Source organism: Mycobacterium sp. IDUB_37, from assembly GCF_055419245.1.
In genome coordinates this window covers 10960-52817 of sequence record NZ_JBVAXG010000001.1, presented here as the reverse complement: position 1 = coordinate 52817, position 41858 = coordinate 10960, and the positions used below count along the sequence as shown (strand labels likewise).

Here is a 41858-nt window from a genome sequence, read left to right as displayed (position 1 = left end):
GATCGCAAGCGCCGCGTAGCGGGGCGCAGCGGGTCACTGCAATCAGGCCCAGTGGTGACCGCAAGCCCCCGCCGTGGCGGTCGCAAGCGCGGCGCAGCCGGGCGCAGCGGGCCGCCACCATTTGACCGAGCGGGGCGCGGGTCATCCGCCGCCCGCGCCGAATCGGGTAGTGGATTACTCGTGCAAACACCATCACCACTGATTACCGTTGACGGCAACCCGCTCAAAGGGCAACCCGTTCACATGAGGAGTGGTCGGTATGGCGTACTTAGTCGTAGACCCAGAGATGATGACGGCCGCGGCTTCAGACTTGGCGACCATCGGGTCTGACCTCAGCGCCGCCCATCTGGCGGCGGCTACCCGGACGACTTCGGTGATACCCGCCGCCGCCGACGAGGTATCGGCGGCCATCGCCAAACTCATGTCGACCCACGGCGTCGATTTCCAGGCGGTGGCCCAGAACGCGTCGACCTTCCAGCAGAAATTCACCCACAACATCGGTGCCGCGGCGGCCTCGTATTCCAGCGCCGACTCCGCGGCGGCCGCGGCGGTGACACCTAGACTCATCAGCCTGCCCGAATTCTTCCAGCTGAGCCTGACCGAATTCACGACCGCGGCAGGCAATTTCGCAGGCTCGTTCAGCCAGTTCCCCAACCTTGCGTACGACCAGTTAGGCCAAGCCGCCAATGCTGCGCTGGCCATCCTGCTATTTCCGATTACGTACCCGCTCACCGCCGTCACCGTGTTCGCCATCGAGGCCGTGTTTGCCGCGCTCTTGAACGGCACCTAGCCGACGTGTGTTCTGTCGCCCAGTACGGCAAGCACGCCGTAGCAGGACTGGGTTACTAGTACGGAAGGACGCCCATCAGGCACGGTGTAGTCACGCGCTCGCAGTAGAAGTTGCCGTACAGCGGCGCCGCGGCGCCCACAGAGGCAAACGGCGACGACATCACCGCAATGGCCAGAGCCGCAATCAGCGGCTTGGATTCCACCATCGCCAAGATCAGACCGCCCACGGTGCAGGCCACGACATAGACGAACACCGTGAACACCGGCGGCGTCTTGTCGATGGTGTGGTACCACCAGTAGAACAAGCTCAATCCGAAGACCGCGGCGAAGAACCAGGTGCCGAGCAGCACCAGCACGAACTTCCACCATTTGAGGTAGAGGTAGCGGCCGGGAACAGTAACCGGCCCGGGCGCCTCAGCCGCCGAATCGAACTGTGGCGCAGACACCGGAATTTCGGGTTGACTCTTCCGCTCCTGCGACGCCGGTTCCGATTTCTTGGCCGGTTGGGCTTTGAAACCCACCAGTGGCGCGAAGGGCACTGAGTCGGTGTCGAAATTCGGCACGAATGGCACCGAAGGCTCGCCGAGGTCGAACTCCGAACTGGCCGGAACCGACTGCGCGCCCGTATCGAAATTCGGCACGAACGGCACCGAAGGCTCGCCGGCGTCGAACTCCGGACTGAGCGGAACCGGGCGTGCGCCGGTGTCGAAATCCGGCACGAAGGGCTCGGTTCCCGGACTCGGCTCGCCAGTCTCCGGGTTGTCGTCGGCGTAGTTCAAGAAGTCTTTCTTGGTGTCCTTCTTAGGCAATGGAGACCACCTGAAGGGCGACGAGCATGCCGAACCAACCGGGCGCCAACGCGAGAATGGCCGCGCCCAGCATGGTCACCCACCGGCGTCCGGAGAACAAGATCACTGACAACCCGATCAGACTGGGCACGCCGGTAATTAGCGCCATCGCGACATCCGGACGCAGGTGAGGGTGAATCAGCAGCCGGCACGCTATGCACAGCAGCTGCCCGATCGCGCTACCGACCAGCATGCCGCTGGCCAGCAGCCACGCACGCGGAAGGGGAATCACGCTTTACGACCTTACTGAGTCACCGCCCAGGGGTCGGGCACGTTCCCGGCGCGTCACCGGTCACAACATGACCACGAATCGACGGTCGTTCACCACGCTCGTATGCGACGCCCGTGATCATCGGTAGTCCTTGCAACAGCGCATTTTCCGCGTCCGAGTACACCCGGCCGCGACTGAGAAACCGCTTGCCTTCCGGTGCTTCCAGGCTGAACCCACCACCGCGGCCCGGCACCACGTCGATGACAAGTTGGGTGTGCTTCCAGGTCTGGTACTGCGAGCCCGAGATCCACACCGGCACGCCGTCGGCCCCGACGTCAAGCACCCCGAGAAGGACGTCTCGGTCGCCGACGAGGAAGTCGCCGAGTGGGTAGCACATCGGGGACGACCCATCGCAGCAGCCGCCGGATTGATGGAACATCACCGGCCCGTGGCGTTCCTGCAAACTGGTCAGCAGGTCGGCAGCGGCAGTGGTGATGAGCGCCCCCGGCGGCGCATCATCTTGGCGCCGCTCCTCCTCGTCGTTGCGCTCGGCATCGACGCCGGCGCGCATCAGAAGAAGCCCTGCGCCTTATCCGCATAGGACACCAACAGATTCTTGGTCTGCTGGTAGTGCTCGAGCGCCATCTTGTGGCCCTCGCGTCCAAATCCGGACTGCTTGTAACCGCCGAAAGCCGAGTGCGGCGGATACACGTGGTAGCAATTCACCCACACGCGGCCGGCCTTGATTTCGCGTCCGGCCCGGTAGGCGGTGTTGCCGTCGCGGCTCCACACTCCGGCGCCCAGGCCGTACAGGGTGTCGTTGGCGATACCCATCGCGTCGTCGTAGTCAGCAAAGGGCGTGACGGTGACGACAGGCCCGAAGATCTCCTCCTGGAAGACCCGCATCTTGTTGTTGCCGGTGAAGATGGTGGGCTGCATGTAGAAACCGCCGGACAGGTCGCCGCCGAGTTCGGCACGCTCGCCGCCGGTGATGACCTTCGCGCCCTCACCCTTGCCGATCTCGATGTAGGACAGGATCTTTTCCAGCTGGTCGTTGGACGCCTGCGAGCCGATCATGGTCTCGGAGTCCAGCGGGTCGCCCTGGCGGACGGCTTTGGTCCGGATCGCCGCGAGCTCGAGAAACTCGTCATGAATGTCGGATTGGATCAGGCTGCGCGACGGACACGTGCATACCTCGCCCTGGTTGAGGGCGAACATGGTGAAGCCTTCCAGTGCCTTGTCCTGGAAGTCGTCGTTGGCGGCCATCACGTCGGAGAAGAAGATGTTGGGGCTCTTGCCGCCCAGCTCCAGGGTGACGGGGATCAGGTTCTGCGAGGCGTACTGCATGATCAGTCGCCCGGTGGTGGTCTCGCCGGTGAACGCGATCTTGGAGATCCGGTTGCTGGAGGCCAGCGGTTTGCCGGCTTCGGCGCCGAAGCCATTGACGACGTTGATCACACCGGGTGGCAACAAATCGCCGATCAACGACATCAGGTACAGGATCGAGGCCGGGGTCTGCTCGGCCGGCTTGAGCACGATCGCGTTGCCGGCGGCCAGCGCGGGCGCCAGCTTCCACGCGCCCATCAGAATCGGGAAGTTCCACGGGATGATCTGGCCGACCACGCCCAGCGGTTCGTGGAAGTGGTAGGCGACGGTGTCCTCGTCGATTTGAGACAGGGCACCTTCCTGGGCCCGGATTGCGGCCGCGAAATATCTGAAATGGTCTGCGGCCAGCGGGATGTCGGCGGCAATCGTCTCGCGGATCGGCTTGCCGTTGTCCCAGACTTCGGCGACGGCCAACGCATGGGTGTTCTCGTCGATACGGTCGGCGATCTTGTTCAGGATCGCTGCCCGCTCGGCGGGGGCAGTCTTGCCCCACCCCGGTGCCGCAGCATGCGCGGCGTCCAGTGCTTTTTCGATGTCGGCCTCGTCGGACCGGGGAATCTCGCAGAAAGATTGGCCGGTCACCGGAGTGGGGTTCTCGAAGTAACGGCCCGCGGCGGGCGCGACCCACTCGCCACCGATGAAGTTTCCGTACCGCGACTCGAAGGACATCAGCGCCCCGGCAGAACCCGGACGTGCAAAGACAGGCATTTGCTCGGCTCCTTATTCATTCATGTAATACAGCTCACAGTACCGCTGGGGCCACAATGGCCTGCATGGCTTCTGAAACGGCGGACGACCCCTACCTCTGGCTCGAAGATGTCACCGGCGACGAGGCACTTGACTGGGTGCGCGCGCGTAACGAACCGACCAAGGCAGAGTTCGGCGGCGACCTGTTCGAGCAGTTGCGCACCGAGGCGCTGGAGGTGCTCGACACCGACGCCCGGATTCCATACGTGCGTCGGCGTGGCGAGTATCTCTACGACTTCTGGCGCGACGCCACCAACCCGCGCGGCCTGTGGCGGCGCACCACGCTGGAGAGCTACCGCACCGACACACCCGAGTGGGACGTGATCATCGACGTCGACGCGCTGGGCCGGGCTGACGACAAGAAGTGGGTGTGGGCCGGCGCGGACGTGATCGAACCCGAACTCACCCGCGCCCTGATCAGCCTCTCCCCCGGCGGCTCGGACGCTGTGGTGGTACGTGAATTCGACATGCTCACAAGGGAATTCGTCGCCGACGGATTCGAGTTGCCGGAGGCCAAATCGCAGATCGGCTGGGATGATCCGGACACCGTTCTGGTGGGCACCGACTTCGGCCCCGACTCGATGACCGAATCCGGCTACCCGCGGATCGTCAAACGCTGGCGGCGCGGCACGCCACTGGCGGACGCCGAGACGATCTTCGAGGGAGAACGCACCGACGTCAGCGCGGGAGGCTCCACGGACCGCACGCCCGGGTTCGAGCGCACCCTCGTCGGCCGTTCGCTGGACTTCTGGAACCGGGAGCGCTTTGAGGTGCGGGGATCCGAATTGATCCCTATCGAAGTACCGACCGACGCCAGCAGCATGTCGGTGCACCGCGAATGGCTGTTGATCGACCTGCGCACCGACTGGTCGGTAGGCGACAGTACCTATCGCGCCGGTTCCTTACTGGTCGCCAACTATGACGAATTCCTCAGCGGCGCAAGGGATTTGCATATCGTGTTCGAGCCCGACGAGCACACCTGCCTGTATCACTACGCCTGGACCAAGGATCGACTGCTGCTCGTCTCGCTCGCAGATGTGGCCAGCCGCGTGGAAGTTGTCACGCCCGGGACTTGGGAGCGGGAACCGGTTTCCGGCATCCCGGCGTCGACGAACACCGTGGTCGTCGCCGCCGACGACACGGGCGACGAGTTCTTCCTCGACTCCAGTGGATTCGACACCCCGTCTAGGTTGTTGCGGGGCACCGCACCCGTCACCGGCCCGCCGGAACTCGAGCCGATCAAGTCGGCGCCGTCGTTCTTCGATGCCGAAAACCTTTCTATCTCTCAGCATTTCGTCGAGTCGGCGGACGGGACGTCGATTCCCTACTTCGTGGTACGGCCCCCGGGGGCAAGCGGCCCGGGACCGACGCTGCTGTACGGCTACGGCGGGTTCGAGACGTCCAACACGCCGGGCTACAGCGGCGTGCTGGGCCGGCTGTGGCTGGCGCGTGGCGGCACTTACGCCCTGGCCAACATCCGCGGTGGCGGCGAGTACGGACCCGGCTGGCACACCCAGGCGATGCGTGAGGGCCGGCACAAAGTCGCCGAGGATTTCGCCGCCGTCGCTGACGACCTGGTGAATCGCGGCATTACGACGGTCGAGCAACTCGGCGCCCAAGGTGGCAGCAACGGCGGGCTGCTGATGGGCATCATGTTGACGAAATACCCGGAGAAGTTCGGTGCACTGGTCTGCAGCGTGCCGCTGCTGGACATGAAGCGATACCACTTGTTATTGGCCGGCGCGTCGTGGGTCGCCGAGTATGGCGACCCCGACAACCCCGATGACTGGGCGTTCATCTCCGAATACTCGCCCTACCAGAACATTTCGCGAGACCGAAGCTACCCTCCCATCCTGATGACCACCTCCACCCGCGACGACCGGGTGCATCCCGGGCACGCACGCAAGATGACGGCCGCCCTGGAGGCCACGGATCATCAGGTCTGGTACTACGAGAACATCGAGGGCGGTCACGGTGGGGCGGCTGACAACGAGCAGCTCGCTTTCAAGTCGGCGCTGAGCTATTCGTTCCTGCATCGGACGCTTGGCGGCTGACACCCGATTGGCGCTTGATTGCGAGTCGTGACATTCGCGACGTCTAGCAGTCCCAGAACTTGGGCACCCTTGTTCCCATGTCTGCGCAGCTGCCGGGAGTCTTGCAATCGCTGTCGCCGTTCCTTGACCGGTACGGCTACGCGGCGGTGGTTGTCCTGGTCGGCGTGGAAGGCCTGGGAATCCCACTTCCTGGCCAGCTCATCCTGATCGCGGCCGGCGTGTACGCCGGCCTGGGCCAGATGAACCTGGCCCTGGTGCTCGTTCTGGGGTTCCTGGCTGCCGTCGGCGGCGACAACACCGGCTATGCGATCGGCCGCTACGGCGGCCGCCAGTTGGTCGATCGCTTCGGACGCTACGTCTTCCTCACCGACAAACGCCTGAGCGCAACCGAGGACTTCTTCGAGAGGCGGGGCCAGTTCGTCGTCGTGATCGGGCGGTTCGTAGACGGGTTGCGCCAGGCCAGTGGGATCGTCGCCGGCCTGGCGCACATGCCATGGCGGCGCTATCTGGCGTACAACGCGCTGGGGTCGATCGTGTGGGTCGCGGTCTGGGTGCTCACCGGATACCTGGCCGGCAGCCACATCGAGCCCATCTACGACTCGATCGTGCGTTACCAGAAGTTCTTCGTCGCGGGATGCGCCGTCGTTGCGGTCGCGCTTCTGGTCGGGTGGCTGTTCAAACGCCGCTCGGCCCGGGCCAGCGTCGAATACTGACTTTTCCGACCGAGCTTGACACCCGAGTCGAGCAGCGACTTCGCTTCGCTCATGCCCGAATTCGAAACGCTGTTGTACTCCGCCCGCGGCCCGGTGGCCACCATCACGCTCAATCGTCCGGAGCAGCTCAACACCATCGTGCCGCCCATGCCCGACGAGATCGAGGCCGCGATCGGGCTGGCCGAACGGGACCATGACATCAAGGTCATCGTGCTCCGCGGCGCCGGCCGGGCTTTCTCCGGCGGTTACGACTTCGGCGGCGGTTTCCAGCACTGGGGCGAGAACATGATGACCGACGGGCAGTGGGACCCAGGAAAAGATTTCGCCATGGTCAGTGCCCGCGAGACGGGACCGACCCAGAAATTCATGGCCATCTGGCGGGCGTCCAAGCCGGTGATCGCCCAGGTGCACGGCTGGTGCGTCGGCGGCGCCAGCGACTACGCGCTGTGCGCCGACCTGGTGATCGCCAGCGAGGACGCCGTGATCGGCACCCCCTACAGCAGGATGTGGGGCGCGTACCTGACCGGGATGTGGCTGTACCGGCTGAGCCTGGCCAAGGTGAAGTGGCATTCGCTGACCGGTCGGCCACTGACGGGCGTGCAGGCCGCCGAAATCGAGCTGATCAACGAAGCGGTGCCGTTCGAACGGCTGGAAGCACGGGTCGCCGAGATCGCGGCCGAACTGGCGCGGATCCCGTTGTCGCAGCTCCGCGCGCAGAAGCTGATCGTCAACCAGGCCTACGAAAACATGGGCCTGGCCTCCACCCAACTGCTGGGCGGCATTCTCGATGGCTTGATGCGCAACACCCCCGATGCGCTTGACTTCATCCAGACCGCCGGAACCGAAGGGGTGCGGGCGGCGGTCGAGCGTCGCGACGGGCCGTTCGGCGATTACAGCCAGGCTCCGCCAGAGCTGCGGCCGAATCCGTCACACGTGATAGTTCCTGATAGCGACGGGTAGTAAGCTCGGCTATGGAATCGCTAACCAATTGCTCGCTACCCCGAAAGTGTTACGGTAATAAATATGTCTCGGCTAAATAACATCCTGCGTGCCGGTGCCGTCTTCTTCGCGTTCCTCATCGCCTTCGGCCTGGCTGCTGCGGCCTTCCCGACCATCGCAAACGCGGATTCCACCGATGACTTTCCGATCCCGCGCAGGCAGATCGCGACCACCTGCGACGCTGAGCAGTACCTCGCGGCGGCTCGGGACACCAGCCCGGTGTACTACCAGCGCTACATGATCGACTACCACAACAGGCCGGTCGACATTCAGCAGGCCGCGACCGACCGCATCCACTGGTTCTACTCGTTGAGCCCCGCCGACCGCCGGCAATACTCCGAGGACACCGCGACGGATGTCTACTACGAGCAAATGGCTACCCACTGGGGCAACTGGGCGAAGATTTTCTTCAACAACAAGGGTGTTGTGGCCAAGGCCACTGAGGTCTGCACCGGCTACCCGCGGGGCGACATGTCGGTTTGGGACTGGGTCGGCTGACATCTGCGCAGTCTCCGGCGTCAGTTTTCTATGAGTTTTTCCTCAATCTGAGGAAAGCCCTTCATTCCTGGAGTGACCGTATTATGGGCAGATCAGACCGCTGACCTGCAGAGCAGTGACCACCCTCACACGAAGGTACGGTTTGCTGGCGGAGTCGTACCGCCAGGAGGCAAACAAATACCTTGGTAGCACCCTTGCCGCGACGGGGAAAAGTTTCACATAATAGTGGTCCGGCCAGCCAAACATCGCCGAATGAGCCAAGTGATGTCTGCGACTGGGTTTCCGGAAGCTGGAGGTCACGCATGAGCCAAACGACTGGCAACGAGATCCCCGGCGCTCTTGCGGCCCTGGACTGGCAGACGATCAGCTGCCAAGCAGATAGCGGCTGCACAAACCGGGCGACTCATGTGGTGCATCGGCACGCTGTCGATCAGTGCAACCATGCTCACGTCGACCCGTTTGGCAACATCGTCGAGATCCTGTGCATCGTGTGCGTCTGGCGCGCGGAAGCGGAAGTCTTGGCTCAGGTGGGTCAGCTGAGCCGCTCGTCGGGCGCATATTGTCTGACGTGCGGGGCGCCCGTCTCCGAGTTGAGTGACATCATGCGCGACGTGGCGGCGCTCTAGTACGCGCGAAGTGCGAGTAGTTAATCCTTGGCGAGCATCTGGTGCAGTCGCTCCTCCGCCTGATCGATGGTGAAGCTGGCGGGAGGGTGCAGTGGCGGGAACTCCACGAAGGTCTCCAGGAACATGGTCGCCACGGCTATTGCGTACATCACGAAGTAGTCGTGGTGCAGGACCCATTCGTAGTAGGTGTTCGAGGTGACGTCGGCGTACTCGAACGGATCGGTGCGCAGATTGAACAACTTCGGTATCCGTAGCGGGGTGAATGGTTCGGCCCAGATCCGCGTGGCGGTGCCATATCCGAGTGGCTTGAGCAGTTCGGCAATCGTGGGATCCTCAGCGGCCCAACCGATGTCGAATCCGGGAGCACCCACCTGCTCATCCCGGTGCGGTACACGCTCCGCCCGCTGACGAACGCGGCGCGGCCCGCGGTGCAGCTTTGTTCACCGTAGGAATCGGTAAATAGATCCGGTCGGTGTTCGCTGGGGCGGAGTCGACGGCGTCCTTCTCGCCTAGCGACATACGATCCGCCGGGCGCGGCCCGAACGGACGCAGCATCTCGCGTGACGGCCATGTCGGTGCACGTCGTGGGACCGAACTCGTCCCCAAGCGGCTGCGCGAATCGCCTTTTAGTGCGACATTAACGCTGCTTGACCAGTCCGCCCGGCGGATTCTCGTCAACGTCCTTGAGGAACAGCTCGCGCACGGCTCGACGCGGGCCGTACGGTCGCAGCATGGTGCTGGCCGGCCGTGGGCGCACATGCTGCGGCCACCAGAACCAGCGCCCGAGCAGGGTGGCCAGCGACGGTGTCATGAAGGACCTGACGATCAAGGTGTCGAACAACAGACCCAACGCAATCGTCGTACCCACCTGGGCCATGACTTTCAACGGGCTGAAGGCGAACGTGGCCATGGTCGCGGCAAAGACCAAACCTGCCGAGGTGACGACGGACCCTGAGCCGGCCATAGCGCGGATCGTCCCCGTCTTGAGCCCGGCATGGATCTCCTCCTTCAGCCGCGATATCAGCAACAGGTTGTAGTCCGAGCCGACCGCCAGCAGCAGGATGACGGCCATCGCCAGCACCATCCAGTGCAACTTGACGCCGAGGATGTACTGCCACAAGAGCACAGAGAGTCCGAACGAGGCGCCCAGCGACAGCAACACCGTGCCCACGATCACGAAGGCCGCCACGACGCTTCGGGTGATCACCAACATGATGATGAAAATCAGTGTGGCCGCGGCAATTGCGGCAATCAGCAGATCGATGTTGGAGCCGTCGTGCATGTCCAAGTACGTCGCGGCGGTGCCGCCGAGGTAAACGTGGGCGCCCTCCCAGGGCGTGCCCTTCATCGCCTCGTGCACGGCCTGCTTGATCGGTTCGATGTGCTTGATGCCGTCCGGCGTCGCCGGGTCGCCTTCATGGGAAATGATCAACCGGACCGCATGCCCGTCGGGCGAGATGAACTGCTTGAGGCCCCGCGCGAAGTCTGGGCTCTGGAACGCCTCCGGCGGCAGGTAGAACGTGTCGTCGTTGTGCGCCCTGTCGAATGCATCGCCCTGGGCGGTGGCATTGTCGGCCTGCGCTCGGGCCTGTTCGTTGAGACCCTGGGTGGTCGCATAGTTCGACATGATGGTGTCGAGGTTGTGCTGCTGGCTCTCAATCTGCGGCGGTATCAACGCCACAAGCTGAGGCTGAATCTGGTCCAGCTTGTCCAGATTCGCGCTGAGTCTCGTGATGTTCTCGGCCACCTGGTCGATGCCGTCGAGCGCATTGAAGATGGACCGTATCGTCCAGCAGATCGGTACGTCGTAGCAGTGCTTGTCCCAGTAGAAGTAGGCACGAATCGGTCGGAAGAAGTCGTCGAAGTTGGCGATATCGTCGCGCAATTTCGCGGTGATCTCGACAGTTTCTTTGGTGAGCTTGGTGGTCTCGTGCGTCGTGTTGCTGAGGTCCTGGGTGACCTGCATCTGTTCGTGCAGCGTTGCCATCGTCTTGCGGAGCTCATCCGCCTGATTCAGCAGATTTTGCGCCTGCGTGTCCTGGTAATGCTGGGTCTGAAGCCGCGCTGCGGCTTGGGCACCCATCTGAAACCCGAGCGTGCTGTGGTCGAGCGGAGTGCCCAATGGCCGGGTGATGGTCTGCACCCGGCCGATACCGGGGATGTGGAAGATCGCCTTGGCGACCTTGTCTAGGACGAGGAAGTCGGCCGGATTACGAAGGTCATGGTCAGTCTCGATCATCAACAGCTCAGGGTTGAGCCGCGCCTGGTCGAAGTGCCGGTCGGCCGCCGCGTAGCCGACGTTGGCCGGGGTGTCTGCCGGCAGGTAGTGCCGGTTGTCGTAGTCCGTCTTGTAGCCGGGCAGAGCAAGCAAACCAACCAGTGCGACCGCGATGGTCACCGCGAACACCGGTGCGGGCCAGCGGACGATCGTGGTGCCGATGCGGCGCCAGCCCCGGGTCTGCAGCTTGCGCTTCGGATCCATCAGCTTGAAAAACGAAGCCACCGTCAGGATCGCCGGACCCAGCGTCAACGCCGCCATGACCGCAACCAGCATGCCGACCGCACAAGGCACACCCAGTGACTCGAAGTACGGCAGTCGGCAGAAGCTGAGGCAGTACATGGCACCGGCGATGGTCAGCCCCGACCCCAGCACGACGTGCGCGGTGCTGTGGAACATGGTGTAGAACGCCGCCTCGCGGTCCTCGCCCAGACCACGGGCCTCCTGATAGCGGCCGACCACGAAGATCGCGTAATCCGTCCCGGCAGCGATCGCCATCAGCACCAGCATGTTGTTGGCGAAGGTCGACAGCCCCATGATCCCGTAGTTGCCCAGCGTCGCGACGACACCGCGGGCCGCGGCCAACTCGATGAAGACCATGGCCAACATGATCAGAACGGTGACTATGGACCGGTAGACCCACAGCAGCATCACGATGATCACCACGAAGGTGATCAGGGTGACCACCATGACGCCTTTCTCCCCCGAGTGGGACTGGTCAGCGAACAGCGGACCGGCGCCGGTGACGTAGGCCTTGATTCCCTGCGGTGCGGGCACCGCGTCCACGATCTTGCGGAGGGCATCGGAAGAGTCGTTCGCCTGCCCGCTGCCCATGTTGCCGGCGAGGTAGACCTGGACGTATGCGGCTTTCTGATCGTGGCTCTGGGAGCCCGCCGCCGTCAGCGGATCACTCCAGAAATCCTGGACGTGCTGAACGTGTTTCTTGTCTTGCTCGATGCGCCTGACGATCTCGTCGTAATAGTGGTGCGCCTCGGCCCCGAGTGGCTTGTCGCCCTCGATCAAGATCATGGCCGAATTGTCGGAATCGAACTCTTTGAACGTATGTCCGACCCGCATCATCGACTGAAAGGATTCCGCGTCGGTCGGACTCATGGACACCGAGTGGGTCTTGGCGACGACCTCCAGCTGCGGCGCAATGGTATTCGTGAGGAAAACAATGCCCAGCCAGATCAGGACGATCGGCAGCGCCAACCGATGGATCATCCGCGGCAGGAACGGCGGAATCAGCGGCTGGCTGACCGGCGGCGGGGTCCCAGTGGTCTCGGTGGCCGCGGTGGTCTCGCTCATGCGGACTTGTCCAGGCAGTAGACGAACGCATTCACGGTTTCGTTAGGGGGCGACTGATTCGCACCCTTGATGACGTCACCGCTCCCGTCGTGATTGTTAACGACGAAATGGCATGCGATCCAACTGCCGTCACCTTGTGCCACCAGATTGGCCGGAATCCCAGGCTTCGTTGACTTCAATTCGGTCTTCCACGGTAGGGGCACATTGAGAGCCTGCTGAGGATGGGAGTTTTCGTCGAGGTAGTTGATAGTTGCCGTGCTGCCCGGTGAGCCCCAGACCTCGAGCGTGATCGTCTTGGCGTTGAACTGGTCCAGGACCTCGCCGGAGGTGCCGCCGCCGAACGAACCGGCGTGAACGCCGAAGACGCCGTGCAGTCGGTGGACGACAAATCCGGATAACGCGACGACGGCAACGACGGTGAGGATGAGCCAGAACCGGGCGGCGAGGCTCATCAAACGTCTGCGCTTGGGCGGTTGCCGGGTCGCTGCGTCGCTCTTGCCGCCCGAGTCCGGGATCGTCAACGGCTCGGTCCTTGGCTCAGTCGTGGTCATCGGCGCATTTCCTATCAACTTAGGCCCCCTAACCTAATGCACTGCCGGTAAAACTTCGCGACGTAGTGCCGCCGCGCTTGTCATCGGGACCCCGAGAGCGAGCCGATGCATGTTGCGGTGAGCACCCGGGTGAGCGCGGGACCGAATTCAATGTTCCATTCGGCCGGAAGGACTTCGGGCTCCTCGGCATAGGCATCCGACATCCGCTCCGGCGGATTGGCGATCTGCCAGAACGCGGCGGCCAGCGAGTAGGCAGCGATCAAGATATCGAAGGCGCCGGAGCGCCCGAGCACGGGCAGCGCCTGCTCGATCGCGTCCGCCAGCGCGATCGCGGCGGCCGAGATGGTCCGCCTGATCTCGATGACTCTTTCGATTTCCACCTCGTGCTCGAGGTGCAGGTGCAGGTTGGCGAGCAGGTCGCAAAACAGCGGATCGGCGGCCAAACCATTGGCCAACGTTTCGGCCACCCTCGCCGCCGTCATGGGCTCCCCCGCCCCGATGGGCTCCTGCAGCTTCTCGCACACCGTGCCCGACCACCGCACCCAGCCTTCCGCCGCGAGATGCAGCAGCACTTCCTTATGCGAGGTGAAGTAACGCCGAACGGCGGAGTAGTGGATTCCGGCCCGGGTTGCGACGGCCGTCAATGTCACCGATGCAACGCCGGTCTCAACAGCAAGGGTCCGCGCAGCTTCCACGAGCGCCGCTGCACGTTGGCGCTTGTTTTCCTCGGTGCGGGCGCGGCGGAAGGTGAGTTGCGCCACCAACAGAGGCTAACGCACATCGTGTGATTTGCATAACGCACAGAGTGTGATTTGCACAGGTCAGCGGGCTCGCAGCCATGTCGTTACGCACGTGATATGCGTTACAATCCTTGCGCGAGTGAAAGGAGTTGTGGGTCTCGCTCTACGCCGTGTTTTACTTAGGTAAGCCTTGGTTGCGTTCCCGTGATTGCACTGCGGTTTGAGGTGACTCAGGTGACCCGCGATGATTAGGACGGGGCCACCGCAGCCACCGGGGTTGACGCACCGGCGCGGGTGCAGAGCGCGCCGATCTGGTAGTTGAACAAGTTCGAGAAGGGCTTCGCGGGGCGGGTATCGTCCGGCCAAGCATTGCCAACGAAGGGGACCTGAGATTTTCAAGGTGCTGTCGCGGACGTGGATCCCCCTGGTGATCCTGGCGGTGGTTATCGTCTGCGGATTTGTCGTGTACCGGGTGCATGGTTACTTCGGTTCCGAAAAGCGCCCGTCCTACGCCGACAGCAACCTGCAAAACCCCAAACCGTTCAACCCCAAGAGAATTGTTTACGAGGTATTCGGCCCACCCGGAACCACCGCGACTATCACCTATTTTGACGTCAACACCGACCCGCAATCAGTGGATAACGCGGTGTTGCCGTGGTCACTGCACATCACCACGGACAAGGCGGCCATGATGGGTAACCTTGCGGCTCAAGGCGATTCCAACAGCATCGGCTGCCGCATCACGGTGGACGACGTGGTCAAAGCCGAGCGGACTACCACCGGACAGAGCGCATTCACCTACTGCCTGGTGAAGTCCGCGTGAGCACGACTTTCGCGACCGATCCCGGCGGCGCCGCCGCGGGCCAAAAAAACGAGGCCGAACGGCCGTTCATCGCAAGGATGATCCGCACTCTTGCGGTGCCGATCATCCTTTTCTGGCTGGCAGCCATCGTCGTCATGAGCGTGTTCCTGCCATCACTGGAAGTGGTCGGCCAGGAACGTTCAGTCTCATTGAGCCCCAAAGACGCGCCGTCGTTCGTCGCGCTGAAACACATCGGCGAGTCATTCAAAGAGGGCGACACGGACAGCGTCGCGATCCTCGTCCTGGAGAGCGACCAACAGTTGGGCGATGACGCCCACAGGTTCTACGACAACATCATCCGCAAGCTGCGCGCGGACAAATCACATGTGCTGAGCGTCCAGGACTTCTGGGGTGATCCACTCACCGCGGCCGGGGCGCAGAGTAACGACGGCAAGTCGGTGACTGTCCAGATAAACCTCGCAGGCAATCAAGGCGAGCCAAAAGCCAACGAGTCCGTCGCAGCCGTCCGCAAGATCGTGGCCAGCACAACGCCACCACCAGGTCTCAAGGTCTATGTGACCGGGGTGGCGCCGCTGGCTTCGGATCTACAAAACAGCGGTGACAAGTCCATGATCAAGATCACCCTGACCACGGTCGTGGTGATCCTGATGATGTTGATGTTCGTCTACCGGTCCCCGGTCACGGTGATCCTGCTGCTGCTGACGGTCGGGGTCGAAATGTCGGCGGCCCGGGGAGCCGTGGCGATCATCGGGCATAGCGGGCTGATCGGGCTGTCCACGTTCGCGGTCAGCCTGCTCACTTCGTTGGCGATCGCCGCCGGTACCGACTACGGAATCTTCATCTTCGGCCGATATCAAGAGGCCAGGCAGGCCGGCGAGGATCGAGAATCCGCCTACTACACGATGTATCGCGGCACGGCACACGTCATCCTGGGGTCCGGACTGACGATCGCCGGGGCCACATTCTGTCTCAGCTTTGCCCGCATGCCCTACTTCCAGACGCTCGGCATTCCCTGCGCGGTAGGGATGCTGGTCGCCGTAATGGTCGCGTTGACACTGGGACCTGCGGTGCTCGTCGTCGGCAGCCGATTCGGTTTGTTCGACCCCAAGCGAGTGCTCAAGGTGCGTGGCTGGCGCCGGGTCGGGACGGCCGTGGTGCGCTGGCCGCTACCCATCCTCGCCGTCACCATGTTCATCGCCCTCATCGGCCTGATCACGCTGCCGGGCTACAAGCCCAGCTACGACGACCGCGCGTATCTGCCTGACTTCATCCCCGCCAATGCGGGTTTCGCGGCCGCGGACCGGCACTTCTCCGCGGCCCGGATGAAGCCCGAGATCCTGATGATCGAGTCGGATCACGACATGCGAAATCCAGCCGATTTTCTGGTGTTGGACAAACTGGCCAAGGGGGTGTTCCACGTCCCCGGAATATCCCGGGTTCAGGCAATAACCAGGCCCGACGGCACCGCTATGGACCACACCACGATCCCGTTCCAGATCAGCATGCAGAATGCCGGTCAGGTGCAGTCGTTGAAGTACCAGCGGGCCCGCATGGACGACATGCTCAAACAGGCCGACGAGCTGACCAAGACCATTGGCACCATGCAGAAGATGTATGGGTTGATGACGCAGCTTTCTGATCTGACGCATAAAATGGTGCAAGACACCACCGAAATGCAAGTCATCACGAACAAACTCCGCGACAATATCTCAGATTTCGACGACCAATGGCGTCCGATCCGCGCCTACTTCTACTGGGAAAAACACTGTTTCGACATTCCCATCTGCTGGTCACTGCGATCGATCTTCGACGCACTCGACGGACTCGACCAGATCGATGAGAAACTGAACACGCTGGTGTCGGACATCAAGAATCTGGACCTGCTGATGCCGCAGATGCTGGCCACATTCCCGTCGATGATCGACTCCATGGAAAGCATGCGGACCATGATGCTGACCATGCACAGCACCATGTCCGGCATCTTCAGCCAGATGGACGAGATGAGCGAGAACGCGAATGCGATGGGGCATGCGTTCGACGCCGCGAAGAACGACGACTCGTTCTATCTGCCGCCCGAAGTCTTCAAGAATGCCGATTTCAAACGGGCGATGAACAATTTCCTGTCACCGGACGGTCATGAAGCCCGTTTCATAATTCTGCACCGCGGCGATCCGGCGAGCGCCGACGGAATCAACAGCATCGATAAAATACGCACCGCGGCCGAGGAATCCCTCAAGGGAACGCCTTTGGAGAACTCGAAGATTTATATCGGCGGTGTCGGTGCCGTCTTCAAGGACATCTCCGACGGCGCCAAATGGGACTTGCTGATCGCAGGTATCTCGTCGCTCTGTCTGATCTTCATCATCATGCTGATCATCACCCGGGCATTCGTGGCGGCCGCGGTGATCGTGGGAACGGTCGCCCTGTCGCTGGGCGCTTCCTTCGGTCTGTCGGTGCTCGTGTGGCAGCACATCCTCGATTTCCCGTTGCACTGGCTGGTGCTGGCGATGTCGATCATCGTGCTGTTGGCGGTGGGGTCTGACTACAACCTTTTGCTGGTGTCCCGGTTCAAAGAGGAGATCCATGCCGGTTTGAACACCGGCATCATCCGCTCCATGGGTGGCACCGGCAAGGTGGTGACCAACGCTGGCCTGGTGTTCGCCTTCACCATGGCATCCATGGTGGTCAGCGACTTGAGGATTGTCGGCCAGGTCGGGACCACCATCGGGCTGGGCCTGCTGTTCGACACATTGATCGTGCGCGCGTTCATGACACCGGCGATCGCCGCCCTGCTCGGCCGCTGGTTCTGGTGGCCGATGCGGGTACGTTCTCGACCGGCTCGCAGCACTGCCCGGCCACCGGCGCCGGCGCAGCCTGCCGAGAAGCCGCTTGCACTGAGCAGCGAACGTTAGGTACCCGAGTTGCGATATCGCCGGCGACATCACATAGGTGTTTCATGGCGGTAGAGCCGGGCAATCCGGAAGGGCCGGGGCTCCGAATATTTGATGTGCAGCCACTAAACCCCCCGGGACCGAACCCCTCGGGACGCTCGATAGCCGTCATCGGCAGCGGCGTGGCCGGCCTTACCGCCGCCTACCTGCTATCCGGACGGGATCGGGTCACTCTGTACGAGGCCGACGACAGGCTGGGCGGCCACGCCCACACCCACTTCCTCAACGCAGGTGAGGGTCAAACCACCCCCGTCGACTCCGCGTTTCTGGTGCACAACGACAGGACCTATCCCACTTTGTGCAGGCTGTTCAACGAGCTCGGGGTGATCACCCAGGAATCGGACATGTCGATGTCCGTTCGCGCCGACGACATCGGACTCGAGTACGCGGGAGCACTGGGCGCCCGCGGTCTGTTCGCTTGCCGAAAGTCACTACGGCCCCGGCACCTGCTGATGCTCGTGGAAGTCCTCCGTTTCCACCGCGCGGCGACCCGAGTGCTACGCGACACCGCCGACCAGGCCGACGAGGAAGCCCAATCGGACCTCGAAACGCTGGATGCCTTCCTCAAGCGGCACCACTTTTCGTCCTACTTCGTCGAATACTTCATCACTCCCCTGGTGGCCGCGGTGTGGTCCTGCGCCGGCGAGGACGCGTTGCGTTACCCGGCCCGCTATCTGTTCGTCTTTCTCGACCATCACGGCATGCTGTCGGTGTTCGGCTCTCCGACGTGGCGCACGGTGACCGGCGGCTCGGCCACATATGTGCAGGCGATCGCGAATCGGCTGGCCGAGGTGTCGACGGGCACTCCGGTGGTGTCGCTGCGACGGACCCCGGACGGTGTCCGGGTGCAGGCCGCAGCCGGCCCACCGCGGTTTTTCGACGCGGCAGTCGTCGCCGTCCACCCCGACCAAGCACTGCTGCTACTCGATGAGCCGACCGCACAGGAACGCGCCGTACTCGGGGCGATGCTGTATTCGACCAACCGGGCCCAACTACACACTGACGAATCGGTGCTGCCGCGCCGTCGCAACGCCCGCGCCTCGTGGAACTACCTGGTGGCGCCGGGTGGTTCCGAGCAGGAAGACCATGTGGTGGTCAGCTACGACATCAGCAGGCTGATGCGTATCGACGGCGATCGCCGGTACGTCGTGACCCTGGGCGGACACGACCGGGTCGACCCCGGGTCGGTGCTCGCCGAGATGACCTACGCCCACCCGCTCTATACGCCGGAATCTGTTGCAGCACAGCGCTTGTTGCCTACTCTGAATGACGACCAGGTGGTGTTCGCCGGCGCCTACCACGGCTGGGGGTTCCACGAGGACGGCGCGGCTTCGGGGCTGCGCGCCGCCCGCCGTCTCGGCGCGGACTGGCCGGCCCGGACCGGCGCCGAAGAGGCGGTGGTCGCGTGCTGACCACGAGCGCGACTCCCGCGATCTACCGGACCACGATCAGCCATTCGCGACAGACGCCGGTCCATCACTCGTTCGAATACCGCAGTTACAGCTGGTATGTCGACATCGACCAGCTTCCCCGGCTGCCCTGGTGGCTGCGACCGTTCGCACGGTTCAACGCCGACGATCATTTGGCGAACCCTGGGTCAGAAGCCACGTCGTTGCCACCGGAGACCTCGCTGCGCCGGCGCGTGGAATCCTTGTTCGCCGAACATGACATCGCCTTGCCCGATGGCCCTATCACCGCACTGCTGCAGGCGCGCGTCCTCGGATACGTCTTCAACCCGTTGAGCGTGTTCTGGTGCCACGATCGCGACGGCCAACTGCGTCACGTGATTGCCGAAGTGCACAACACCTACGGCGGGCGTCACTCCTACCTGTTGCCGCCGGCCGATGCCCCGGTGCTGGTCAGCAAGCAGTTCTATGTCTCACCGTTCAATCCGGTGGACGGGCACTACCTAGTGCTGGCTCCACGCCCCGACAGTGACGTCGACATCATGGTGTCGTTGCATCGCGAACAGCGACTCACCTTCACTGCCACCCTGCGCGGTACGCGTCTACCGGCGACACTGAAGCAGGTCGCGACCATGCAAATCCTATCGCCGATGGCACCATTGATAGCGGCCATACGCATCCGGATACAGGGGATCAAATTGTGGTTACGAGGAGTTCCGGTGGTGCCTCGATGAACATTGAGTCCGTTCAGGAGCGATCCAAGAAGTCAACGCCGACAATCGATTCGGCGCGCTGGCCGGATGTTGCGAAGGTACCGGCCGGACCGTACACAACAGTCGCCGGGGCGGTCGCCCACAAGTTGCTCCGGCGCGCAGTTGCACGGTTGCCGCTGCGCCTGGTCTACCCGGACGGGACGGTGGTCGGCGCCGCGGACACCACCCTTCCGACCCTGACTCTTCACGACCCTGAGGCGCTCGCCCGCCGGATCGGGCGCCACGGCCTCGTCGGCTTCGGCGAGTCCTACATGGCCGGCGAGTGGTCGTCGGCGGACCTCACCCGGACATTGATGGCGTTCGCCGAGTCGGTCTCGGATCTGGTGCCGCGCTGGATGCATTGGCTACGACCTGTCGCGCTGGCCGGCCAACCGGGTGCGCGCGACACCAGCCGGGAGCGAGCGCGGCGCAATATCGCTGAGCACTACGACCTGTCGAACGACCTGTTCACCGAGTTTCTCGACGAGACCATGACGTACTCGTCGGCGTTGTTCACGCAGTTGCCGGCCGACTGGTCGGATCTGGCCGCCGCACAGCATCGCAAGATCGACCGCCTCCTCGACCTCGCCGGAGTTCACCAGGGCAGTCGCGTGCTCGAGATCGGCACCGGTTGGGGCGAGTTGTGCATCCGTGCCGCCGGCCGGGGCGCGCACGTGCGGTCGGTGACCCTTTCGGTCGAGCAGCAACGACTGGCGCGTGAGCGAGTGGAGGCGGCCGGGCTGTCTCATCTGGTCCAGATCGACCTATGCGACTACCGCGATGTCGAGGGATCCTACGACGCGGTTGTGTCGGTAGAAATGATCGAAGCGGTCGGATACCGTTCCTGGCCAAAGTATTTCGTGACGCTTCAACAGTTGGTGCGGCCGGGCGGCCGCGTTGCGATCCAGGCGATCACTATGCCGCACGATCGGATGCTGGCCACCCGCAATACCCACACCTGGATTCAGAAGTACATCTTCCCCGGCGGACTGCTGCCCTCCACCGATGCGATTACCGCAATAACGCAGCGCCACACTACTTTACGTACGGTCGACACAGAGTCGTTGCGCCCGCACTACGCCGAGACACTTCGGCTGTGGCGGGAGCGGTTCCTGCAGCACCGAGACGAGTTGGCGCAGTTGGGATTCGACGACGTGTTCGCCCGGATGTGGGAGTTGTACCTGGCGTACTCCGAAGCAGGGTTCCGTTCCGGCTATCTGGATGTCTTGCAGTGGACGTTCGAACGTGAGGATGGCCGATGAACGAGAGCGCCATCTTGGCGGTGTCGGGTGCCTCGGTCCTGGCGGTGGCCGCGGTGCACTCCGTGACTTTCGCGATCGGCCGCAAGATCGGCCGCTACAACGTCGTCGACGTGGCTTGGGGCATCGGGTTCGTCGCCGTAGCCGCGGCATGCGCGGTAGTCGGTTCTGTCATCGGGCAAGGAGATCCGACCCGACGCTGGCTGTTGTTGGCGCTGGTATCGATATGGGGTCTGCGCCTGAGTTGGCACATTCACCGCAAGACGGCCGGCCAGGGCGAAGATCGCCGCTATGCAGAAATGCTGCGCGACGCGTCTGTGGGCCAGGTACTGCGCAAGGTATTCCTCCTGCAAGGCTTTCTGACGCTGTTCATCTCCTTCCCGTTGCAGTTGTCCGCGGTCACCGGTCCGACGCCGAAGCCGTTGCTGGCGGTCACCGCATTGGGTGCGGCGGTCTGGTTGCTCGGGTTCAGCTTCGAAGCCGTCGGCGACCACCAACTGCGGGTTTTCAAGTCCGACCCGGCGCATCGCGGGGTGATCATGGACCGCGGTCTGTGGTCCTGGACGCGCCATCCGAACTACTTCGGCGACGCCTGCGTGTGGTGGGGCTTGTGGCTGATCACGATCAACGGCTGGGTACCGCTGGCCACCGCGGTCTCGCCGCTGGTGATGACTTACTTCCTGGTGGACGTCAGCGGAGCACGGCTGACCGAAAAATTGATGAAAGGCCGCCCCGGGTTTGCCGAATACCAAAAGCGCACATCGTATTTCGTGCCACGGCCACCCAGATCGGTCGGCACGTCATGACCGTTATGCCAGGACCAACGCTGCCTGGGGTTAGGCTACCGATCGATGACCGGACAGCTACAGCCCAGCAGCAACCTCGACGCGTTGCTACGCCGGGTCGCTCGCGGAGACAATGCTGCGTTCGCCACGCTCTACGACCATACGAAAACCCGGGTGTACGGACTGGTGACCAGGGTGTTACGTGACCCCGGCTACAGCGAAGAGACCACACAGGAAATCTTCCTCGAGGTGTGGCGGAACGCCGCGGAGTTCGACTCCGCCAAAGGCTCCGCACTGTCGTGGTTGCTGACTATGGCCCACCGGCGCGCGGTCGACCGCGTACGCAGCGAGCAAGCCGGCTCCCAGCGTGAATCACGTTATGGGACAGCCAATGTCGAAACCCCTGCCGATGTTGTCGCAGACGCTGCGATCGCGGGTGACGAGCGCGGGCGAGTGATTCAGTGTCTGGAAGGGTTGACCGACGCACAACGTCAATGCATCGAAATGGCGTACTACGGCGGCCTGACCTACGCCGAGGTGTCGCAGCGGTTGGCGGCGAATCTGTCGACGATCAAGTCCCGCATGCGCGACGGCCTGCGTGGCCTCCGTAACTGTCTGGACGTATCGTGACGAACCCGACCGACTTCGAACTGCTTGAACTGGCAACCCCGTACGCGTTGCACGCGGTATCCGACGAGGAGAAAACCGAGATCGACCGGCGGGTCGCCGCAGCGCCCGGCCCGGTCGCCGCCGCATTCAACGATGAAGTCCGGGTCGTCCGCGAGGCTATGGCGGTGCTGGCGACGGCGACGGTCGCCGATCCCCCGGACAACCTGCGCTCGGCGGTGCTCGCTGCGATTCAGCCCGACCTGCCTCTTCAGGCACAGCCGGACATCCCGCGCCAGTCGTCCTGGCGCTCCAAAGTCGTCGCTTCCGCAGCGGCCGTCATTATCGGGTTGGCCGGCTTCGGACTCGGTGTGCTGGTTCACCCGCACACAACTCAGACGGTCGCCGAGCAGGTCCTGACGGCAACGGATATGAAGTCAGTCTCTCGCCCGCTGGGGTCGGGGCAGGCCACGGTGCTGTTCTCTCGTGACCGTAATGCGGCTGTGCTGGTGATGAACAATGTGCCGCCACCGTCTGCCGGCACCGTCTATCAAATGTGGCTGATCGGGGCCGATGGCCCGAAGTCCGCGGGAACCATGAACGCCACCGCGGTACAGCCGACGACGACGGCGACGGTCGCCGAAATCGGATCGTGCAGGTCGTTGGCTTTCACCGTCGAACCCGGAACAGGATCACGTCAGCCGACGACTCCCGTCCTGGCCGAGTTGCCGTTCAAATAACGCCGCAGGCCCGGCCCTAAGCGGCAGGTCAGGCCTATTTTTTGAACAGGCCGCCGGTGATTGCGAAGAACACCCCGAGCACCACCAGCCCGGCACCGCCGGCCAGCGTCAGGTTGAGCCAGGAATGAAGGCTGCCTTCGACAGGCCTGACCAGCACGTCCGCCATCTGGCGAACGTCGCCGGTGGTCTGGTTGAGCGCCTCGTTGACATGCTGCGCACCGACCTCGATGCCCGCCCAGCCGGCCGCGCCGATCAGTAGCGCCGAAACACCCAGGGCGGTCATGGCACGGCCCCGACCACGCGCGAAAAGCAACGTGAGCAGCGCGAAGAAGCCGGTCGCGCCCAGCGCGAAGAGGCTGACCCGAGGCCCCCACACGGCAGCCGGCCTGAGCTGTCCTTGGTGCAGTTGCGCTCCGACCGACACCGTCAGCGGAACCTCGAGCGACGTGGGCGCCTTCACGTTGTAGGTGTTCAGCATCTGCTGGATCGACGGGTCCTTGAGCATCGGGGCCAGATCGACCACCCATGGGTCGCCGTTGTCGCCCGATCGCGGCTCACTGAACAACCAGGCATGTGCGGCGCGATTCAACTGAGCGAACAACGGTGGGAACGACGGCCCGGCGGTGAAGGCGGCGGCGACGTCGTGCACCGTCGCGCTGTCGACCGAGGAGCGACCCCCGCTGCGCTCGTTGATCAGCGCCATCGCTCGGGTCGTGAGTTCGGACGCCATCGCGGACTGCAGCGCCGGGTCGTGCGCGGCCTGTTCGGCCAGGACGGCGTAGCCGTCTTCACCAACGATGTTCTGCTGTGCCCACGTCGAAGGGACAGCCACAGCCAGCGCGACTGTGGCGATCAGCCAACACATGAGGGCCGCCAGAAAACGCACGCTTGAGCTTAAGGTGCGATTCCCCGCAAGTAGGCGGCCTGGCCCAGGTGTTGCGCGCAATCGTCGATCACACTGACCAGTCGCGCGCTCGCCGTCACCGGCGGATCCCAGTTGGTGTCGACGATGCGAGCGAGTTCCTCGGCGGTCACGCCGGCGACGTACTCCAGGGTGAGCTCGTGCACCGCGCGGTAGTAGCCGACCAAGAGGTCAGCGGGCGCGCGTACCTTCGCGACCTCGCCGGGGCCGTGCCCGTATCCGGTATCGCGCCTGGGCAGATCCAGCGCGAAGCGGTCCACCCAACCATCGCGGGTCCACACCTCCTCGACACCGGCCACGTCGGCAACCTGGATGTCCTGCACGCGGGCACTGTGCCAGAGCAACCACGCAATGCTGTTGGCGCTCGGGGTCGGCTGATACGACGCCGTCTCGTCGGTCAGGCCATCGGTGAGTTCATCGGCGTGTTCAATCAATCGAGTGAACGCGTCCCGCAGCAATTCGCGTGCCGCATCGTCAGTCCCTGCCATATCGGCGACGCTACGCGCCGGCGCCGTGCCAGACGGCCTCCACGTTGTTGCCGTCCGGGTCGCGCACGAACGCACCGAAGTAGCCCGGGTGATACTCCGGCCATAGCCGTGGCGCATGCAGCGACTCGGCGCCCAGGCCCACCGCCGCCTCGTGAAACGCCCGCACCGCGGCCTCGTCGGCGGCGTGAAAGGCGAAGTGAACCTCTCGATTGGGGCCCGATCCGGCGCCGTTAGCGGCACCGTCAGCAATCCAGAAATCAGGTTTGCCGTCACTGCCGTATCCGATGGCCACACCGAAATCCATTTGCCGGGAGTAACCCAGCACACCGAGCACGGTGTCGTAGAACTTTTGCGAATCGGGGTAGTTGGCACAGTTGATGCCGAAGTGATCAATCACGAATCCGATCCTGGCACGACCCACCGACACGGTCGTAGATTAGTTAGATGACCTACGACCTCATCATTCGCAACGGCACCATTGTGGACGGGCTGGGAGCTGAACCGTTCGTCGGCGACGTCGCGGTACGGGACGGGGTCATCGAGGCGGTTGGCACCGTGACCGGGGACGCGGTCCGGGAGATCGACGCGGCCGGGCTGCTGGTCACGCCCGGCTTCATCGATCTGCACACCCACTACGACGGCCAGGCCATCTGGTCGGAACGGCTGACGCCGTCGTCCGCACACGGCGTCACCACCGTGGTGATGGGCAACTGCGGAGTCGGGTTCGCGCCGTGCCGCCAAGCCGACCACGACGTCCTCGTCGACGTGATGGCCGGAGTGGAGGACATTCCCGGCGTCGTCATGACCGACGGTCTGCCGTGGTCGTGGGAGACGTTCCCCGAATTCCTGGACGTGCTCGAAGCCGGCCGTCGAGACATCGATGTTGCCGCCTATCTGCCGCACTCCCCGCTGCGCGTCTACGTGATGGGGCAACGCGGCGCCGACCGCGAACCGGCCACCGCCGACGACCTCGCCAAGATGCGGGCGCTCGCCAAGGAGGCGATTGAGCTCGGGGCGCTCGGCTTTGCGTCGTCGCGGCTGACCATCCACAAGACCGAGAGCGGAGCGCCGATCCCGAGCTACGACGCCGCCCGCGAGGAGATCGAGGAGATCGCCAAAGGCGTGGTCGACGGCGGCGGCGGGCTGCTGCAGTTCGTGCCCGACATTCCCTCCGCCGGCTACCAGCCGGTGTTGCAGACAGTGTTCGACGTCGGCGAAGACCTCGGACTACCGGTCACCTTCACATTGATCGTCGGCAACTCCGGCGATCCGTTCTGGCCGGATGCAATCACCATGGTTGAAAAAGCGAACGCGAACGCAGGGTCCGGCGATCCGCAATTCACCGCGCAACTGCTGCCCCGCCCGATCGGGTTGATCATCGGGCTGCAAATGACCGCCAACCCGTTCGTGCTTTACCCGAGTTACCGCGAGATCGCGGACCTGCCGCTGGCCGAGCGGGTCGCCGAGATGCGCAAGCCGGAAGTCCGCGCCCGCATCCTGGCCGACACTCCGGGCGTCGGTCACCCGATTCTCTACGTGGCACAGGCGTGGGATTGGATCTACCCGCTGGGAGACAACCCCGACTACGAGCCCGATCCGTCGGAAAGCATCTCCGCCCGCGCCCGCGCTCGCGGAGTGAGCCCGCTGGAAGAGGCCTATGACCGCCTCCTCGACGACGACGGCCACGCGATGCTGATGGTCGCCATGAGCAACCTGGAGAACAACTCGCTGGACACCGTTGGCGACCTACTGCACCGCGACGACGTCATCCTCGGGCTCGGTGACGGCGGCGCGCACTACGGGATGATCTGTGATGCCAGCTACTCCACGTACTTCCTGGCGCACTGGGCACGCGACCGCGCGACGGGTCGGTTCACGGTCGGTGAGGCCATCCGCGAACTGACATCCGTGCCCGCGCGCATCGGCGGACTGGCCGACCGCGGCCGTATCGCCGTCGGCTACAAGGCCGACCTCAACGTCATCGACCACGCGTCGCTACGCCTGCACAAGCCGGTCATCGTGCATGATTTACCTGCAGGGGGAAGACGGCTGGACCAATTCGCAGACGGCTACGTCGCGACGGTAGTTTCCGGAGAGGTGATCGCCGAGTACGGTGTACCTACCGACGCACGCCCGGGCAAATTGGTGCGTGGACGTCAGGCTGCGCCGGTTCCAGCGTGACCAGCTAGTTATCCACAGGCTGAGATTCGCTAACACGAGGATCCTCAAAGCGCCTACGGCGACGGCCTCTGCCGGGTAGTTTGAGTTGGTGACAACACCGCATTTCGCGTGGTTGCCGCCAGAAATAAATTCGGCACTGATGTTTGCAGGTCCCGGGGCGGGGCCGCTGCTTGCTGCTGCGTCAGCATGGGGCGGTCTGGCCGAGGACTTGATCTCAGCAGTGTCGTCATTTAGTTCAGTTACCCAAGAACTGACCAGCGGGTCATGGCAGGGGGCGTCGGCGGCGGCCATGATGGTCGTCGCCACCCAATACATGGGGTGGCTGAGCGCGGCGGCGGTCCAGGCGGAGCAGGCGGCAGCGCAGGCGACGGCCACCGCCGCCGCCTTCGAGTCGGCGGTCGCCGCGACCGTACAGCCGGCGGTGGTTGCTGCCAACCGCGGCTTGGTGCAGATGTTGTCGGCCACGAACTTCTTCGGCATGAACTTCCCGGCGATCATGGACACCGAATCCGCTTACGAGTCGATGTGGGCCGCGGATGTGGCTGCCATGGCGAACTACCACATCGACGCTTCGGCGGCCGCCGCCCAACTGGCGCCCTGGCAACAGGTGCTGCGCAACTTGGGCATCGACATCGGCAAGAACGGCCAGATCAACCTCGGCTTCGGCAACACCGGTAGCGGCAACATCGGTAACAACAACATCGGCAACAGCAACGTCGGCAGCGGAAACACCGGCAACAGCAACGTCGGCAGCGGAAACAGCGGTAGCGGCAACGTCGGTATCGGCAACACCGGTAATAACAACCTCGGCTTCGGCAACCTCGGTAACAACACCGTCGGTATCGGCAACACCGGCAGCGACACCTTTGGTTTGGGTTTGACCGGAGACCACCAGTTCGGCTTCGGCGGCTTCAACTCAGGCCAGGGCAACACCGGCTTCGGCAACTCCGGTACCGGGAACACCGGATTCTTCAACTCGGGCAGCGAGAACATGGGAGTCGGCAACTCGGGCTCCCTGAACTCCGGTTTGGGCAATTCGGGGACCGTGAGCACCGGCTTCAGCGGCGGCATGAACTACTGGCACTCCGGACTCACCGACGGACTGGGCAACGTAGCCGGCTCGGAAGGTCTGGCCGCCTCCGCCCACTACGCCACCGGCGGTCTCGGCAGCGCGGCGCTGAGTTCGGGCCTACTCGGCTCGGCACTGGCCAATACCGGTGGCCTGCACTCCGGCCTGGCAAGTGCCCTGAGCCCAGCACTGAACGCGCCGGTCATCGCGGCCTCCGCCCCGACCGTCGACTCGGTCGGCCCAAGCGCGGTATCCGCCAACGCGACCAGCAGCGCGGCCGCAAACGCGGGCCTTCGAACCGCCAGCAATGTCACCGGCTTCTTCAGCCCCAGCACCGCCGACTCGGCGTTGCGGGCCACGCTCGGGCGTGAGGGCGGTATCACCACTCCGAACCTGCCGAACGCCGGCATCCCCAAGTCGACGTTCTACCCGGAGGTCGAGCGCGATACCGGCGGCCAGAGCCGGGTCATCAAGTTCCCCATTCGTTCTGAATAACTACCCCTCACGCGGTCGGCCGGCTGCCGCCTATCCTCGTTTCATATGAGCGCCAAGACCGCCAAGAAGGTGGACCTCGAGCGTCTGGCAGCAGCGCTGCCTGACTACCCGTTCGCCTACCTCATCAGCGTTGACGACGATTACCGCGTGCACACGGTGACCGTCGAACCGGTGTTCACCGACCAGTCCGTCCTCGATGTCGGGTTGATCGGAGGACGCAGCCGACTAAACCTGGCGCAGCGCAGCGACGTCACCGTGGTGTTCCCGCCGTCTGAGCCAGGCGGCTACTCACTGATCGTCGACGGCCGCGCCGATGTTTCCGACGCCGACCCGGGCACCGAGACCGCCCGCTGCGTCGTCGTGCCGGTCAAGGCGCTGCTGCACCGCAACGCCGATGAGCCCTCAGTGGCCAAGGGTTGCTTGCACGACTGTGTTGTATTCAGCGTCCCCGTCAGCGCCGGGTGAGCCGCGTCGAGCCACTCGCGCCGCCATGGAGCGAGGAAGACGCCGCCGCCATAAACAGCTGGGGGCACCCGGACCGTACCTACGAGCCGTTGCTGCTGGTTCGTTGCGTGCAACGCCATCCAGTGCTGGCCGGGCGCCTGCGCAAGCTCGGCGAATCCCTTTACACCGCTGCGTTATTGCCGCCCCGGACACGCACGATCGCGATCCTTCGCATTTGTGCACTCGTGGGCTGCGAATACGAATGGGGCGGCCAGGCGGCGTTCTGGGGCCCGATCGCGGGCGTCAGCGACGCAGAGTGCGATGCGCTCGTCACCGGCGGCTCCGATGGCCCTGGGTGGAGCCCGGCCGAACGCACGCTGATCGAGGCGGTGGACGAACTGGAGCGCACGGGTTCATGGCTGGAAGCGACCTGGACAGCGCTGGGCCGCGACTTGGACGACGAGCAGCGGATCGAGTTACTCACGGCGATCGGCTGGTACCGCACGATCTGCACCCTGTGCAATGCACTCGCGCTCCCGGTAGAGGGCTGGATGCGGCGTTGGCCGTCAGGTCGCTGAGCGGTCCCGCTTCAGACCTGGATGCTGACTCTTCAGTAGCGGCAGCAGCAGCCGTCGCGGGGTGAATTGAAACAGCCGGGCGCTGAGCCGGCTTGGCAGTCCGGGGATCACCGTTCCGCGGTCGCCGTCGAGTGCGTCGATTCCGGTGCGCGCCACCTCGCGCGACGGCAACCACATGAATTTCGGGAATGCGTCGGCAAAGGTCCGCTCGTCCATGCCCGCGTTGACCAGGAACTCCGTGCGCACCGGCCCCGGGCAGAGCAGCGCCACGGTGACACCGGTGCCGGCGAGTTCACCCCGCAGTCCCTCGGTGTAGGACTGCACGAACGCCTTGCTGGCGGCGTAACCGAGTTGCCCGGGGAACGGGTGGAAACCGGCGGTGGATCCGACGTTGAGAATGGCACCACGTCCGCGGGGCACCATCTGCTGGACTGCGCGCGTGGTCAGGTCGATGACGGCCTCCACGTTGACCCGCACCTGGGCCACCTCTTTATCGACCGATGTTTTCGTCACTGACCCGATGGTGCCCAGGCCGGCATTGTTGACCAGGATGTCGAGCGTCAGGCCACGACTGCCGACCTCGTCCAAAAGTGTTGCGCGTGCGTCGGAATCCGCGAGATCGCACGCGATCACCTCCACTCGGACCCGTCGCGCGAGTTCGTCGGCAAGTTCACGCAGCTTGCCCTCGCGGCGGGCGACCAGAGTGACGCCGTGACCGCGTTCGGCCAACTCGCGCGCGATGTCGGCGCCGATGCCCGACGATGCGCCAGTGACGACAGCAGTTCCGGTGGGAGACGGGTACGGGAGAGCCATGAGTTCGAACCTACCGACGCGGTTGCCGGCGCACTCGTGTCTACGACTCGCGGTCGCCACCGATATCCCGGCGGGACGCTGCTTACTACGCTGTAGTCGACAGACGGGGAGCGGCGTGTGATCACTCTGGACCGCTTGATGAATGTACTGGGCAGTTACGGGGTTCGTCTGCGGTGGTCATCGGTTCCCAGATCGGCAGAACTGCGCAGTGTGGTAGTCCATGAAACCGCCGCTGCCGGCCCGGTAACGGGCGACGTACTACTGGCCATCGGCGCCGACTCGGCTGACGAAGCACTGCAATGGGCCGCGGCAGCTAGAGCAGTGGTCGTGCTGATCCGCGACAACGGGACACCGGTGACAGTCGACGATGGCGCCCCGGTCGGAGCGTTGATGGTCGTCGACGAGGCACTTTCGTGGAGCGAGCTGGCTGCCGTCGTCTACGGACTAGTGCTGGAAGGCCGCGAGACTGAGTCCGGCCGAGGACCCACCGACCTGTTCGCGCTGACCGACAGCCTGGCGGACGCGATCGGAAGTGCGGTGGTCATACACGACCGCTTATTGCAAGTGCTGGCCTATTCACGCCTGCAACAGCACGCGGACCCCGCACGGGTACAGACCATCCTGGCCCGGCAGACACCCGAGCGGCTAAGGGCGTTTTTCGAAACTGACGGGGTCTTCTCGCACCTAGCGGTGTCCGACGAACCGTTGTTCATTCCCGCCGCCGGCGAGTACGGCCTGACCGGTCGCATGGTGGTGGCGGTGCGTTCCGGTCGGGAACTCATGGGGTCGGTATGGGTGGCGTGTCCTGCTCCGTTAGGCGGCGCCGCGCGCGTCGCCCTGGCCGACAGCGCACACACGGTGGCCCTGCACCTGCTGCGTTCACGCGCCAGTGCAGATCTTGAGCGCCAGGTCGAATCCGAACTAGTCATCCGGCTCCTGGAGGGCACCGCCGACGCCGCCACCGTGACCAGCAAGTTAGGACTGCCACACGGTCCACTTCGGGTAATCGCGCTGCAAGCGTCCTTCGGCGCTGACCGCGATGCCGCACTGCTGGTGGCATTCGAACGGGTCACCACTGGGTTCGGCTGGTCGCGACCGGGCCGCAGCGCCTTGGTGGGCAGCACGGTGTACACGCTGCTCTCGGGTGGCGAAGTAGCGACGGCCCGTGGTTGGGTCACCGGCCTGCGGGCCGCGCTGCCCGACGGTATGACAATGGTGGCCGGCATCAGCGGGGAAGCCCGGCTATCCGACCTACCTGCCGCCCGTCAGGAGGCCGACGAGTGCCTGGCACTACACGACGCGTCCATCCGGGTCACGACGCCGGTGTACGACGAATCGTGGGATGACATCCTGCTGCAACGGTTGCGCATCGCCTCGCGAGCCGGTCGGCACCCGGACCGCGGGCCAGTAGCTGAATTGCTTCGCCACGACAACGCCAACGGGACCGATTACGTGTCGACGTTGCGGGCGTGGTTGGCGGCCCAAGGGGACCCCGCGCAGGCCGGCGAACGATTGGGACTGCATGAAAACACTGTTCGATACCGGATGCGCAAGATGGCCGAGGTCACCAACCTGGCGTTGGACGACGCGAAGAAGCGGTTGGCCATGATGATCCAGCTAGCGGCAAGCGACACCGATTGATCGTCAGCGCGCTGTCGAATCGCGACAACGCGCAGCGGCACGGTTGTGCGACTTCGGCAAAGCCGGATGCGGGTTGAAAGGCCACCCTGGAGGTTGCCCAACCTCAGAGCCGCAAACTCAGCGTCCGCACGACAGGAGCCCCGATGACTACCCCGCAAGCTCATTCGCGACGGCGGGACCCAGTTGACAGCACCGCGATGGAGACCTTCACCCTCAAGCCGCCGCGTTGGCTGTCCGTGCTTTTCGGCCGCAATCCGCTGATCCGTTTCAGCGACCGAATCGAAGCGCTGGCTCTGGCGTTGACCGTCATGGTGGCGCTACTGGCCGTACCTATCGCGGGTGCGGCGGGCACCGCGATCTATGACTCGCGGACCCGCTCGCACGCTGAGCGAGCCCAGAACCTGACCACGGTTACCGCAACCGTGATCGACTCTCCGCGCCGCAGTGATCCCACCAGGGTTGAAGCCCGATGGTTCGCCGCCGGAGCCCAACACACTCAATTGCTCACGGAACGCTCGGCGCCGAAACCTGGTGCCTCGATCGAGGTCTCGGTCCACCAGGACGGCTCCTACGCCGGCCCGCCGCGCATGTCTCCGGCGCGGGAAGCGGTCTTTGTGGCAACTGCGATCTGGTTGAACGTGACAGTCGCCGCGGCGCTCGCGTTCGCCGGTGGCCGAGTACTGCTCAACCGAGCCAGGAGTGCCCGCTGGCGACCCGAGTTGATACACGACAGCGGACGGATGAGTCGGCCTTAGCGCGTCGCAAGGTTTGCCGGGCAGGCGTTGTCGGCTGGCGACAATGATGAGCTCCGCCGTTGTTCGGTTCCGGCAAGCCTCGCGGCGCCCAACGCCACCACCATTGAGTTAGCAGCGCCAATGACTGTTGACGGACTGGCCTGAGACTTCCGAAACTCCGCCCTCGCCAGGGCCAACCAGTCGTCAGGGGCGGTTGCTGTTCGCCGGCCCGCCCCTGGCGACAACCCCTCCACGAGAAAGGACACCGCGATGAGCATCAGACAGGCATGCACGGCAAATTAGGTACCCCACATGAGAGGAGTTCATAAAATGGTGACCCGACAACGAGGTCGCGTCGCGATGGTGCTCGGGAGCTTGATGGCTGCCGGCGCGATGGTGGTCGCACCGATGCAGGCGGCGAGCGCACAGACCCCCAGGACTGCCGACCCGCCGAACTTGCCGCCGTTGATCACTCACTACGGCGCCATCGCATATGGCGAGGATGGATCCAAGGGCACTGCACGGCGCCATCTGTCCAAGCTGGGGGCCCAGCGACAGGCCCTGGAAAGGTGCGGCGCTGACACCTGCAAGATCGTCAGTACCTTCACCCGTTGCGGCGCGGTCGCCCATGATGGCGTGAGATATCACGGCGGCATCGGCCTTTCCCGCAGCATGGCCGAACAACATGCCATATCGCGCTTGGGCGGCGGCCAGGTCATCCACTGGGCCTGCAACTAGGTACCCGCACCGCTCGCCGAAGCTCACAGGCGATACGAAAAAGCCCGGCCCCTTGTGGGGGGCCGGGCTCTTCTCGTGATTGGGACTTAGAAGTCCATACCGCCCATGCCACCGGTCGGGTCGCCCGCAGGTGCGGCCGCCTTCTCCGGCTTGTCGGCGACGACGGCCTCGGTCGTCAGGAACAGGGCCGCGATGGACGCCGCGTTCTGCAGCGCCGAACGGGTCACCTTGACCGGGTCGGCAACGCCGGCCTTGAGCAGGTCCTCGTACTCACCGGTGGCGGCGTTGAGGCCGGTACCGGCAGGCGCGTTGCGAACCTTCTCGGCCACCACGCCGGGCTCTAGCCCGGAGTTGAAGGCGATCTGCTTCAGCGGAGCCTCGAGTGCGACGCGGACGATGTTCGCGCCGGTCGCCTCGTCACCGGTGAGGCCGAGGCCCTCCAGCGACGGGGCAGCCTGAAGCAGAGCCACGCCGCCACCGGCGACGATGCCCTCTTCGACGGCAGCCTTGGCGTTGCGAACTGCGTCCTCGATGCGGTGCTTGCGCTCCTTGAGCTCCACCTCGGTGGCAGCTCCGGCCTTGATCACCGCAACACCGCCGGCCAGCTTGGCCAGGCGCTCCTGCAGCTTCTCGCGGTCGTAGTCGGAGTCGCTGTTCTCGATCTCGGCGCGGATCTGGGCGACCCGACCGGCGATGGTGTCGGGGTCACCGGCACCCTCGACGATGGTCGTCTCGTCCTTGGTGATGACGACCTTGCGAGCCTTGCCCAGCAGCGAGATGTCTGCGGTCTCGAGAGAGAGGCCGACCTCTTCGCTGATGACCTGACCACCGGTGAGGATGGCCATGTCCTGCAGCATCGCCTTGCGACGGTCACCGAAGCCGGGGGCCTTAACAGCCACCGACTTGAAGGTGCCGCGGATCTTGTTCACAACCAGGGTGGACAGCGCCTCACCCTCGACGTCCTCGGCGATGATCAGAAGCGGCTTGCCGCCCTGAATGACCTTCTCCAGCAACGGGAGCAGGTCCTTGACGGTCGAGATCTTGGAGCTGACCAGCAGGATGAACGGGTCCTCGAGGACCGCTTCCTGACGCTCGGCGTCGGTAACGAAGTAACCCGAGATGTAGCCCTTGTCGAACCGCATGCCCTCGGTGAGCTCGAGCTGCAGGCCGAAGGTGTTGGACTCCTCGACGGTGATGACGCCCTCGTTGCCGACCTTGTCCATTGCCTCGGCGATCAGGTCGCCGATCGACTGGTCGCCCGCGGAGATGCCCGCGGTGGCCGCGATCTGCTCCTTGGTCTCGACGTCCTTGGCCGAAGCGAGCAGGGTCTCTGTGACCTTCTCGACGGCCTTCTCGATGCCACGCTTCAGACCGAGCGGGTTGGCGCCGGCTGCAACGTTGCGCAGGCCTTCCTTGACCAGCGCCTGAGCCAACACAGTGGCCGTCGTGGTGCCGTCACCGGCAACGTCGTCGGTCTTCTTGGCAACTTCCTTGACCAGCTCGGCGCCGATCTTCTCGTACGGGTCCTCCAGCTCGATCTCCTTGGCGATGGAAACACCATCGTTGGTGATCGTGGGAGCGCCCCACTTCTTCTCCAGTACGACGTTGCGACCCTTGGGGCCCAACGTCACCTTTACCGCGTCGGCGAGGGCGTTGAGACCCCGCTCGAGGCCGCGACGGGCCTCTTCGTCGTACGCAATTGTCTTGGCCATTGCGAAGTGATTCCTCCGGATTGGGGATGGCACGGGGTGACCGCATGGGTGGGTCACCCACTACTTACGCTGGCCGGGCGCAGTGCCCGCGACGGACGATCACAGCGTTTTGCGCCTCGATCTCACCGTCCCGACCTAGCACTCGCCTATGCCGAGTGCCAATGTCATTCTTAGCACTCGCCTATGCCGAGTGCAAGAACGCCCACCCCCCGCACCGTCGACGTAGCGCTGCAAGTTGGGTGCAATCGCAGCGACCGCCTCGTCTTCTGCCATCGACGTGAGGGGTTCGAACGCGCGCCATGCCTCGCATCGTGGCACCGGCGCAACCGCCTTCGGCGAATTCCCGGCGCGCGGCAAGCTTGTTTCAACGCAGCATGAAACTCCTCTTGCGTTGAGACTTGTTTCAACGTAACGTGAGACTCGTTAAGTTTCAACGGTACGTGAAACAAGGAGAAGGCAGTGAGCAGCACCTTCGACTCCCAGGTCATCGTTATCGGCGCCGGACCCGTCGGCCTGGTCGCCGCCGCCGGACTAGCCCGGCGCGGTGTGCGGGTGCGGATCTTCGACAAGCTGGCGCAACCCACCGACCAGTCCCGCGCGATCGCCGTTCACGCCCGCAGCCTGGACATGCTTGACCGGATGGGCATCGCTGACGCGATGCTGAGCACCGGGATCAAAGCCACGGCGATGCAGTTGTATGCCGGGGACAGCAAACTGTTTCGCGTCCCACTCGGCGGAGTCGACAGCGCCTTTCCCTTCACGCTGAGCACGGCCCAGACCGAAACGGAGCGGGTGCTGGGTGAGCACGCGCAGGCCCTCGGCATCACCGTTGAACGCGGCGTCGAACTGGTCGCTTTGAGCCAGGACGACGACGCGACGCACCTGACGTTGCGCCACCTGGACGGGTCCACCGAAAACGTCGACGCCAGTTGGGTGATCGGGGCCGACGGCGGACGCAGCACGGTGCGCAAAATGGTCGGCACCAAGCTCGTCGGCAGTTTCGAGGGTGAGCGCTTCCTGCTCGGCGACGTCGACTGCGAGCACTCCCTGGACCGCGAGTCCATGCACACCTTCTTCTCCACCGACGGGCCGGTCATCGTGCTGCCAATGCGGGATGGCCGGATGCGGTTGATGGCCCAGGTGCACGACGCACCCGGAACACCGCTCAACATGCACCCGACCCAGGTCGAACTCCAGGCCGTCGTCGACCGCCGGGTCGGCGGCATCCGGATACTTCACTCACACTGGTTGACCAGCTTCGAGATCCACCACGCCCGCGTGTCCGCCTACCGGTGGGGTCGGGTCTTCCTGGCCGGCGACGCCGCGCACATCCACAGCCCGGCCGGCGGCCAGGGCATGAACACCGGCATGCAGGATGCGTTCAACCTGGCCTGGAAGCTGGCCGCGGTAGTCAATGGCGAGGCCGGAGACACGCTGCTCAACAGCTATGAAGCCGAGCGCCTCCCGGTCTCCGACCTGGTCATCGCGTTCAGCGATCGACTTACCCGGGCCGGCACGCTGTCCGGAGTTCCGCGCCGGATCCGCGACATGGTGATCCGGGTGATGTCGCTCATCCCGCCGGTCGGCCGGTTGATGGCCGACAACGCCGAGGAGGTCAACATCAACTATCGGAAGAGCCCGATCGCGGTGGGCTCTCGTCCGCGACGCGCCAAGATCGCCGCCGGTGACCACCTTCCGCACCTCGTCGACGTGGAGCTGCAGAAGCAACTGCGTGCCGCATGCGGAGCGGGAAACCCCGGACACACCGTGCTCACTGTCGCCGCCGACCAGGTGGCACCCGCAGCCGGCGGCCCCGGTCAGGTCCAAGTCCTGGTCAGCGCGCACGACGCGCCGGTCGCCGGGTACGACGCCGTCATCGCCGACCCGAACGGCGCTGTCGCACAACGATTCGGGCTCAAGAACGGCGGGCGGGTCGTGATCCGCCCGGACGGTTACATCGGTGCCGTCGCCGCCCTCGACGACACCACCACGGTTACCGACTACTTCGCCAAGATTGGGAGCTGAACTGCCATGTACACCTACGACGTCGCTGCCGCCGACATGTTCGTCGACCGCACCCACCAGTTCGAGAAGTTCGGCATTCCGCTCGAGGACATCGAGCGAGTGCGGGCCGCCACCACTGACATGTGGGCCGACGCACCCGGCGGGTGGGTCCGTGAGTGGTCGAGGCTGGCCGGGGAATACGCCGATCGTGGCGACCACTACCTAGCGTCGCTCGCCTACGGTTGCGCGAAGTTCCCGTGCCTCACCGACCAGGCTCGGGTGCACGCCCTGGCCAACCAACTCGAGCAATTCCAGTTGGCGGCCAAGGAATTTCCGGTGGCCTTCGAACGCCGCATCATCACGGTCGCCTATCGGGGCGGCGCCGTCGAGGTGCCTATCCACCTGTACTCCACCGACGGCGACTACGGGGCACGGCCGGTGCTGATCTCCAGCGGAGGGGTGGACACCTGGAAGATGGACTTCAACCCGTGGTGGGTCCGGTTCACCCAGCACGTCGGTGCGACGACTCTGGCCTTCGATCACCCGGGTACCGGCGAAACCGCGATACCGCTCGACGACCACGCCGACGAGGTGATCCGCGGCATCGCCGACTACGCCCGTACGCTCGGCAACGGCCAGGTCGCGCACTTCGGGGCATCGTTCGGCGGGAACTTCGCCGCTATGTCCGGGCTGGCCGGGATCGTTGACGCCGCCGTCGACCTCGGAGGTCCGGTCATCGACTCATTCGACCCCGAGCACGCCGCGCAGCTTCCCTTCGGCATGCACGACATCATCGGCAACGCCATGCACTGGGACCACTCCCCCAACCTGGAGCAGCTCAGCGATGGACTGCAGCGGTTGAACCGTCGGGATCTGCTTGCTCAGCAACGCAATTCAGCGATGTTGGTGGTCAACGGCGCCGACGACTACTTCATTCCGCAGTCGGACACGCTGGTCTTCGAAGGCCGCCCCAACACCGAAGTACACCTCATCGAGGGCACCGGGCACGTAGCGATGAGCAAGGCCGCCGAGGTGGTGCCGATAATCATCGGCTGGCTGCGCAACGCGTTCAGCGGCGCCCTGCAGGAATCGCGCTAACGCATCTCAAAGTCGCCCGGGGTCATTGTGCGGGTCCGTTCGTAGAAGGTGCGGCCGCTGTACGGCAGCTGCGTGACGACCTTGCCGCTGGAGTGCCGGTAGTAGCTGTTGCAGTTCGACAGCCAGACCTTGCCCGTCATGGCGGCCTGGATCTCATCGTTGTAGCGGCGCTGAGCGGCCTGGGTCACCTCGACCGTCCGCGCCGCATGGCTGCCCATCTCGTCGAGGATGTGACGGATGAAGGTGGTCTGCGCCTCGTGGATATAGAGGATCGAGTTGACCCCGTTCGTGTTGGGGCCGTACAGCGTAAACAGGTTCGGATACCCCGCCACCAGCGTGCCCAGGTAGGCCTCGGCGCCGTCGGTCCAGTCGTCGCTCAGACGCCGCCCGCCCGCGCCGAAGACGTCGATGCTGGCCAGGTAGTCGGCGGCTTTGAACCCGGTGCCGTAGACAACCGTGTCGACGCGATGCTCCACGCCGTCGACCGTGCGCACGCCGTGTTCGGTCAGCTCGGCGATCGGGGTCGTCTCCAGCGCTACGTGCGGCAGCGAGAAGGTGGGGTACCACTCCCGCGACTGCAGCGGACGTTTGCAGCCAACCGGGTAGTCCGGTGTCAGCTTGGCGCGCAACTCGGGGTCGGCCACTTTGCGCATCAGATAGCTGCGGGCCAGTTCGGTGGCCTCGCGGGTCTGGGTCGCGTCCGTGTCGAAATCGGATGATTCATAAGAGTCGAAGGCCTCATCGCGCAGCTTCTGCGCCTCCGCCGGGTTGCGCTCGAACAATTCGTGTTGTTCCGGGGTGAATGGGAAGTCGAAACGCGGCGCGATCCAGATCGGGGTGCGCTGGAAGACGGTCAGATGCGCCGCCTCCCGGGCTATTGCCGGCACGTACTGCACCGCGCTGGCACCGGTGCCGATTGCCGCGACCCGCTCTCCCGCGATCGGCTTGCCGTGATCCCAGCGGGCCGAATGGAATTGCCTGCCGCGAAACCGGTCGGCACCCGCAATGTCGGGGATGTGGGGCACATCGAGCATCCCGACGGCACTCACCACCACGTCGAATTCGTGGGCGTCTCCGCTGCCGGTACGCAGCGTCCAGCGCCGTCGCTCATCCGACCACCGCACCGTGGTCACCGCCGTCCCTGCCCGCAGATGAGCGTTCAACCCATGGTCGGCGGCAACCTTCTCCAGGTAAGCGAGGATTTCGGGCTGGTTCGCGTACGTCTTGCTCCAGCGCGGGTTGGGCGCAAATGAGTACGAGTACAGGTGCGACGGCACGTCACAGGCCGCGCCCGGAAATGTGTTGTGCCGCCAGGTCCCACCGAAACCGTCAGCGCGGTCGAAGATCATGAAGTCATAGCCGCCGGCTGCCAGCTCGATTCCCATCGCAATGCCACCGGCTCCCGCCCCGATCACCCCGACCGTCGGCTTTGCCGGCATCATGCTTCCCGCAAAACGGTAATCACGTTCTCAACTGTACGACCGGCCGCTCGAATAACGAGCGGACCTCGCGTAGGTATGTTCGGGCCATGGGCTCAATAGACAGCCGAGACTGGTCGTCGACCGACATCCCTGATCAAACCGGCCGCACGGTCATCATCACCGGCGCGAACACCGGCATCGGCTACCACACCGCAGCCGCCCTGGCCGCCCGCGGCGCGCATGTGGTGCTGGCGGTGCGCAACCCGGAGAAGGGCAACGCGGCGCTGGCGCGCATCGTCGGCGCCAATCCGAGAGCCGACGTCACACTCGCCGAACTCGACCTGAGCTCGCTGGACTCGGCGCGCCAGGCTGCCCGTGCGTTGCGCGCCAGCTATCCGCGGATCGATCTGCTGATCAACAACGCCGGGGTGATGTGGACGCCCAAGCAGGTCACCGCGGACGGCTTCGAATTGCAGTTCGGCACCAACCACCTCGGCCACTTCGCGTTCACCGGGCTGCTGCTCGACCACCTGACTCCGGTGCGGGGTTCTCGTGTGGTGACCGTCAGCAGCCTCGGCCACCAACTGCGCGCGGCCATCCATTTCGACGATCTGCAATGGGAGCGCAGCTACAGCAGGATCGGCGCCTACGGTCAGTCCAAGCTCGCCAATCTGCTGTTCACCTACGAATTGCAGCGCCGACTCGCTGCCGCGGCGGCGCCCACCGTTGCCCTCGCCGCGCATCCCGGCGGGTCCAACACCGAACTGGCGCGCAACCTGCCGGGCATCTTCCAGCCGCTCAAGGCAGTGCTGGGTCCCCTGCTCTTCCAAAGCCCGGAAAGTGGTGCGTTACCGACCCTGCGCGCGGCCACCGATCCGACCGCCAAGGGCGGGCAGTATTACGGCCCCGACGGATTCGGCGAGCAACGCGGCAATCCCAAGCTGGTGAAATCGAGCGGACAGTCGCACGACGCGGACCTGCAACGCCGGCTGTGGGACGTCTCCGAGGAACTCACCGGCGTCAAATTTCCTGTCTGATCGGCCCGGGCAACGACGCGCGGTCCGCGCCCCAAGCTGAGGGGCCGATAATGGCCGGGTGCCGCCCGCCTTGCGATCAGTAGACGAACATCAGCGCGTCGTGGCGGGGCTGATCCGGGCCCGTCCCGCCGGCACCGTCCCGCTGGCCGAAGCCCTCGGCCTAACGCTCGCCGACGACGTGGTGGCGCCGCTCTCGCTGCCCGTCTTCGACAACTCCGCCATGGACGGTTACGCGGTCCTCGCCGACGACGTTGCCACCGCGACGCCCGACGACCCGGTCGTGTTGCCGGTCGCCGAGGACATTCCGGCCGGACGCATCGACGAGCTTCGCCTGCAGGCGGGCACCGCACACCGGATCATGACGGGCGCGCCGACGCCGGCCGGCGCGACGGCTATCGTGCCGGTCGAAGCTACCGACGGCGGCGTCGCCTCCGTGCAGATCCGGAAGCCTTCGAGTCTCGGCCAGCACATCCGCCGTGCCGGCGAAGACGTCGCGGCCGGCACAGTCGTGCTGCGCCGGGGTCAGCAGGTGACTCCCGCGTCACTCGGACTGGCCGCCGCGTTGGGCCTGGCCGGGTTGCCGGTCATCCCGCGGCAGCGGGTGCTGGTGATCTCGACGGGATCAGAGTTGGTGACGCCGGGCACCGCACTGCAGCCCGGGCAGATCTACGAGTCCAACTCGATCATGCTCGCCGCGGCCGTTCGCGAGGCCGGCGCCGATGTCGTCGCCACCGAGACCGCCGAGGACGACGTCGAGCAGTTCAGCGCGCTGCTCGACGGATACGCTGCCGACGCCGATCTGATCATCACCAGCGGCGGCGTCAGCGCCGGTGCATATGAGGTGGTCAAGGATGCCTTCGGTCGCGAGGGTGACCAGGGGGTGGAATTCGTCAAGGTGGCGATGCAACCAGGCATGCCACAAGGCGCAGGACGAGTGGCCGGCACGCCCATCGTCACGCTGCCGGGCAACCCGGTCAGCGCGTTGGTCTCCTTCGAGGTGTTCATCCGGCCAGCGCTCCGCACAGCGATGGGGCTGCCGAATCCGCACCGGCCTCACCGGAGCGCAGTGCTCGCCGAGGCCGTCACATCGCCGCGGGGCAAGCGGCAATTCCGCCGCGCGGTGCTAGACGCCGGGGCCGGCCGTGTTACCAGTTACGGCCCGCCCGCGTCGCACCATCTGCGCTGGTTGGCCTCGGCCAATGGGCTGCTGGATATTCCGGAAGACGTCGTGGAGGTCGCGGCCGGAACCGAACTGCAGGTGTGGGATCTGTCTTAGTGGCGATCGCAAGCGCGGCGCTCTTTGCCGGGCGCAGCGGGTCGCCACCACCTAGCGTTAGTGGCGATCGCAAGCGCGGCGCTCTTTGCCGGGCGCAGCGGGTCGCCACCACCTAGCGTTAGTGGCGATCGCAAGCG

At 64.6% G+C, this 41858-nt stretch carries 38 protein-coding genes and 2 pseudogenes; 25 read left to right on the top strand and 15 right to left on the bottom strand.

Going from position 1 to position 41858, the window contains the following annotated elements; genetic code table 11:
* Nucleotides 1–259: 259 nt before the first annotated feature.
* Entirely contained in the window at nt 260–790 is a 531-nt protein-coding gene (locus ACZY1I_RS00225) for a PE family protein (protein WP_463752299.1), read from the top strand.
* 55 nt (nt 791–845) lie between these two features.
* On the opposite strand, the gene ACZY1I_RS00220 is transcribed toward ACZY1I_RS00225, so the two are convergent.
* The 4 genes from ACZY1I_RS00220 to exaC form a co-directional block, all read right to left on the bottom strand.
* A complete protein-coding gene (locus ACZY1I_RS00220) occupies nt 846–1439 on the bottom strand; it encodes a hypothetical protein (RefSeq protein WP_463753428.1) in 594 nt (197 codons plus the stop codon).
* Nucleotides 1440–1590: 151 nt separating this feature from the next.
* Nucleotides 1591–1869, bottom strand: a complete 279-nt coding sequence (locus ACZY1I_RS00215) for a putative holin (RefSeq protein WP_463752298.1) — start codon at nt 1867–1869, stop codon at nt 1591–1593.
* Nucleotides 1870–1888: 19 nt separating this feature from the next.
* Nucleotides 1889–2419: a DUF779 domain-containing protein gene (locus tag ACZY1I_RS00210; protein ID WP_463752297.1), complete on the bottom strand. Its 531-nt coding sequence runs from the start codon at nt 2417–2419 to the stop codon at nt 1889–1891.
* Nucleotides 2419–3942 (bottom strand): acetaldehyde dehydrogenase ExaC, encoded by a 1524-nt coding sequence (gene exaC, locus ACZY1I_RS00205; protein ID WP_463752296.1) that lies wholly within the window; start codon nt 3940–3942, stop codon nt 2419–2421. The genes ACZY1I_RS00210 and exaC overlap by 1 nt, the downstream gene beginning before the upstream one ends.
* Nucleotides 3943–3998: 56 nt before the next feature.
* Here exaC and ACZY1I_RS00200 point away from each other — a divergent pair, with 56 nt between their 5' ends.
* From ACZY1I_RS00200 to ACZY1I_RS00180, 5 genes are all read left to right on the top strand, one after another.
* On the top strand, nt 3999–6035 hold the full coding sequence (locus ACZY1I_RS00200) for a prolyl oligopeptidase family serine peptidase (RefSeq protein WP_463752295.1): 2037 nt from the start codon (nt 3999–4001) through the stop codon (nt 6033–6035).
* A gap of 77 nt (nt 6036–6112) precedes the next feature.
* Complete coding sequence (locus ACZY1I_RS00195) at nt 6113–6748, top strand: DedA family protein (RefSeq protein ID WP_463752294.1); 636 nt, start codon at nt 6113–6115, stop codon at nt 6746–6748.
* Between the two features lie 51 nt (nt 6749–6799).
* The gene (locus ACZY1I_RS00190; protein WP_463752293.1) at nt 6800–7708 is read left to right on the top strand and encodes a crotonase/enoyl-CoA hydratase family protein; all 909 of its coding nucleotides are present in this window, start codon (nt 6800–6802) and stop codon (nt 7706–7708) included.
* 63 nt (nt 7709–7771) lie between these two features.
* A complete protein-coding gene (locus ACZY1I_RS00185) occupies nt 7772–8245 on the top strand; it encodes a DUF5078 domain-containing protein (RefSeq protein ID WP_463752292.1) in 474 nt (157 codons plus the stop codon).
* Nucleotides 8246–8547: 302 nt separating this feature from the next.
* Complete coding sequence (locus tag ACZY1I_RS00180; protein ID WP_463752291.1) at nt 8548–8871, top strand: hypothetical protein; 324 nt, start codon at nt 8548–8550, stop codon at nt 8869–8871.
* Nucleotides 8872–8891: 20 nt separating this feature from the next.
* On the opposite strand, the pseudogene ACZY1I_RS00175 reads toward ACZY1I_RS00180, so the two are convergent.
* The 5 genes and pseudogenes from ACZY1I_RS00175 to ACZY1I_RS00155 all read right to left on the bottom strand — a co-directional run.
* A pseudogene (locus ACZY1I_RS00175) lies at nt 8892–9152 on the bottom strand (arylsulfatase); the annotation flags it as partial.
* Between the two features lie 6 nt (nt 9153–9158).
* Nucleotides 9159–9334 (bottom strand): annotated as a pseudogene (locus ACZY1I_RS00170) (arylsulfatase); the annotation flags it as partial.
* 174 nt (nt 9335–9508) lie between these two features.
* Nucleotides 9509–12373, bottom strand: coding sequence for an MMPL/RND family transporter (locus tag ACZY1I_RS00165; RefSeq protein WP_463753427.1), 2865 nt, complete (start codon nt 12371–12373; stop codon nt 9509–9511).
* Between the two features lie 80 nt (nt 12374–12453).
* Complete coding sequence (locus tag ACZY1I_RS00160) at nt 12454–13008, bottom strand: MmpS family transport accessory protein (protein WP_463752290.1); 555 nt, start codon at nt 13006–13008, stop codon at nt 12454–12456.
* An 80-nt stretch (nt 13009–13088) separates the two neighbouring features.
* Nucleotides 13089–13769, bottom strand: a complete 681-nt coding sequence (locus ACZY1I_RS00155) for a TetR/AcrR family transcriptional regulator (protein ID WP_463752289.1) — start codon at nt 13767–13769, stop codon at nt 13089–13091.
* 379 nt (nt 13770–14148) lie between these two features.
* Between ACZY1I_RS00155 and ACZY1I_RS00150 the strand changes: the two genes are divergently transcribed.
* From ACZY1I_RS00150 to ACZY1I_RS00115, 8 genes are all read left to right on the top strand, one after another.
* Nucleotides 14149–14571, top strand: coding sequence for an MmpS family transport accessory protein (locus tag ACZY1I_RS00150; protein ID WP_463752288.1), 423 nt, complete (start codon nt 14149–14151; stop codon nt 14569–14571).
* A gap of 77 nt (nt 14572–14648) precedes the next feature.
* On the top strand, nt 14649–17483 hold the full coding sequence (locus ACZY1I_RS00145) for an MMPL/RND family transporter (RefSeq protein ID WP_463753425.1): 2835 nt from the start codon (nt 14649–14651) through the stop codon (nt 17481–17483).
* A 140-nt stretch (nt 17484–17623) separates the two neighbouring features.
* On the top strand, nt 17624–18934 hold the full coding sequence (locus tag ACZY1I_RS00140; protein WP_463753424.1) for an NAD(P)/FAD-dependent oxidoreductase: 1311 nt from the start codon (nt 17624–17626) through the stop codon (nt 18932–18934).
* Nucleotides 18928–19662, top strand: a complete 735-nt coding sequence (locus ACZY1I_RS00135) for a DUF1365 domain-containing protein (RefSeq protein ID WP_463752287.1) — start codon at nt 18928–18930, stop codon at nt 19660–19662. The genes ACZY1I_RS00140 and ACZY1I_RS00135 overlap by 7 nt, the downstream gene beginning before the upstream one ends.
* On the top strand, nt 19659–20942 hold the full coding sequence (locus ACZY1I_RS00130) for a class I SAM-dependent methyltransferase (protein WP_463752286.1): 1284 nt from the start codon (nt 19659–19661) through the stop codon (nt 20940–20942). The genes ACZY1I_RS00135 and ACZY1I_RS00130 overlap by 4 nt, the downstream gene beginning before the upstream one ends.
* Nucleotides 20939–21745, top strand: a complete 807-nt coding sequence (locus ACZY1I_RS00125) for a DUF1295 domain-containing protein (RefSeq protein ID WP_463752283.1) — start codon at nt 20939–20941, stop codon at nt 21743–21745. Before ACZY1I_RS00130 ends, ACZY1I_RS00125 begins: the two co-directional genes overlap by 4 nt.
* A 45-nt stretch (nt 21746–21790) precedes the next feature.
* Nucleotides 21791–22354, top strand: coding sequence for a sigma-70 family RNA polymerase sigma factor (locus ACZY1I_RS00120; protein ID WP_463752281.1), 564 nt, complete (start codon nt 21791–21793; stop codon nt 22352–22354).
* Complete coding sequence (locus ACZY1I_RS00115; protein WP_463752279.1) at nt 22351–23070, top strand: anti-sigma factor; 720 nt, start codon at nt 22351–22353, stop codon at nt 23068–23070. Before ACZY1I_RS00120 ends, ACZY1I_RS00115 begins: the two co-directional genes overlap by 4 nt.
* A gap of 34 nt (nt 23071–23104) precedes the next feature.
* Here ACZY1I_RS00115 and ACZY1I_RS00110 read toward each other — a convergent pair whose 3' ends face one another.
* The 3 genes from ACZY1I_RS00110 to ACZY1I_RS00100 are packed head-to-tail and all read right to left on the bottom strand — an operon-like array spanning nt 23105 to nt 24877.
* Complete coding sequence (locus tag ACZY1I_RS00110; RefSeq protein WP_463752277.1) at nt 23105–23956, bottom strand: hypothetical protein; 852 nt, start codon at nt 23954–23956, stop codon at nt 23105–23107.
* 8 nt (nt 23957–23964) lie between these two features.
* Nucleotides 23965–24480 (bottom strand): mycothiol transferase, encoded by a 516-nt coding sequence (locus tag ACZY1I_RS00105; RefSeq protein ID WP_463752275.1) that lies wholly within the window; start codon nt 24478–24480, stop codon nt 23965–23967.
* A 10-nt stretch (nt 24481–24490) separates the two neighbouring features.
* Nucleotides 24491–24877, bottom strand: a complete 387-nt coding sequence (locus ACZY1I_RS00100) for a VOC family protein (protein WP_463753423.1) — start codon at nt 24875–24877, stop codon at nt 24491–24493.
* A 47-nt stretch (nt 24878–24924) separates the two neighbouring features.
* Here ACZY1I_RS00100 and ACZY1I_RS00095 point away from each other — a divergent pair, with 47 nt between their 5' ends.
* The 4 genes from ACZY1I_RS00095 to ACZY1I_RS00080 all read left to right on the top strand — a co-directional run bounded on the left by ACZY1I_RS00095 (nt 24925) and on the right by ACZY1I_RS00080 (nt 29247).
* Nucleotides 24925–26661, top strand: coding sequence for an N-acyl-D-amino-acid deacylase family protein (locus ACZY1I_RS00095; RefSeq protein WP_463752273.1), 1737 nt, complete (start codon nt 24925–24927; stop codon nt 26659–26661).
* A gap of 88 nt (nt 26662–26749) precedes the next feature.
* Entirely contained in the window at nt 26750–28225 is a 1476-nt protein-coding gene (locus ACZY1I_RS00090; RefSeq protein ID WP_463752271.1) for a PPE family protein, read from the top strand.
* A gap of 45 nt (nt 28226–28270) precedes the next feature.
* The gene (locus ACZY1I_RS00085; protein ID WP_463752269.1) at nt 28271–28690 is read left to right on the top strand and encodes a pyridoxamine 5'-phosphate oxidase family protein; all 420 of its coding nucleotides are present in this window, start codon (nt 28271–28273) and stop codon (nt 28688–28690) included.
* Nucleotides 28687–29247 (top strand): carboxymuconolactone decarboxylase family protein, encoded by a 561-nt coding sequence (locus tag ACZY1I_RS00080; RefSeq protein WP_463752267.1) that lies wholly within the window; start codon nt 28687–28689, stop codon nt 29245–29247. The genes ACZY1I_RS00085 and ACZY1I_RS00080 overlap by 4 nt, the downstream gene beginning before the upstream one ends.
* On the opposite strand, the gene ACZY1I_RS00075 is transcribed toward ACZY1I_RS00080, so the two are convergent.
* The gene (locus ACZY1I_RS00075) at nt 29236–30060 is read right to left on the bottom strand and encodes an SDR family NAD(P)-dependent oxidoreductase (protein ID WP_463752265.1); all 825 of its coding nucleotides are present in this window, start codon (nt 30058–30060) and stop codon (nt 29236–29238) included. The two genes, ACZY1I_RS00080 and ACZY1I_RS00075, sit on opposite strands and share 12 nt — an antisense overlap.
* A gap of 117 nt (nt 30061–30177) precedes the next feature.
* Here ACZY1I_RS00075 and ACZY1I_RS00070 point away from each other — a divergent pair, with 117 nt between their 5' ends.
* The 3 genes from ACZY1I_RS00070 to ACZY1I_RS00060 all read left to right on the top strand — a co-directional run bounded on the left by ACZY1I_RS00070 (nt 30178) and on the right by ACZY1I_RS00060 (nt 33173).
* Nucleotides 30178–31701 carry a PucR family transcriptional regulator gene (locus tag ACZY1I_RS00070; RefSeq protein ID WP_463752263.1) on the top strand — a complete coding sequence of 508 codons (1524 nt, stop codon included), beginning with the start codon at nt 30178–30180 and terminating at the stop codon, nt 31699–31701.
* 143 nt (nt 31702–31844) lie between these two features.
* Nucleotides 31845–32456 carry an Rv1733c family protein gene (locus ACZY1I_RS00065; protein WP_463752259.1) on the top strand — a complete coding sequence of 204 codons (612 nt, stop codon included), beginning with the start codon at nt 31845–31847 and terminating at the stop codon, nt 32454–32456.
* Nucleotides 32457–32765: 309 nt separating this feature from the next.
* Nucleotides 32766–33173, top strand: a complete 408-nt coding sequence (locus ACZY1I_RS00060; RefSeq protein WP_463752257.1) for a DUF4189 domain-containing protein — start codon at nt 32766–32768, stop codon at nt 33171–33173.
* 86 nt (nt 33174–33259) lie between these two features.
* Here ACZY1I_RS00060 and groL read toward each other — a convergent pair whose 3' ends face one another.
* Nucleotides 33260–34885 carry a chaperonin GroEL gene (gene groL / locus ACZY1I_RS00055; RefSeq protein WP_463752255.1) on the bottom strand — a complete coding sequence of 542 codons (1626 nt, stop codon included), beginning with the start codon at nt 34883–34885 and terminating at the stop codon, nt 33260–33262.
* Between the two features lie 459 nt (nt 34886–35344).
* Here groL and ACZY1I_RS00050 point away from each other — a divergent pair, with 459 nt between their 5' ends.
* Together ACZY1I_RS00050 and ACZY1I_RS00045 are read left to right on the top strand one after the other, a co-directional pair.
* A complete protein-coding gene (locus ACZY1I_RS00050) occupies nt 35345–36910 on the top strand; it encodes an FAD-dependent monooxygenase (RefSeq protein ID WP_463752253.1) in 1566 nt (521 codons plus the stop codon).
* A 6-nt stretch (nt 36911–36916) separates the two neighbouring features.
* Entirely contained in the window at nt 36917–37987 is a 1071-nt protein-coding gene (locus ACZY1I_RS00045; RefSeq protein WP_463752251.1) for an alpha/beta hydrolase, read from the top strand.
* On the opposite strand, the gene ACZY1I_RS00040 is transcribed toward ACZY1I_RS00045, so the two are convergent.
* Entirely contained in the window at nt 37984–39429 is a 1446-nt protein-coding gene (locus ACZY1I_RS00040) for a flavin-containing monooxygenase (protein WP_463752249.1), read from the bottom strand. The genes ACZY1I_RS00045 and ACZY1I_RS00040 overlap by 4 nt on opposite strands.
* A gap of 86 nt (nt 39430–39515) precedes the next feature.
* On the opposite strand from ACZY1I_RS00040, the gene ACZY1I_RS00035 reads away from it, so the two are divergent.
* Complete coding sequence (locus ACZY1I_RS00035; protein WP_463752248.1) at nt 39516–40445, top strand: SDR family NAD(P)-dependent oxidoreductase; 930 nt, start codon at nt 39516–39518, stop codon at nt 40443–40445.
* Nucleotides 40446–40515: 70 nt separating this feature from the next.
* Nucleotides 40516–41721: a molybdopterin molybdotransferase MoeA gene (moeA, locus tag ACZY1I_RS00030; RefSeq protein ID WP_463753422.1), complete on the top strand. Its 1206-nt coding sequence runs from the start codon at nt 40516–40518 to the stop codon at nt 41719–41721.
* The last annotated feature ends 137 nt before the right edge of the window (nt 41722–41858 follow it).

What these genes read in the sequence shown, in the direction of transcription:
- ACZY1I_RS00065 (WP_463752259.1), top strand. Translation starts at nt 31,845, where the DNA reads ATGACTACCCCGCAAGCTCATTCGCGACGGCGGGACCCAGTTGACAGC.
- ACZY1I_RS00185 (WP_463752292.1), top strand. Translation starts at nt 7,772, where the DNA reads ATGTCTCGGCTAAATAACATCCTGCGTGCCGGTGCCGTCTTCTTCGCG.
- exaC (WP_463752296.1), bottom strand. Translation starts at nt 3,942, where the DNA reads ATGCCTGTCTTTGCACGTCCGGGTTCTGCCGGGGCGCTGATGTCCTTC.
- ACZY1I_RS00125 (WP_463752283.1), top strand. Translation starts at nt 20,939, where the DNA reads ATGAACGAGAGCGCCATCTTGGCGGTGTCGGGTGCCTCGGTCCTGGCG.
- ACZY1I_RS00035 (WP_463752248.1), top strand. Translation starts at nt 39,516, where the DNA reads ATGGGCTCAATAGACAGCCGAGACTGGTCGTCGACCGACATCCCTGAT.
- ACZY1I_RS00120 (WP_463752281.1), top strand. Translation starts at nt 21,791, where the DNA reads ATGACCGGACAGCTACAGCCCAGCAGCAACCTCGACGCGTTGCTACGC.
- ACZY1I_RS00160 (WP_463752290.1), bottom strand. Translation starts at nt 13,008, where the DNA reads ATGACCACGACTGAGCCAAGGACCGAGCCGTTGACGATCCCGGACTCG.
- ACZY1I_RS00040 (WP_463752249.1), bottom strand. Translation starts at nt 39,429, where the DNA reads ATGATGCCGGCAAAGCCGACGGTCGGGGTGATCGGGGCGGGAGCCGGT.
- groL (WP_463752255.1), bottom strand. Translation starts at nt 34,885, where the DNA reads ATGGCCAAGACAATTGCGTACGACGAAGAGGCCCGTCGCGGCCTCGAG.
- ACZY1I_RS00180 (WP_463752291.1), top strand. Translation starts at nt 8,548, where the DNA reads ATGAGCCAAACGACTGGCAACGAGATCCCCGGCGCTCTTGCGGCCCTG.
- ACZY1I_RS00085 (WP_463752269.1), top strand. Translation starts at nt 28,271, where the DNA reads ATGAGCGCCAAGACCGCCAAGAAGGTGGACCTCGAGCGTCTGGCAGCA.
- ACZY1I_RS00045 (WP_463752251.1), top strand. Translation starts at nt 36,917, where the DNA reads ATGTACACCTACGACGTCGCTGCCGCCGACATGTTCGTCGACCGCACC.
- ACZY1I_RS00130 (WP_463752286.1), top strand. Translation starts at nt 19,659, where the DNA reads ATGAACATTGAGTCCGTTCAGGAGCGATCCAAGAAGTCAACGCCGACA.
- ACZY1I_RS00075 (WP_463752265.1), bottom strand. Translation starts at nt 30,060, where the DNA reads ATGGCTCTCCCGTACCCGTCTCCCACCGGAACTGCTGTCGTCACTGGC.
- ACZY1I_RS00200 (WP_463752295.1), top strand. Translation starts at nt 3,999, where the DNA reads ATGGCCTGCATGGCTTCTGAAACGGCGGACGACCCCTACCTCTGGCTC.
- ACZY1I_RS00060 (WP_463752257.1), top strand. Translation starts at nt 32,766, where the DNA reads ATGGTGACCCGACAACGAGGTCGCGTCGCGATGGTGCTCGGGAGCTTG.
- ACZY1I_RS00195 (WP_463752294.1), top strand. Translation starts at nt 6,113, where the DNA reads ATGTCTGCGCAGCTGCCGGGAGTCTTGCAATCGCTGTCGCCGTTCCTT.
- ACZY1I_RS00225 (WP_463752299.1), top strand. Translation starts at nt 260, where the DNA reads ATGGCGTACTTAGTCGTAGACCCAGAGATGATGACGGCCGCGGCTTCA.
- ACZY1I_RS00190 (WP_463752293.1), top strand. Translation starts at nt 6,800, where the DNA reads ATGCCCGAATTCGAAACGCTGTTGTACTCCGCCCGCGGCCCGGTGGCC.
- ACZY1I_RS00145 (WP_463753425.1), top strand. Translation starts at nt 14,649, where the DNA reads ATGATCCGCACTCTTGCGGTGCCGATCATCCTTTTCTGGCTGGCAGCC.
- ACZY1I_RS00095 (WP_463752273.1), top strand. Translation starts at nt 24,925, where the DNA reads ATGACCTACGACCTCATCATTCGCAACGGCACCATTGTGGACGGGCTG.
- ACZY1I_RS00210 (WP_463752297.1), bottom strand. Translation starts at nt 2,419, where the DNA reads ATGCGCGCCGGCGTCGATGCCGAGCGCAACGACGAGGAGGAGCGGCGC.
- ACZY1I_RS00105 (WP_463752275.1), bottom strand. Translation starts at nt 24,480, where the DNA reads ATGGCAGGGACTGACGATGCGGCACGCGAATTGCTGCGGGACGCGTTC.
- ACZY1I_RS00165 (WP_463753427.1), bottom strand. Translation starts at nt 12,373, where the DNA reads ATGATCCATCGGTTGGCGCTGCCGATCGTCCTGATCTGGCTGGGCATT.